Origin of the sequence: Bradyrhizobium canariense, assembly GCF_018130465.1 — a bacterium.
Taxonomy (GTDB): Bacteria; Pseudomonadota; Alphaproteobacteria; order Rhizobiales; family Xanthobacteraceae; genus Bradyrhizobium; species Bradyrhizobium canariense_C.
This window is the reverse complement of the sequence record NZ_JAFCKJ010000003.1, coordinates 732,775-787,484: the sequence shown is the minus strand read 5'-3', so window position 1 is coordinate 787,484 and position 54,710 is coordinate 732,775. Positions and strand designations below refer to the sequence as shown.

The 54,710-nt window shown below is 61.6% G+C and carries 61 protein-coding genes and 2 pseudogenes (2 of these 63 only partly in view); 39 read left to right on the top strand and 24 right to left on the bottom strand.

The window, feature by feature from the left end; all coding sequences use genetic code 11:
- From JQ591_RS12625 to JQ591_RS12610, 4 genes are all read right to left on the bottom strand, one after another.
- Positions 1–154: the start of a nucleoside 2-deoxyribosyltransferase gene (locus JQ591_RS12625; protein ID WP_211396293.1), read on the bottom strand. Its footprint begins 314 nt before the window's first position; only the first 154 of its 468 coding nucleotides appear in the window; its start codon is at positions 152–154; its stop codon lies beyond the left edge, outside the window.
- Positions 147–1,751, bottom strand: a complete 1,605-nt coding sequence (locus tag JQ591_RS12620) for an SIR2 family protein (RefSeq protein WP_211396292.1) — start codon at positions 1,749–1,751, stop codon at positions 147–149. Before JQ591_RS12620 ends, JQ591_RS12625 begins: the two co-directional genes overlap by 8 nt.
- A gap of 6 nt (positions 1,752–1,757) precedes the next feature.
- Entirely contained in the window at positions 1,758–2,924 is a 1,167-nt protein-coding gene (locus JQ591_RS12615; protein WP_349630382.1) for a DUF6884 domain-containing protein, read from the bottom strand.
- 321 nt (positions 2,925–3,245) lie between these two features.
- A complete protein-coding gene (locus tag JQ591_RS12610) occupies positions 3,246–4,280 on the bottom strand; it encodes a Shedu anti-phage system protein SduA domain-containing protein (RefSeq protein ID WP_211396290.1) in 1,035 nt (344 codons plus the stop codon).
- Between the two features lie 122 nt (positions 4,281–4,402).
- Here JQ591_RS12610 and JQ591_RS35740 point away from each other — a divergent pair.
- The 3 genes and pseudogenes from JQ591_RS35740 to JQ591_RS12595 form a co-directional block, all read left to right on the top strand.
- Positions 4,403–4,465 (top strand): annotated as a pseudogene (locus JQ591_RS35740) (hypothetical protein); the annotation flags it as partial.
- Positions 4,466–4,683: 218 nt separating this feature from the next.
- Positions 4,684–4,836, top strand: coding sequence for an integrase (locus JQ591_RS12600; RefSeq protein ID WP_211396289.1), 153 nt, complete (start codon positions 4,684–4,686; stop codon positions 4,834–4,836).
- Complete coding sequence (locus JQ591_RS12595) at positions 4,836–5,219, top strand: hypothetical protein (protein WP_211396288.1); 384 nt, start codon at positions 4,836–4,838, stop codon at positions 5,217–5,219. The genes JQ591_RS12600 and JQ591_RS12595 overlap by 1 nt, the downstream gene beginning before the upstream one ends.
- A 47-nt stretch (positions 5,220–5,266) precedes the next feature.
- Here the strand turns inward: JQ591_RS12595 and JQ591_RS12590 are convergent, their stop codons facing one another.
- The 5 genes and pseudogenes from JQ591_RS12590 to JQ591_RS12575 form a co-directional block, all read right to left on the bottom strand.
- Positions 5,267–6,199 (bottom strand): class I SAM-dependent methyltransferase, encoded by a 933-nt coding sequence (locus JQ591_RS12590; RefSeq protein ID WP_211396287.1) that lies wholly within the window; start codon positions 6,197–6,199, stop codon positions 5,267–5,269.
- 237 nt (positions 6,200–6,436) lie between these two features.
- Positions 6,437–6,544 (bottom strand): annotated as a pseudogene (locus JQ591_RS35660) (NADP oxidoreductase coenzyme); the annotation flags it as partial.
- Positions 6,545–6,583: 39 nt separating this feature from the next.
- The gene (locus JQ591_RS12585; protein ID WP_211396286.1) at positions 6,584–7,216 is read right to left on the bottom strand and encodes a class I SAM-dependent methyltransferase; all 633 of its coding nucleotides are present in this window, start codon (positions 7,214–7,216) and stop codon (positions 6,584–6,586) included.
- 11 nt (positions 7,217–7,227) lie between these two features.
- Positions 7,228–7,638: a nuclear transport factor 2 family protein gene (locus JQ591_RS12580; RefSeq protein WP_211396285.1), complete on the bottom strand. Its 411-nt coding sequence runs from the start codon at positions 7,636–7,638 to the stop codon at positions 7,228–7,230.
- Between the two features lie 85 nt (positions 7,639–7,723).
- Positions 7,724–8,458, bottom strand: coding sequence for an SDR family NAD(P)-dependent oxidoreductase (locus JQ591_RS12575; RefSeq protein ID WP_211396455.1), 735 nt, complete (start codon positions 8,456–8,458; stop codon positions 7,724–7,726).
- A 269-nt stretch (positions 8,459–8,727) separates the two neighbouring features.
- On the opposite strand from JQ591_RS12575, the gene JQ591_RS12570 reads away from it, so the two are divergent.
- The gene (locus tag JQ591_RS12570) at positions 8,728–9,624 is read left to right on the top strand and encodes a LysR family transcriptional regulator (RefSeq protein WP_211396284.1); all 897 of its coding nucleotides are present in this window, start codon (positions 8,728–8,730) and stop codon (positions 9,622–9,624) included.
- Between the two features lie 342 nt (positions 9,625–9,966).
- Here JQ591_RS12570 and JQ591_RS12565 read toward each other — a convergent pair whose 3' ends face one another.
- A complete protein-coding gene (locus JQ591_RS12565) occupies positions 9,967–12,549 on the bottom strand; it encodes a patatin-like phospholipase family protein (protein ID WP_249136782.1) in 2,583 nt (860 codons plus the stop codon).
- A 108-nt stretch (positions 12,550–12,657) separates the two neighbouring features.
- Between JQ591_RS12565 and JQ591_RS12560 the strand changes: the two genes are divergently transcribed.
- From JQ591_RS12560 to JQ591_RS12545, 4 genes are read left to right on the top strand one after another with little or no spacing between them, the layout of a single operon-like run.
- The gene (locus tag JQ591_RS12560) at positions 12,658–13,158 is read left to right on the top strand and encodes a TIR domain-containing protein (protein ID WP_249136780.1); all 501 of its coding nucleotides are present in this window, start codon (positions 12,658–12,660) and stop codon (positions 13,156–13,158) included.
- Positions 13,159–13,166: 8 nt separating this feature from the next.
- Positions 13,167–13,796 (top strand): hypothetical protein, encoded by a 630-nt coding sequence (locus JQ591_RS12555; RefSeq protein WP_211396283.1) that lies wholly within the window; start codon positions 13,167–13,169, stop codon positions 13,794–13,796.
- Between the two features lie 21 nt (positions 13,797–13,817).
- On the top strand, positions 13,818–14,972 hold the full coding sequence (locus JQ591_RS12550; RefSeq protein ID WP_211396282.1) for a nucleoside triphosphate pyrophosphohydrolase family protein: 1,155 nt from the start codon (positions 13,818–13,820) through the stop codon (positions 14,970–14,972).
- Complete coding sequence (locus tag JQ591_RS12545) at positions 14,969–15,643, top strand: uracil-DNA glycosylase (RefSeq protein WP_211396281.1); 675 nt, start codon at positions 14,969–14,971, stop codon at positions 15,641–15,643. Before JQ591_RS12550 ends, JQ591_RS12545 begins: the two co-directional genes overlap by 4 nt.
- 89 nt (positions 15,644–15,732) lie before the next feature.
- Here JQ591_RS12545 and JQ591_RS12540 read toward each other — a convergent pair whose 3' ends face one another.
- Positions 15,733–16,638: a LysR family transcriptional regulator gene (locus tag JQ591_RS12540; RefSeq protein ID WP_211396280.1), complete on the bottom strand. Its 906-nt coding sequence runs from the start codon at positions 16,636–16,638 to the stop codon at positions 15,733–15,735.
- 110 nt (positions 16,639–16,748) lie between these two features.
- On the opposite strand from JQ591_RS12540, the gene JQ591_RS12535 reads away from it, so the two are divergent.
- On the top strand, positions 16,749–17,393 hold the full coding sequence (locus JQ591_RS12535) for a DsbA family protein (RefSeq protein ID WP_211396279.1): 645 nt from the start codon (positions 16,749–16,751) through the stop codon (positions 17,391–17,393).
- 68 nt (positions 17,394–17,461) lie between these two features.
- Entirely contained in the window at positions 17,462–18,358 is an 897-nt protein-coding gene (locus tag JQ591_RS12530; RefSeq protein ID WP_211396278.1) for an MBL fold metallo-hydrolase, read from the top strand.
- A 259-nt stretch (positions 18,359–18,617) separates the two neighbouring features.
- Here JQ591_RS12530 and JQ591_RS12525 read toward each other — a convergent pair whose 3' ends face one another.
- Both JQ591_RS12525 and JQ591_RS12520 read right to left on the bottom strand, forming a co-directional pair.
- Positions 18,618–19,151 (bottom strand): hypothetical protein, encoded by a 534-nt coding sequence (locus tag JQ591_RS12525; protein WP_211396452.1) that lies wholly within the window; start codon positions 19,149–19,151, stop codon positions 18,618–18,620.
- Between the two features lie 121 nt (positions 19,152–19,272).
- Complete coding sequence (locus JQ591_RS12520; RefSeq protein WP_211396277.1) at positions 19,273–20,043, bottom strand: alpha/beta fold hydrolase; 771 nt, start codon at positions 20,041–20,043, stop codon at positions 19,273–19,275.
- 217 nt (positions 20,044–20,260) lie between these two features.
- On the opposite strand from JQ591_RS12520, the gene JQ591_RS12515 reads away from it, so the two are divergent.
- The 6 genes from JQ591_RS12515 to JQ591_RS12490 all read left to right on the top strand — a co-directional run bounded on the left by JQ591_RS12515 (position 20,261) and on the right by JQ591_RS12490 (position 27,546).
- A complete protein-coding gene (locus JQ591_RS12515) occupies positions 20,261–21,196 on the top strand; it encodes an AraC family transcriptional regulator (RefSeq protein ID WP_211396276.1) in 936 nt (311 codons plus the stop codon).
- A gap of 252 nt (positions 21,197–21,448) precedes the next feature.
- Positions 21,449–21,745, top strand: a complete 297-nt coding sequence (locus JQ591_RS12510; protein ID WP_211396275.1) for a hypothetical protein — start codon at positions 21,449–21,451, stop codon at positions 21,743–21,745.
- Positions 21,746–21,892: 147 nt separating this feature from the next.
- Entirely contained in the window at positions 21,893–24,130 is a 2,238-nt protein-coding gene (locus JQ591_RS12505; protein ID WP_249136778.1) for a hypothetical protein, read from the top strand.
- 237 nt (positions 24,131–24,367) lie between these two features.
- Positions 24,368–25,249 carry an AraC family transcriptional regulator gene (locus JQ591_RS12500; RefSeq protein WP_211396273.1) on the top strand — a complete coding sequence of 294 codons (882 nt, stop codon included), beginning with the start codon at positions 24,368–24,370 and terminating at the stop codon, positions 25,247–25,249.
- A 166-nt stretch (positions 25,250–25,415) separates the two neighbouring features.
- Positions 25,416–26,174 (top strand): SDR family oxidoreductase, encoded by a 759-nt coding sequence (locus tag JQ591_RS12495; RefSeq protein WP_211396272.1) that lies wholly within the window; start codon positions 25,416–25,418, stop codon positions 26,172–26,174.
- 112 nt (positions 26,175–26,286) lie between these two features.
- Positions 26,287–27,546 carry a serine hydrolase domain-containing protein gene (locus tag JQ591_RS12490; protein ID WP_211396271.1) on the top strand — a complete coding sequence of 420 codons (1,260 nt, stop codon included), beginning with the start codon at positions 26,287–26,289 and terminating at the stop codon, positions 27,544–27,546.
- Positions 27,547–27,552: 6 nt separating this feature from the next.
- Here the strand turns inward: JQ591_RS12490 and JQ591_RS12485 are convergent, their stop codons facing one another.
- Entirely contained in the window at positions 27,553–29,103 is a 1,551-nt protein-coding gene (locus tag JQ591_RS12485; RefSeq protein ID WP_211396270.1) for a carboxylesterase/lipase family protein, read from the bottom strand.
- A gap of 125 nt (positions 29,104–29,228) precedes the next feature.
- Here JQ591_RS12485 and JQ591_RS12480 point away from each other — a divergent pair, with 125 nt between their 5' ends.
- The 3 genes from JQ591_RS12480 to JQ591_RS12470 are packed head-to-tail and all read left to right on the top strand — an operon-like array spanning position 29,229 to position 31,107.
- Positions 29,229–30,026 (top strand): AraC family transcriptional regulator, encoded by a 798-nt coding sequence (locus JQ591_RS12480; RefSeq protein WP_211396269.1) that lies wholly within the window; start codon positions 29,229–29,231, stop codon positions 30,024–30,026.
- A 56-nt stretch (positions 30,027–30,082) separates the two neighbouring features.
- A complete protein-coding gene (locus JQ591_RS12475) occupies positions 30,083–30,745 on the top strand; it encodes an SRPBCC family protein (RefSeq protein ID WP_211396268.1) in 663 nt (220 codons plus the stop codon).
- A complete protein-coding gene (locus JQ591_RS12470) occupies positions 30,745–31,107 on the top strand; it encodes an ArsR/SmtB family transcription factor (RefSeq protein ID WP_211396267.1) in 363 nt (120 codons plus the stop codon). Before JQ591_RS12475 ends, JQ591_RS12470 begins: the two co-directional genes overlap by 1 nt.
- Positions 31,108–31,150: 43 nt before the next feature.
- Here the strand turns inward: JQ591_RS12470 and JQ591_RS12465 are convergent, their stop codons facing one another.
- Complete coding sequence (locus JQ591_RS12465) at positions 31,151–31,642, bottom strand: peptide deformylase (protein ID WP_211396266.1); 492 nt, start codon at positions 31,640–31,642, stop codon at positions 31,151–31,153.
- A gap of 76 nt (positions 31,643–31,718) precedes the next feature.
- Here JQ591_RS12465 and JQ591_RS12460 point away from each other — a divergent pair, with 76 nt between their 5' ends.
- From JQ591_RS12460 to JQ591_RS12450, 3 genes are all read left to right on the top strand, one after another.
- Positions 31,719–32,303 carry a TetR/AcrR family transcriptional regulator gene (locus tag JQ591_RS12460; RefSeq protein ID WP_211396265.1) on the top strand — a complete coding sequence of 195 codons (585 nt, stop codon included), beginning with the start codon at positions 31,719–31,721 and terminating at the stop codon, positions 32,301–32,303.
- A gap of 104 nt (positions 32,304–32,407) precedes the next feature.
- The gene (locus JQ591_RS12455) at positions 32,408–33,007 is read left to right on the top strand and encodes a DUF308 domain-containing protein (RefSeq protein WP_211396264.1); all 600 of its coding nucleotides are present in this window, start codon (positions 32,408–32,410) and stop codon (positions 33,005–33,007) included.
- A gap of 235 nt (positions 33,008–33,242) precedes the next feature.
- A complete protein-coding gene (locus tag JQ591_RS12450; RefSeq protein ID WP_211396263.1) occupies positions 33,243–34,463 on the top strand; it encodes an MFS transporter in 1,221 nt (406 codons plus the stop codon).
- A gap of 22 nt (positions 34,464–34,485) precedes the next feature.
- Here JQ591_RS12450 and JQ591_RS12445 read toward each other — a convergent pair whose 3' ends face one another.
- From JQ591_RS12445 to JQ591_RS12430, 4 genes are all read right to left on the bottom strand, one after another.
- Positions 34,486–34,872 carry an ester cyclase gene (locus JQ591_RS12445; protein ID WP_211396262.1) on the bottom strand — a complete coding sequence of 129 codons (387 nt, stop codon included), beginning with the start codon at positions 34,870–34,872 and terminating at the stop codon, positions 34,486–34,488.
- A 57-nt stretch (positions 34,873–34,929) separates the two neighbouring features.
- Positions 34,930–35,802: a bifunctional helix-turn-helix transcriptional regulator/GNAT family N-acetyltransferase gene (locus JQ591_RS12440; protein ID WP_211396261.1), complete on the bottom strand. Its 873-nt coding sequence runs from the start codon at positions 35,800–35,802 to the stop codon at positions 34,930–34,932.
- 51 nt (positions 35,803–35,853) lie between these two features.
- Positions 35,854–36,267, bottom strand: coding sequence for a cupin domain-containing protein (locus tag JQ591_RS12435; RefSeq protein ID WP_211396260.1), 414 nt, complete (start codon positions 36,265–36,267; stop codon positions 35,854–35,856).
- A gap of 78 nt (positions 36,268–36,345) precedes the next feature.
- A complete protein-coding gene (locus tag JQ591_RS12430) occupies positions 36,346–36,747 on the bottom strand; it encodes an Ohr family peroxiredoxin (protein ID WP_211396259.1) in 402 nt (133 codons plus the stop codon).
- A 147-nt stretch (positions 36,748–36,894) separates the two neighbouring features.
- On the opposite strand from JQ591_RS12430, the gene JQ591_RS12425 reads away from it, so the two are divergent.
- Complete coding sequence (locus JQ591_RS12425; protein ID WP_211396258.1) at positions 36,895–37,362, top strand: MarR family winged helix-turn-helix transcriptional regulator; 468 nt, start codon at positions 36,895–36,897, stop codon at positions 37,360–37,362.
- Positions 37,363–37,388: 26 nt separating this feature from the next.
- On the opposite strand, the gene JQ591_RS12420 is transcribed toward JQ591_RS12425, so the two are convergent.
- Positions 37,389–37,742 (bottom strand): MmcQ/YjbR family DNA-binding protein, encoded by a 354-nt coding sequence (locus tag JQ591_RS12420; protein ID WP_211396257.1) that lies wholly within the window; start codon positions 37,740–37,742, stop codon positions 37,389–37,391.
- Positions 37,743–38,827: 1,085 nt separating this feature from the next.
- Here JQ591_RS12420 and JQ591_RS12415 point away from each other — a divergent pair.
- From JQ591_RS12415 to JQ591_RS12360, 12 genes are all read left to right on the top strand, one after another.
- A complete protein-coding gene (locus JQ591_RS12415; RefSeq protein WP_211396256.1) occupies positions 38,828–40,492 on the top strand; it encodes an acetolactate synthase large subunit in 1,665 nt (554 codons plus the stop codon).
- A 188-nt stretch (positions 40,493–40,680) separates the two neighbouring features.
- On the top strand, positions 40,681–41,028 hold the full coding sequence (locus tag JQ591_RS12410) for a Lin0512 family protein (RefSeq protein ID WP_007609201.1): 348 nt from the start codon (positions 40,681–40,683) through the stop codon (positions 41,026–41,028).
- Between the two features lie 4 nt (positions 41,029–41,032).
- Positions 41,033–41,725, top strand: coding sequence for a GNAT family N-acetyltransferase (locus JQ591_RS12405; RefSeq protein ID WP_211396255.1), 693 nt, complete (start codon positions 41,033–41,035; stop codon positions 41,723–41,725).
- 75 nt (positions 41,726–41,800) lie between these two features.
- Entirely contained in the window at positions 41,801–42,985 is a 1,185-nt protein-coding gene (locus tag JQ591_RS12400; protein WP_211396254.1) for a serine hydrolase domain-containing protein, read from the top strand.
- A 97-nt stretch (positions 42,986–43,082) separates the two neighbouring features.
- Entirely contained in the window at positions 43,083–43,292 is a 210-nt protein-coding gene (locus JQ591_RS12395; protein WP_211396253.1) for a YgaP family membrane protein, read from the top strand.
- Complete coding sequence (locus JQ591_RS12390) at positions 43,289–43,810, top strand: RNA polymerase sigma factor (protein WP_211396252.1); 522 nt, start codon at positions 43,289–43,291, stop codon at positions 43,808–43,810. The genes JQ591_RS12395 and JQ591_RS12390 overlap by 4 nt, the downstream gene beginning before the upstream one ends.
- Before the next feature lie 3 nt (positions 43,811–43,813).
- Entirely contained in the window at positions 43,814–44,161 is a 348-nt protein-coding gene (locus tag JQ591_RS12385; protein ID WP_211396251.1) for a carboxymuconolactone decarboxylase family protein, read from the top strand.
- A gap of 34 nt (positions 44,162–44,195) precedes the next feature.
- Positions 44,196–44,861: a DUF429 domain-containing protein gene (locus tag JQ591_RS12380; RefSeq protein ID WP_211396250.1), complete on the top strand. Its 666-nt coding sequence runs from the start codon at positions 44,196–44,198 to the stop codon at positions 44,859–44,861.
- A gap of 114 nt (positions 44,862–44,975) precedes the next feature.
- Complete coding sequence (locus tag JQ591_RS12375) at positions 44,976–46,550, top strand: hypothetical protein (protein ID WP_211396249.1); 1,575 nt, start codon at positions 44,976–44,978, stop codon at positions 46,548–46,550.
- Between the two features lie 32 nt (positions 46,551–46,582).
- Positions 46,583–48,517: a hypothetical protein gene (locus tag JQ591_RS12370; protein ID WP_211396248.1), complete on the top strand. Its 1,935-nt coding sequence runs from the start codon at positions 46,583–46,585 to the stop codon at positions 48,515–48,517.
- Between the two features lie 52 nt (positions 48,518–48,569).
- Complete coding sequence (locus JQ591_RS12365; protein WP_211396467.1) at positions 48,570–48,854, top strand: hypothetical protein; 285 nt, start codon at positions 48,570–48,572, stop codon at positions 48,852–48,854.
- Positions 48,855–48,952: 98 nt separating this feature from the next.
- Positions 48,953–49,657 (top strand): glutathione S-transferase family protein, encoded by a 705-nt coding sequence (locus JQ591_RS12360; protein ID WP_211396451.1) that lies wholly within the window; start codon positions 48,953–48,955, stop codon positions 49,655–49,657.
- 2 nt (positions 49,658–49,659) lie between these two features.
- Here the strand turns inward: JQ591_RS12360 and JQ591_RS12355 are convergent, their stop codons facing one another.
- The 3 genes from JQ591_RS12355 to JQ591_RS12345 all read right to left on the bottom strand — a co-directional run bounded on the left by JQ591_RS12355 (position 49,660) and on the right by JQ591_RS12345 (position 51,664).
- Complete coding sequence (locus JQ591_RS12355; RefSeq protein ID WP_211396247.1) at positions 49,660–50,442, bottom strand: sulfite exporter TauE/SafE family protein; 783 nt, start codon at positions 50,440–50,442, stop codon at positions 49,660–49,662.
- A gap of 3 nt (positions 50,443–50,445) precedes the next feature.
- The gene (locus JQ591_RS12350) at positions 50,446–51,078 is read right to left on the bottom strand and encodes a TetR/AcrR family transcriptional regulator (protein WP_211396246.1); all 633 of its coding nucleotides are present in this window, start codon (positions 51,076–51,078) and stop codon (positions 50,446–50,448) included.
- 214 nt (positions 51,079–51,292) lie between these two features.
- The gene (locus JQ591_RS12345) at positions 51,293–51,664 is read right to left on the bottom strand and encodes a tRNA-binding protein (protein ID WP_211396245.1); all 372 of its coding nucleotides are present in this window, start codon (positions 51,662–51,664) and stop codon (positions 51,293–51,295) included.
- A gap of 105 nt (positions 51,665–51,769) precedes the next feature.
- On the opposite strand from JQ591_RS12345, the gene JQ591_RS12340 reads away from it, so the two are divergent.
- Positions 51,770–52,144: an ArsC family reductase gene (locus JQ591_RS12340; RefSeq protein ID WP_211396244.1), complete on the top strand. Its 375-nt coding sequence runs from the start codon at positions 51,770–51,772 to the stop codon at positions 52,142–52,144.
- Positions 52,145–52,147: 3 nt separating this feature from the next.
- Here the strand turns inward: JQ591_RS12340 and JQ591_RS12335 are convergent, their stop codons facing one another.
- Positions 52,148–52,795: a hypothetical protein gene (locus JQ591_RS12335; protein WP_211396243.1), complete on the bottom strand. Its 648-nt coding sequence runs from the start codon at positions 52,793–52,795 to the stop codon at positions 52,148–52,150.
- A gap of 341 nt (positions 52,796–53,136) precedes the next feature.
- Here JQ591_RS12335 and JQ591_RS12330 point away from each other — a divergent pair, with 341 nt between their 5' ends.
- The 3 genes in view from JQ591_RS12330 to JQ591_RS12320 are tightly spaced (at most 33 nt apart) and all read left to right on the top strand, a layout consistent with a single transcriptional unit that may run on beyond the window.
- Positions 53,137–53,892 carry an ABC transporter ATP-binding protein gene (locus tag JQ591_RS12330; RefSeq protein ID WP_211396242.1) on the top strand — a complete coding sequence of 252 codons (756 nt, stop codon included), beginning with the start codon at positions 53,137–53,139 and terminating at the stop codon, positions 53,890–53,892.
- The gene (locus JQ591_RS12325; protein ID WP_211396241.1) at positions 53,885–54,631 is read left to right on the top strand and encodes an ABC transporter ATP-binding protein; all 747 of its coding nucleotides are present in this window, start codon (positions 53,885–53,887) and stop codon (positions 54,629–54,631) included. Before JQ591_RS12330 ends, JQ591_RS12325 begins: the two co-directional genes overlap by 8 nt.
- A 33-nt stretch (positions 54,632–54,664) precedes the next feature.
- Positions 54,665–54,710: the 5' portion of an ABC transporter substrate-binding protein gene (locus tag JQ591_RS12320; protein ID WP_211396240.1), read on the top strand. It continues 1,178 nt past the right edge of the window; the window shows 46 of its 1,224 coding nt (coding positions 1–46); the start codon lies at positions 54,665–54,667; the stop codon falls past the right edge of the window.

Here is a 54,710-nt window from a genome sequence, read left to right as displayed (position 1 = left end):
CCAGATCGCGCATCAACTTACCATCGCGTTGTGGCAAGAACACCTCCGCCATCGGACTGATAAGTTCGGCAAGGCGCAAATTGAAGCTACGCTCCGAGTCATTGAAGAGCGGTGCTGCCAAATAGACGCGAAAAGAACTGGGGTCCTCATTCATAGCGTTCAATGATCTTTTCAAGGTCAGCCGGACGATATTCGTGGAGCAAGACGTGACGAGCGACCTGACGTGCAACCTCGCCAGCGCTGTATTGCTCTGTAGATAGCACGAAATAGGGAGCGTAAACCTTTTTTAGGCTCTCGGTTTGCTCAGTAAAATACGCCTCGGATCCAGCTTCATTCGGCGATCGACCACGCAACATATTTCGTCGGACCAATGCGGTAGGTGAGGCCTCTATAAACAGAATCTCTCCCTTCTGTAGGGGCTGATCGCGTGTCACCAATGTGCGAAGTTCCTCGGACTTCTTTGAGTTTTCGCTGTCGGACTTTGAGAACGCGTAGAGATCCAGCGGCGCACGATCCATGAAATGGAATCCTGCTTGGGCCGCATGCATGCGCCTGTTCTTTTCCTTGAGTTCGGCATAAATGAATCGATCGATGGCCTCTCTTTCCTGGTCGTCGATGTTGGTGGATGCAAGGTACATTTCCCGAGGGGGCGGTCGCGTCCATTCTTCATGCGTTTGGAAACAGCGAAGTTGTTCTAGGAGTGTCGATTTGCCCGCAGCGACTGGTCCGACGATGTAATAGTGATACCGCCAGCGACGGTCTTCGCCGAGAGAATCTAGGCGTTCACCGAATGCCCGTTCATCCAGATTAAGAACGTCTAGAAATTCGCGAATCTCTGGCGACGTCAAGAAGATCGTAATTAGATTGTACAGCTCCAAATTGGCTTCGAAAATGTCTTGGCGGCGGCTTGCGGAGACTTTGTTCTCGTGCTCCATCCAGAAGATCATGTAGTGGTGGTTAGCGGGGCTCTTGTCGCGGTTTAGGCGCAGGTAGTTCTTTAGAGAGCTGTCCGCCAACGAGTGGCCAACGAGCAGCATTGTGTTTTGGACAAAGCGGAGAAAGATATATTCTGCGCTTACGCCGGGAGCACGGGCGCGCGCATCAGCAAACGAATCTTCCGTGAATATGAGCTGAGGGCTGCGTTTGCGAAGGCTGACACGCGGAAGAATGCCGTTGACGTGATAGATGGTGGTGAGATCGACCCGATCGGTAAGAGGAGGGTGCCAGGTAACACTCATCGCGTTGCCCGGTGCGCCAGCTTTGATTTCGTCGCCGATTGCGTCCGATAGAATGTCGTCGAAGTTGAAATTAATAACGAGTGGAACCTTGCGTGCAACGTCGCGCAGCTGTGCTAAGTAAGGGTGTCTCCCCACTACGTCGCCTATGCTGGCCGGCACCCTGTCGTAGATCGCCTCGTGTATTGCCTTGCCCCAATTATGTTCAATCGTTGCTGCTTGTAACTCGGAGGGATTGGTTTCTGGGCAGCTGCTCTTAAATCGATGATAGATAATTTGTCCCAGATATTCGGGATTTAGGCCGGCCTGACGATGCTCGCCTAGATCAGTCTTCAGCGCTTCCTCTGCTGCAGCAAGTCGGTCTAGTAGGCCGTGCCAATCAGGCACTCCTGCGTCGATAGAAATGCCGGCTCCAGTTACAAGATTGAGTCGCCTTTGGCAGAGGCGTTGGTAAAGGTGGCAAAGATAGCGCGGAAGCCGAGGCTGCCGCGCTAGAGCGTCGTCAAGTGTGCTCATGACTACCTAAGTCCCGATGATTGATTGGACCGAACCTGGTTGCGTCGAGTCATATTTCTCCCCCACACCTCGAATGTTCCAAAGTCCGGACTCTCGGATGGACGCGACGGGTGATTTGAAGCCAAGCCAGTCGACGGTTGGGCAGTCGATTGGCCGCATACTCTCGCTGCACAGGGCGATCAATTGGGCTTCGACCTTTGCGCGGAGACTGTCCTTTCGCGGCTCGTCGTCAACGTCGATCAGGACGACCTCCAGATCTTGAAGGTAGCGCGACACTGCGAGTTCGTGTTCGACTTCTAAGGCCTTGGTTTCTTGATCCGCGTCTTGCCCTAGTCCCCAGCTGGGGAGCATCTCGGTTGAGGCTGTCTCGTGCAGCATTGCTCGACCGACATGCAAGCGGAAGATCGAGCCGCGATGGTTGCCGATCTCATTGGCCGGCCCCAGGTGATTGCGGAGGCGCCCTCGCAATGTTGCCTTCGATCCAAAGCTCACTGCATGCGTGCCAATCCGTACGATCCGAGGTCTTGATCCTAAGAAGTTAGGTTCTCTCCGGTCGAGAAATATATAGACGCCCCGCTTGGGTACGGGCTGTGAGGTTAGATTTCTGAAGGCAAATGCTTTGCCGCCCTCGCGCTGACTTTCGATCCATGAATAGAAGCGCGCAAGATCTCGGATGCGCGTGGCCATACGCATGGCCTCGACTAGCCAGACCCCGGTATCTGCGCGCTGCAGTTCGGCCCACGGCGTAACGATTTCGAGCTGAACGGCGGTTGTCTCGTTGGCCTCGACCAAAGGTGAGGTATATTCGGGGGCCGCGAGTAAAGTAATTCTGCGGCCACCTGCGTTTCGATGTAGGACATCAAGTGCGCTGAGAGCCCACTTGCGCTGCTCGGCCGGCGGCAAATCTGGCAAATTTAGATCGTAAGGTTGTAACATGGTTTCGCCGTCAATGACGCCATGCTTGCCTGACAAGATTGCGTATGGTGCACCTAGCCGCCGAGCGATATCTAGGCTCAACCGAAAACGATCCGACGTATAGAGATCGCTCGCTAGCGCCGCCTTACTTTGTTTGCTCCGACCGCAGCCGATGACAATGAACGGCGGATTGCCATCCGCTCCGATCAATGCCGAGCGGAGCACCAAGGTTGCTCGCCCAAACAATTCCCCCTGCATCGCGGTCAACTTCACATCTTGGCGCCGTCGCCTGCGGGCGCGAACTCGGTAGTAGCGTAACTGCACAGGAGCCTGCAACTACGTTGGCGAGATGGTCCAATTGCAATGCGACGATTCGTCGTTCACTAATATGCAGCAAAATCAATTGATTGGCACGACGAATGGTCTGACGGAGGAGGGGCGACGACGGGTAGTTGAGATATCGCAGTCGGCAATACTTTCGTCGAATCAATGTTCTACCAGCTAAGAACTGTGGCGAGGCGCACGCTGGGTTTGCAGTCGTACTCAGATTGTGAGGCCGTACCTCGCTGCGCTTGCACGCTAGATCATGCGGTGCCTTCTAACCACTTCAATGCCACCGCTGCCAACATTGCTTACTACGGCCCGCGCTCGCTCGAGCAGCCAATCAAAACCGCACACCCGCAGGTTCTGACGTCGGCTGTTCGCGCGGTCCAGATCGCGTCGCTGATCGCTCGTTAGAGTTCTCTCTAGACCGATGACTGCAAGACAGTCGGCCCGGCGGTAGTTAGGAAAATGCAGCCGAGCCTCGGGAAGTCGGTCCGCGAGAAAGCTTTCATAGTCTAGTGCCTGCTTCTCGGCATGGATTGCTTCGCGACTAAGCTGGCCGGCCTTTGTGAGAAGCAATTTTCCTGGAGTTTCAATCTCGATCACTAAATAGCTATCGTCCGTGCGCCGAACTACGAAATCTGGCTCAGCGGCGCCATGAAAATTGGGTTGGCTCCACACTTGGATGGCCATCGGATCGAGAAGTTGAGGGAACGTGCAGAAAAACTCTTGAAAAGCTGCCTCGTCGTTCGAGCTATGCTCAATCATTTCTTCGTAGTCTTTGAGCACTGGCGGCCCAAAGTGTAACCACTTTGCACCAAAGGCCGATACCAGCTCTTGCACAAGTTCCTCCGACTCCATTTGCAAATGAACAAATGATTGACTGAGAGGGAGGAGAAGATCATCGGTAGGAAGAGACATAATGAGGATGCGTAAGCTTTGCCGGGCAGAAGAGCTTATGTTCATCGAGCTGAAACGGTCGTTGACGAATCGTTGAAAGCTCTGGTCGATCATCCAAGATCGCTTGGTGCCAAGCTCTCCCTGTCGCGCCAACAAAGCGAGCAAAGTTAGTGCCGCTGACTTGCTTCTGACGGTGTGATGGGTGATAGCGACCTTTACAATGAGGTCGAGTCCCTCTTGGCCCCACGAAGCAAGCGCGGCATAGGTGGGGAATGTAATCTCAAGGTCGTCGGCGGCCTTCGCCTGCGCTTCGACCCGTTTTAAGGCCGCGCGTCCGCCATCCGTTACAGCTGCTCGAAGCAGCTCATAGAACTCGCTAAAATAGCTCATGGCCCAAAGGGTTCAAATGACGTCCCTACGACCTGCCGTATCGCAGGTCGATCGTCAAGCAACGACCTTGAAGTTTTACCGCTTGGGCGTGGATCATCTCGATCTGCAGGCGACGGTGAAGGGGCGTGAACCGGTTGGTGTACGACGTGACGAGCAAGCCGCCTGGGCCGATTGAGTGGGAATAATTCTTAGAAACTGAGTGAGGCGGCATGCGCCAGTAAAAACGACGGGTAACTCATGAAGACAAGGATTCAGGTATAACATTCTGTATCACCCCGTCGCCCCCAATCTCGCCATCCTTGCTGGTCCTGTCGAGGGCACGTTTTTAGGGGCTCCGTTTCGGTCGGTTCTGTACCATCATGGACCATGATGGTATCTGGCAGCGAACCGAACGGAGAATACCTTGTTGACCGATACGGGACTTCAGAAGCGCAAGCCTGGCGAGAAGCTTTGCAAGCGCGGCGACCGCGACGGCATGGACGTTGCCGTCCTGCCCATCAATGGGCGCGAGCAGATCCGGGAAAGTGGCGACCACACCATCAAGGTGGTGCATTGATGCGCGCCGCGTTGAAAGTGGTGATGGCCGCAATATTTGCCATGCCGGCTGCGGTGGCTCTGGCGAAGTCTCCGGACTGCGCGAGTTGGCCCACGAACATGGCCCTCGTGCACCTCAAGAACGCCGGTCTGATTGATATCCCATCAGTGATCGAGGCGCAGACCAGGGCCGTCCGTCTCGCATCCGAAAAGATCGGCAAAGACCTCCACCAGCAGGTTTACGAAATCACGTTTCACACCAGGGATGGCAAGACGATCGAGGTCATCACGAAAAACCAGGCATCAAGCGAGGAATGCTCGATGAGCGGCGTCGACGTCTACGTGGTCTCGACGAAAATCGGCGGGTCGGCAGGACAGCCATCTGAGGGGACGACTAAAAAGTGATCGCAACTCCGAGCAACGGCAGGTTTTGGCGCGAAGCGGACATCCAATCAAATTCCCCGCTCGCGCATTTTTTTGCCTGCTACGAGATAGTTGAGACTGGCACCTGAGTGGGAGTAGGTCCGATCGGCGACGGCCTTGACGAACCTTTCGCTGCTGCCCATTACCGATGTCCAAAGTGCATCGAACTCGGATTCGATGCCTCCGCCAGCAAGGAAATAGCGAAAGCTGTCGGCGCGATTCCATATCCAGAAATCGCGGGATTCTAGATCCTCGATTTCCTCCAACATGGCACGCTGCTCGGAGGTGTCGTAAGGCGGAAGGAGAGCGTTTGTCTTGTCGTTGAGATAGACGGCGACGTCGGTCAGTCCAGAAGCCACGAAGAGCCCCGGGAGAAGATCGCCGACGGAATTGTTGCCTTCGCCAAGAGCCGTCTTGCCTCGCTCGCATAGCAATTGAAGGCGAACACCAGCCAAAATCTCCTCTACCGGGCCTTTGAAGCCGATAGAATTCAGGATCAGGCTGCTCGCCACGTTGTTCGGCTCGGAAGCGAGCACGAGTCCGCCGGGCCGAGCTACCCGCATCATCTCCGCGATGACAGCGCCGGGATCAGCGACGTGAATGAGCAGCGTTTGGCAGGTGACAAGGTCGAAGCTTGCATCACGGAACGGCAAGACCTGTGCCTCCGACAACTGGTAGCGAAAGCGATGAGATATTCCCCAAGCTGCGGCGCGCTCGGTCGCTTTATCAACCCACGACTGATCGCGATCGACACCGATCACCTGGGCCTCGGCCGGAAGCGCGGATGCAAGAACTTGTGCCCAGTGGCCGACGCCGCAACCGACGTCAAGCACGTCATGCACCTTTTCGAACGCAAAGCGGCGACCGATCAAATCAATGAAATCCTGGTTCCACCAATAATCGCGCGTATCGCCAAAATACTCGGCCGAATGCGCCTCAAGCGTTCTGAATTCATTGGTCAAGGAGCGATCCTGCAATGTTGCGGACGAGTTGCTGATCTACCAAAATACGAACGGTGCGTCTTGTCCACCACCTGGTTCAAGAATCCCGGCGGGTTGTCAGTTGTCGCCAAAACAGAATATTGAACCCGCGACTTTTATGGCCAAAAGTCGCGTGCTCAGGGTTCGACCGGCCGCTTCTGGCGCAAAGCGGCCGTACATGCCTTGTATGAGTGGTCGGGTGGGCCGTGCGGTGGCCGCGCCCTCGACGACCGGATTGGTCGCCAGGGTCGCTGCAATCAGATGATTGAAGCTTTTCACCAGCTTGGCGCCGGTGAACGACTTCGCAACGGAAGCGGAGGAGGGGAGCCGCCCGGCTCTTCAGGGATAACTCCGAAATGGGACCCGTCAGGGCTTCACGAACCGATAGGCGAAGCGATCGGTCTTGCCCTTGATCGAGGGATCGAACACCTTGATCGCATGCGGATCGTCCTTGTTCGCGAGCAGGGTGCTTTCCGCGTCCAGGACGAAGCCGGCCGCCTCCACCTCCGTGCGAACGGATGCAGGCTCAATCCGATGCAGCGACGGGGCCTCGCTCGTGCCCGTCCCGACGGCGGCGGCGTGGTCTATGATGACGTAGCGCCCTCCGGGCTTCAGCCGCTCGTAGACGGCTCGATTGAAGTGGGCCGCCGTCGCGCCCTTGGCCTGGATCAGCGCGGTGTGGAGATCGTGGTAGAACAGGTGCAGCCACAGGACGTCCGCGGGTTGCGTGGCCTGCGGCATCGCCACGAGGTCCGCCGAGACGGCTTCGACGTTCTCTCGGCCCGGCTCCTTCGCAAGCGTCTGCATCTGGCCGACCGGATCGTTCTTGAAGTGGGCGACTTCGGCCGGCACGAAGCTGTAGACCCGTCCTTCGGGCCCCACGATCTCGGAGAAGAGACGGGTCCAGTCGCCGTCGCCCGGGTAAACGTCAATGACGGTGGCGCCCGCATCTATTCGTGCGAACCGGATCAACTCGGATTGCTTGGATTGATCGTACATCGGAATCTCCTTCAAGGTTGGGCATTCGACGAGCGCGCGGCGCGCGCCAGTGCCTGCGTGTCGACGTACTCCCTGATGTTCGACACTTTGCCGTTTCGAACGGTCATGGCGAAGACCCAGTCGTCCCTAAACGTCTTGTTCGTGGCTTTGATCTTTCCCGTCGCGAAGCCGACGACCATGACCCGGTCTCCCTGCGCTATGAACTCGTGGGGTTCCGTTGAGGTTTCCATCGACTTGGATGCCGTCTCGAGCAAATCCGCCAGCCCGTCGTGCCCGCGGTGCGTGCCGGCCAGCGGCCAGTCCTCGCCCGGAATGATCCACTCGATGTCCTGGGCGACCAGCGCCAGCAGGCCCTCTTTGTCGCCGCGGCCGATCGCGGCGAAGAAGTCCTTCACGGTCTGGATGTTCTTCTCGATACTCATGGTCGTTTCTCCATTCGCTCCGATCGGATCGCGCTCGATCCGATCGTGTGCGTCGTGTCCCTGCCGGTAGGAACGTTGTGGGCATTCAGATGGCCGAGAAGCCGCCATCGACGGACAGCTCCACCCCGTTCACGAAGCTTGAATCGTCCGAAGCCAGAAACAGCGCGGCCGCTGCAATTTCCTCAGGACGCCCCATCGTTCCCCTGGGGATCAGCGACTCGAACATCCGCTTCGCCTCCTCGGTGAGAACCTGGTCCTGCATCGGTGTGGCGATCGGCCCCGGGCTCAGCACGTTGACCCGGATGTTCCGGCCCTTCAGTTCGTTGAGCCAGGTGCGTGCGAATGAGCGCAACGCCGCCTTGCTCGCCGCATACACGCCGTAACCGGGAAAACCTTTCACCGAGGCAACTGACCCGGTCATGAAGATCGATCCGCCATCGCGAAACAGCGGCAACGCCTTCTGAACCGTGAACAGCGTGCCGCGCGTATTCAGGCCGAAGGTCGCATCGAAATGCTGCTCGGTGATCTCGCCGAGCGGAACGGCTTCGCCGATGCCGGCGCTTGCGTACAGGACGTCGATCTTGCCCTTTTCCCGCTTGACCGTGTCGAACAGACGGTCGAGGTCGTCGAGATTGGCCGCGTCGCCGCGCACGCCGGTCACGTTCCGGCCAATCAGCTTCACGGCCTCGTCGAGCGCCTCCTGCCTCCGGCCCGTGATGAAAACATAGGCGCCTTCTTCGACGAACCGCTTGGCGCTCGCCAGCGCCATGCCACTCGATCCACCCGTGACGACCGCAACCTTACCTTCAAGCTTTCCCATGACTTCTCCATTCGTGGTGTCGGGACAGCATCTGCCCCCGAGAACCTCGAGATGGGTCCGCCGGGGTCGGGTATTGAGTGCGGAAGCGCGCACATCGGTGGTGCGAAATCGATCCGGCCGGACGACTGACGCCAGCGGCGATGGTCGGTGTTCCGCCGTTTGGAACCGGGCCGTGCCTGTCGGCATAGGCCATGATGACCGCCCATAACTGCTGTTCGATGTGTTAGATGCGGCTTTGGAAGGCGCACCGCGCGGTGCGGGATTGCACCATGATCGACTGGGATGACGTTCGCTATTTTCTTGCCGTCGCGCGCGGAGGCTCGGTGCGGGCTGCCGCCGAGCGCCTCGGTGTGAACCACGCGACCGTGCTGCGACGCATCGCCCAGCTCGAGGAACGCCTCGGGGTCCAGATGTTCGAAAAGCTGCCTGCGGGCTACCGCCTGACGGAGGCGGGCGAGGAGGTCCTCGAGTTCGCTGACCAGATGGAAGCGTCGTCGCACCTGCTGGAGACGCGCGTCTTCGGGCGCGACCAGAGCGTGCGCGGGCTTCTGCGGGTAACGCTGGCGCCGCCGCTGGCGACACACCTGCTCATGCCTGATTTTGCCGATTTCGCGCGTCTGCATCCCGACATCGAGATGGAAATCCTGTCGTCCGGCGAGCTGGCAAATCTGACCAATCGGGAGGCCGACGTCGCGATCCGCGTCGTCTACGATCGCAAGACCCTGCCGCAAAATCTACACGGCCTGAAGGGACCGGAGCTGTGCGGCGCCGTCTACATGTCCAGGGATCGACTGGCCGCGTGGCGTGCGGGCGCGCCCGATCCCATCCGCTGGATCGTCATCAGCATTCATGGAATCCCGGACTGGGCCAGCGAAGGTGAGGTTCGCACCACGGGGGTTTCATTCAGGGTCACCGACGCCGAGTCGCAGATCGTTGCTGTCCAGCAAGGGCTCGGGATCACGACACTGCCGTGCTTCGTCGGCGATGCCGACCCCCTGCTGGTGAGGGTGCCGGGTACCGAGTTGCACATGTACGGAACGGTCTGGCTTCTCACACAGGGAGAGACACGCAAGACCAAGCGCGTGCGGCTGTTCACGGAGTTCGTATCCCGCAGGCTCGCCGCGTACGCGCCGCTGCTGGCGGGGCTGTCCGTCGCGCGCGACTGACGCGCGGCAGGTCGCCGGCAACGCTTGCCGCAATCCGGTCGGAAGCCAAGCTGCGATCGCTTGAAGCGGCGTCGTGGTCGATCCCGCGCGCTGCTGACGGTAGTCTTCGGCTATGCCGGCGGCGCGGCATCGCCAGTGAATTGAGGAAAAGGGGACCGATCGGTACTTGATAGTGCTGAAAGCGGAGATTTTCTGGAACGATCAAATTCCTCTTTGAATTCAAAGCCACCCGAATCCGACGGATCCGGGATACGGTTCTTTGTCAGCGGAAAGATTAGCCTCGATGGATTATCGCGCAGAAGAATCGATTGGGAGTAGGGAGACTTAAATGTTCGGACTGCCTCAGGGCAATGGATCTAAGAAACTACTGCCCAGACCGAAGAACCAAGCTTCGATGTCGATGTAAGGATCGTCTGCAACGCCCGTGATGGACGGCAGAAACATTTTATCGCCCACATGTTCGCCCAATGCGCGGTAAGCTTCGAATTGAACCTCAGTGAAAAATTGATTTGCTGTAGGGTGATGGGGAAATGATGGCTCGTCGAACTTGAGGCGCCGAATGAATTCTCCCTCGTTTCCGGTGAGCGAGAGCTTCAAGTAGACAAGATACCCAATCTCCTCTTGTTGATCGTTCTCTTCGAGCGGATATCGAATACGACAGAACCGGAAATGGGATCGACTAAGGCCCTCGCTTCCCAATCTAAGATCGTCAAGGTTGGCTTCAATAGTAATTCCGAAGTCGATGTAAGCGAGACGTTGCAAGTTAGTCAGGCCGTGAAACGTCATCATTTCGTCGTGTTCACCGTCAACGGCAACGATGAATCGACATCGGCGACGCAAGAGTTCATAGACCCCAAGATTCTCTATATGTCCCCCATCTGAGATTTGCACATATGTTTTGGTTTCGTCGGCCGTCGCAAGGAGCTCTTCCAGAAGATACCCACCATTTGCCCGCAGCGTAGTTTGGTTGGTAGCTCTTGGGTTCTTCAACCAAGCCCCCAACCGCAAATTCAGAACGGTAAGCCAAAAGCTGCCGTAGCGACTCGTTTTTAGTCCCATCTGAGGGGAGATGGCCGCCCCAGATAGAGCCATCGCGGTCGCCAGATCGAGCGAGGGATTCGCTTGTTCCCAATCGGCGATGGCTGAGTGTCCGATGAGAGAGGCGCCAGCAGAAACCGGCGTGAACGACATCACATCCGCATGACGCCCCCGCGTTCTCGAATTCGTTGAGCCGGGAACGTTGAGTGCGCAATTTAGAATCGGAAAGAACGATGGTGCGTGCGCGATCGCGCTAAGTTTTATAGGCGACACTTCATGACAATTTGCGTCGAAGAGAAACGCTTTCGCCAATTTAGTGCGATAGTAGTTGTGTAACGATGTCGAATTGACGTCCAATGCCGCGCATAGCGTTGTTCCCAGCGCGACGAAGAAGAAAGCGAAGCATGCGGCGAGGACGGCGCCCGCAATCTGAAATTGATGGTAGGCGATGGCTTCCGCGAGGGTCAATGCGATAACGCTAAGAGCGGAAAGAATGATCGGCCGAGAAAGTGCAACACGCGTAAAGGTCGCGGCAACGACAACAAGAAGCGAACCAAAGACGGTCCACGCCACGATTAACTGTTCGATGGCAGGCTGTCGATCAGAGCGAAATGTCGTCAGAAGGGACTCAAACATGCTGTGAACGCTGCCTAGCGCGACCCATAGCGGAGGAACCAGAAGTACCGCCCCAACCGAAGCCATCCATCGTGCTTCGCTAGCTAAAGCTCGCCCGCGCCATCCTCGGATTAGCGGTATTCCGAGAAAAAGCGCGCTAAGTAAAATCGAAGAACACAGAGCTATTTTGTTCCAAACCAAATCAGGAACCAAAAATCTGAGCAAGTAATCGACAAACGCGATAAGTGAGACGAAGGATAGAAGGACGAAGAGATTTATGAATATGCCCTGTGCTTGCGCTATGCCTAGCGTGAAGCGTTCCCAAGCGAGGCCTGAAAGATAGTTTGCCCCCTGCCTGAATCGCTGAAGAATCTCGGACTCGCCTTCGTTTCGCTTGAAAGGCAGTTCGGTTCTTCGAAGCCCTAAATTGCTTCCCGAATCTTTCACCCCAAGCAGCTGAGTTATCAGCGAGCCCGCATAACCGCCGCCAGAGACGGTCGAAAGATAATCGAACTGTTGAAGCAAACCTCGTTTTGATAGTGCAACCATAACTCCCATTGCAAAGGTTGCGCTTCTGATGCCTCCTCCAGAAAGCGCCAGGCCTGTAGCCCATTCCCCCGAGTCGATATCATAGTATCGCCTTCGATATTCGACTCTACGCTCCTCCTCGCGGCTCAATTCGGAGCGGTTAGCATTCTGAGCGTCTCCCATGGGACGCCACGCTACGCCACGAGCCATTTCGTCCCGAATGGTTCGGGCCAACTCACGACTAGCAACGGAAGTCGGAAATCCCTTACGGTCACGGATTAGATCTAACACCCTATCGAGCGAGATTAGCCGCATTTGCAGCGCCTGAAGTTCGGCTCGAAAGACGTCGCTGTTGTCCAGTGCCGACAGCTCTCCGGCAACACTTCTGGCATGCCATTTTGCCGTGAAGGGCCTGACATAGGTGTTTAGGACGTGCCACACGATAACTTCGAAAGTCTGGCAGTCCGGCTCTCGTTGTGTCAGGGCCCTGGCAATGCCAAAGAGCTCATAGATGCTCGATAGTGCACGTTCCTCGACGCCGCTAGAGTAGCCCAACGGTTGAGTAGCTACGCGCGAGATCAATTCAACATGGAGGGCATGCGCGGCAAATTTGTCTGCGTCGGAAGGTGTCCGAGTCCAATTGCCGAACCGATCAAAAAATGCCTGGTCCAATATCTCGTTTAAATCGTCGCTCAACCCAACGAGTCGATCCCGCCAAGTATGATTGGAAATCGGTGCACTCAATGCAGACTCTCCAGCAGTGATTTGTATTGCATTGCATCAATTGCAAAGTGCAACTTATTATTGTATAATGCAAAAATTGTACGAGTTTCGAGAAATTTCGAATGCAAAATGACATTTCAGGAGGCGATTCTCGCCATGGGAAATCTCACAAAGAATGTTTTCATCAGTCATATCCACGAAGACGATGCCGGTCTTGGGAAGCTGAAGGATTTGCTGGCGAAGAATGGGATGGATATTCGTGATTCGTCGATAAATTCGAGTAATCCAAATAATGCCAAGAGCCCGGATTACATCAAGAGCCAAATCCTTGCTCCGCAAATTCAATGGGCTGGCACGCTCGTAGTTTACGTATCTCCGCAGACCAAGGACAGCGAGTGGGTCAACTGGGAGATCGAATATGCGGCGCAGCTCGGTAAGCGAATTGTCGGTGTTTGGGAACAAGGCGCTCAAGATTGCGAGTTGCCCAAAGCATTAAGTGAGTATGGGGATGCCATGGTCGGCTGGAACGGCAGCTCGATCGTGGATGCAATCGTTTCAGGTAAGGACGGTTGGGAAAAGCCGGATGGCAGTCCGTCGGCATCGGTTTCTCTGAAGCGCCATCCTTGCTGAGGCCGTCGATGTCGATCTATTCCTATGTTGTTCGATATGACAGCGGTTTCGCGCCAAACCCATTCTACGAATTTTGTACACTGGCGACTTGCAAACCCAAAATCCGCCGTCATGCAAAACTGGGCGACTGGATAGTTGGGGGTGGCAGCGGCGACAGGAGTATCGGGAGAGCAGGGCACCTAGTTTACGCTATGCGGGTGTCGGAGACATTGTCGTTCGATGCGTACGATGCCGATCCGCGCTTTATTAAGAAGAAGCCGTATCGCACCGGTAGTCGTAAGCAAAGCTGCGGAGATAACATCTATTTTCGAAGCAAGGTGCCGGGCCCTTGGTCTCAGAGAGATTCATTTCATAGCTTGCCGGACGGCACTGCAAACCCGAAGCACGTAGGGCGCGATACGAGCGTCAATCAGATTCTGGTTAGCAACGATTTCATCTATTTTGGAGGCGTCGGTCCAATCGTGCCAGCCGATCTGAAGGATCAGCGTGGAAGACATGTCGTTCACAGAGGTGTAGGGCAATCTCGCTTTGACGATGCCCAGCTCATCGGACAATTTGAGAGTTGGATTCGATCGCTTGGCGATATGGGGTACCGGGGGGCCCCCTATGAGTGGCTCACAATCCGCAATCACAAATAGGTTCGGCCGCTGGAGCAAGGGATGCAGAGTTTTGCGACGTTGGGATTGAACGAATATCAACTTCGTACTGCGGAGACCGATAGGCTTCCGCGACAGGATTTGACTTTACCGTCGCTTGGCCTCGTTGGCGAAATCGGTAGCTTGTTAAGTGAGGTTAAGAAGAAGCAGCGCGATAGTTCCGCGTATGTCAACTATGAAAGTGTCGTCGTAGAAGAGTTCGGGGACACACTATGGTATCTCGCTACAATTGCTCGGATCGCCGATATCCCGCTTTCGTTGCTGTTTGCGGCTCACGCGGCCTCATCCTGCAACGAGATCACGTTCTCGGCCCTACAGCCTCAGCAAGTGTTTCAGTTGAACACTCCCGTGATGCAGTTCGAAAGAACGCTTCTTCGGCTTGCCGCGGCTGCGGGATCGTTTGCGGGCATAATTGAAGGCGGCTCGTACGACGCAGACAAGCACGCGATCACAGCTCAACTTCAAGCGATCTGCGAACTCCTGATTGTGGCTTCGAATGAAGCTGGTGTGACCTTAGAGAAGGCCGCGCTGATGAGCCTTGATAAATCCGCCGATCGTTGGCCAAAGGAAAGAAAATTTCCAGCACTGTTTGATGACGGTTTCCCTGAGGAGGAGCAACTTCCGAGAATTCTTTCGATCGATATTTATGAAAGGGAGGCGAAGAACGGTAAGCATTACGTCCTTCAGCGGTGCAACGATATCTTCATCGGCGATAGGTTAACCGACAACATCATGTCGCCGGACGATTATCGCTTTCATGATGCGTTCCATTACGCTTATGCGGCCGTGTTGGGTTGGTCGCCGGTTACCCGTGCGCTCATGCGACGGAAGCGAAAGAGCGACTCTCGAGTGGATGAAGGGCAGGACGGAGCTCGGGCAACTCTCATTGAGGAAGGCGTTGCCACCTACATCTTCGGTGTCGCCAAAGAATTTGACTTCTTCAAAGGGCAAAAGCCGGGAGATTTAAGTTTTACTTTCTTGAAGAACGTTAGGCAATTCGTTCGTGGCTATGAGGTAGACAAATCGCCGCTTTGGTTGTGGGAAGAGGCAATCTTGCAGGGCAATCTGGCTTTTAGATTCCTTCGCGAGAATCGACGTGGTACTTTGAAGGTCGATTTAAACAGGCGCTCGTTGATCATCGAGGGGTTGGCGAGATGAGTTCGTCGAATTTCGTGCGAAAGCTTGCCAAGTTGCAGTTTAAGGACACGTTCAATCCGTACTCTGATGGCTGTGAGGAGTTTGATCGGAGCGATGCGCCGCGTATTCGCAGGGCAAACCTCCAATTGGTCATCGACGCCGCCCTGAATGTCCCGGTGAACTCCTTGTGGATCGCGCGAGACTTGGGATATCGCGGCGGACGGCGGACGGGTCTTGCCTTGACGGACGAGGCTCATTTGGTCGACCACGCTCATCTTTACGGGAACCTTCCGCTAAAGCGGGCGACGCTGGGGCCAGTTGTCGCAGAAAGAACAGCAAGAGTCGTGTGGCAGACTCTTAAAGAGGTCAGTCAACCGGTTTTCTTGTGGAATGTTTTTCCACTGCATCCGCACGAGCCGAATGATCCTTTATCCAACCGATGTCACACTCGGGCTGAACGCGAAGCTTGCCGCCCATTGTTGATTTGGTTGATCGCGAATCTCCGACCGAAGCTTATTGTGGCGATCGGTCGCGACGCTGCGCTTGCTCTAGCGGATATGGGGATTACGGCAGCGCAAGTTCGTCATCCCAGTTATGGCGGCCAGGAAGAATTCATCCAAGGTATTCGCTCGCTCTATGGAGTCTCGAGCGCGGATGATGTCGATACGCAATTATCGATGTCATTGGATTGATTGTTTCGAATTACAGAGACGGCCGACTCAACCCGTTTGAGAACAGCAAGCGATCCAGCGGACGGGGCGACCGCCGGTTCGCTCCCCGGCTAATCCGCCCCGACCGAACTCGCCCGTCGCTGGGCCGCGATCAGCATCTCCACGAACGCGGTCACCTTGGGCGGACGGAAGCGGGCCGCGGGATAGACCGTGTGGATGCCGCCGGATGGCAGTTGCCATTGCGGGAGGATGTGAATGAGGCGCCCCGCCGCCAGATCGTCTGCCACCAGGAAATCCGGCAGCACCGAAAGGCCGCCGCCGGCGAGCACCGCCGCGAGCACCCCCGGCGTCGTGTCGATGGCGATGCTGGCCTGCAGGCGCACGGCGCGTCGATCGAGATCGCCGCGCGAGAACTGCCACAGCAGCGGCTCGCGCAGCGCCATGTTGGCGATGAACGGCAGCGTCACGAGGTCGTCGGGATCGCGCGCGGCGGCGATCCGATCCGTGAATGCGGGGGCGCCGACCAGAATTTGCCGGAACGATCCGATCTTGCGCGCCTGCAGGCTGGAATCGACCAGCCAGCCGACGCGGATCGCCATGTCGATCTGGCCTGAGGCGAGATCGACCGTCTCATCCCTGAGCGTCAACTCCACCCGGCAGTTGGGATAGCGCGCTGCGTAGGCGGTGACGACGGCGACGACGACGGCCGTGCCGTAGTCGTTGGGCGCCGTGATCCGCAATGTGCCGGTCGGCTGAGCGGCTGCCTGGGCGAGTTCGTCGAAGGCATCCTCCGCTTCGCGCAGGATCATGACGCAGCGTGCATGAAACGTGCGGCCCGCCTCGGTCGGATGGACCCGGCGCGTCGTGCGCACGAGAAGGCTGGTGCCGAGATCGCGCTCCAGCTGCGCCACTTGCTGGCTCACCACGGCTTTGGTGATGCCGAGCCGCTCGGCTGCACGCGTGAAGGATCCGGTGTCCACGACGGCTGCGAAATAGGCCAGTCGGTTCAGGTTCATTGGCTCTGTCCGCTCAAATCTATTGTCAATAAATAACATACATTATGTATGTTTTGTTGATATTTATCGATCAATCGGCGCGTGCGACATTGCGGTTCAAGGAGATCGCCATGTCCGCGCCCATTCACATCACCTACCTGTTCGATCCGCTCTGCGGCTGGTGCTACGGCGCCTCCACGCTGCTCGAACAGCTCGTCGCCCGACCGGATTTCGCTGTCGCACTTGCGCCGACGGGCCTGTTCGCCGGCGAGGGCGCCCGTCCGATGGACGACGGCTTTGCGGCTTATGCCTGGAGCAATGACCAGCGGATTTCACGTTTGAGCGGCCAGCCCTTCAGCGAAGCCTATCGCCGCGATGTGCTGGGCGACCGCACGCGCCTGTTCGATTCCGGCCCGGCAACACTGGCGCTCACGGCTGTTGCGCTCACGGCGTCTGATCGGGAGTTCGCGGCGCTGAAGGCGTTCCAGGTCGTCCGCTATGTCGAGGGCCGCGACAGCACGGACATGTCCGTTCTGTCGGATGTGCTGCGCGCGATGAATTTGGCGGAGGTTGCCGCGCGCCTGGCAACGCCGGACATCGCATTGATCGTCGCCTACCGCGCGCGCCTCGAGGCCGCGCGTGCCGAGATGCGCCGGTTCGGCGCCAACGGCGTCCCGGCCCTGATCGTAGGGACGGGCCATGATCGCCGCCTCGTGCAGGCGAGCGCCCTGTTCGGCAGCCTGGAGGTCCTGGTCGAGGGACTGAAGGCGGCCTGAGCGCAGTGATCAACCCGGGACCATCCAGCCTGAATTTCGCGACTGCAGACCAGCACCAGGAGACGAACATGCCGACCAGGAGAACCATCATGAAAACCACTCTCGCTGCGGGCGCCGCCGCAGTCTTCGCACCCGTAGGCCTTGGTCATGCCGCCGGCGGGCTGGCCTGGAAGCATTTTCCAGCCGGACAGAACGGCTTCTTCCGGGCTCCCGTTCTGGTTTCCGGTCCGAGCGAAGCCGTGCTGATCGATGGCGGCTTCACGCTGCCTGATGGCAAGGCTATCGCAGACGCAATCAAGGCAACCGGCAAGAAGCTCACCACCATCTACATCACCCAGTCGGACCCGGATTATTACTTCAGCCTCGGCGCCATCAAGTCAGCCTTCCCGGAGGCCCGTGTGATCGCGGCGCCCGCGACATTGGCGGCCATTAACGCCAGCGTCGAAAAGAAGCTTGCCGTCTGGGGGCCGCAACTCAAGGCGAACGGCCCGCAGGTGTTGGCCGATGTCGTCATCCCCGAAGCGTTCGACGGCAAGACGCTCAGCGTGGATGGCGAGACCATCGAGATCGTCAGCGCAGACGGCCTGGCCAACCGACGCTATCTGTTCGTTCCCTCGCTCAACGCAGTGTTCGGCGGCGTGCTGATCTTCTCGGGCGTCCATGTCTGGACCGCCGACACGCCGACCAGGGAGCAACGCGCCGCCTGGATCGCCAATCTCGAAAAGATCGCGGCGCGCAAGCCGGCGATCGTCGTGCCCGGCCATATGTCGGTGGATGCAAAGACCGATCTGTCCGGTGTCGAGCACACGATCGCTTACCTCAAGGCATTCGATGATGAACTGGCCAGGGCCAAGGATTCCGCGACGCTCAAGGCGGCGATGGAGGCGCGCTTCCCCGACCTCGGCATGGGCGTCGCGCTCGACATCGGCGCCAAGGTCGCCACCGGCGAGATGAAGTGGGGCTGAGATGGGTGGCAACCTCGAACTGATCCGCGCCACCTATGAGGGATCACCATCGACGCTCGAACCTGCGGGCCTGTAGCAGCCGGATCACGTCGGAATGTGCGAGAGGGGAGCCCGCGACATGCGGGCTCCCCTCGTTCGTTCCGGCGCCTGCTAGATCTTGACGAAGTTGTGCGCAGCCAGCGCGCCGGTGTCTTCGATGAGCTTGCGAATCTCGGCCTTTGCGGCAACGTCGTCACCCGAATAGAACGGCACGCGGGACTCATTCGCCATGCTTCGTGGCCGGTGCAGGCGGCACCGGCAGGATGATCTCGGACGCAACCTTCCAATCGTCCGCGACCTTGATCCATTCGATGATCATCAGGAACGGTTTTGGCGTCCCGTCCTGTCCCGCATAGGACACCGTAATGTTCATGGGGGCGAAGGATTCGGCCACATCAGGTGTCAGTCCGACGACCTTGAGCCGCGACAGGTCGGGCGTGAGGACAACCGGCCCCGATGCTGCGATATCGTGCAGCTTCCGATCGACCGCGTCGTTGCCCCAAAATCCAGCCCAGTTGCCTTCGGACGCAACAGCACTCTTGGCGACCAACAAGACCGACGGCGATTGCCAGAACAGTCCATGTAATGCCTTGAGATCGTGCCGATTGGCCAACTCCATGAGTTCGCTGAATCTCGACCTGATCGTGCTCAAAGTCCGAGCGTCCAGCGGATCTTCATAAGCGGCCGGTGCGGCGGCTGCAGCGCCTGCCGTGAGTGCCGAGACGAGGGCGGCTGCGACAAACATCTTTTGCATCTTCAGTGTCCTGCAGGTTTTGCGGTCTGGGCCGGGTTGTGCCGTTCGCAGTCCGAGGGTTCGATAATTCTCTGACCCGGCGTGGGCTGCTCCCGACACCGAAGCGCCGGGAGCATGTTCGTCACTTCGCGAGCGTTGCCTTCTCGATCACTTCAGCGACTTCCTTCGCGTGCACGACGAGCGAGGCATGGCTGCCGGCGACCTCCGTCGTCTGGGCCTTGATCCTGGCTGCGAACGATTTCTGGGCCTCGGGCGCGAGCACTTTGTCCTTCGTGCTGATGACATAGAAATTCGGCTTGTCGTGCCAGGCTGCGATGTCGACGGGCGCTTCGAACGCAACGTGGTTCAACGGAAGCTGCGAGTTGGCCAGGTGCGCGGCGATCTCCGGAGGAAGGTCGGCCGCGACGGCCGACGGAAACACCTTGGGGTCGATGTACAGATTGCCTTTCGCGTCGGGATGGATCGCACTGCCGCCTTCGGTCGGCGGACCGGCCTTGGCGAGCGACGCCAGGGATTCACCGACCTCGGGCGCGAAGGCGGAGACATAGACCAGCGCTGAAACCTTGGGATCGTTGCCGGCTTGCGTGATCACCACACCGCCCCATGAATGGCCGACGAGCACGGTCCTGCCGTCCTGCTTCGCGAGCGCCTGCCTGGTGGCATCGACATCAGCGGCGAGCGATGTCAGCGGATTTTCCACGAGCGTGACGCGGTAGCCCTTCTTCGCAGGGATATCGGCCACGGGCTGCCAGCTCGTCTGGTCCACGAAAGCGCCGTGCACGAGCACGATGTTGTGGGCCGCGCCCTTGAGCGGTTCGGCGGAATGGGCGGAGCCGACCAATGTCGATCCGGCCAGGAGTGCGGTGGCGGCTGAGAGGAAGAGATTTCGCATGGACTGATCCTGTTGGAATGTCGGACGGAATAAGGTCCGGGGGAATGGACGGGCGTTTCCAGCAAGGTTGCGGTTTTTTCCATACGCCGTCGGCGACATGGTTGCCGCACGTGACGTCGGCCCGCCGCGACATGACCTAGTGCGCGGGCTTTCAGGACGATAGGGATCAATCGTCCGGATGTTGTGTCCGACCGTCCACCCGACTAACTTCGACGGCATGGACATTCTCGCCCAGGTGCTCGATCGCGTTCGTCTCGGCGGGACGCTGCTTTTCCACTTCGAGCTCGGCCATCCCTGGAATCTGTCGCTGCCTAAGCGCCCCTATGCCCTGTTTCACTATCTCAGCCGGGGCTCGGCGACCCTGGTGCTCGAACAGGGACAAGAACTCCAGGTGACCGAGGGCGATTTTGTCGTCATCACGCGCGGCGAGCCTCATGTGCTTTATTCGGATCGCGCCGCCAAGCCTTTGCAGATTGTGGACCTGGATCGATCATCGTCACGCCTTGGCGTCGTTCGTCACGGCGGCCGTGCAAAGCCGCACACGACGATGATCTGCGGCAATTTCACCATGTCGCGGCCTTTGTACGGCGGCGTGCTGGACATACTTCCGCACGTGCTTCTGCTGAAGCCGAATGCGGACGGCGGCTGGCTCGAAGCAATCCTGCGGCGCATGGTGAGCGAGTCCGCGCGTCAGCGGCCCGGCCAAAGCGTCGCGCTCTCGCGGCTGACGGAAGTGCTCTTTGTCGAGGTGCTCCGATGCTGGATCGCGTCTCTCGGTCCCGGACAAGGCGGCTGGCTTGGGGCCATATCGGACCCGCATATTGGACCGGCGCTCAAGTTGATCCACGAAAGCCCGGAGCGGCCCTGGACTCTGAGCGAGCTCGGCCATCGCGTGGGGCTCGGCCGCTCGGCATTTTCGGCCCGCTTCACCAGGCTCGTCGGCCAGTCCATGCACCGTTATGCGATCGAACGCCGGATGGCGGAAGCGGCGTTCCTGCTCGAAACCAGCGACGAGCCCATCGCACGGATTGCGAGCCGGGTCGGTTACGAGACAGCGGCAGCGTTTTCAAAACTGTTTCATCGACATCACGGCTTGTCGCCTGGTCGCTATCGAGCCGCTCAACGCCTTGATGGAAGCCAGGAAGCGGACTGAACGCCTGCGACACCGGTACGCCATGGCGCGCTTTCGCGCCGGTGCTCAATTGTCGCACCTTCGGTGTGAAGCGCTTCACACGCACGCTCTCATCAATGCTGCGATAAAGTACCTGTTGTGATTGTAGGCGGTGATCTGACTTGATCGACTTACCCGCCACCACTTCAGCTTGAAATGAGCTGCGCACGCCAGAACGGCATGTTGAAATAGCGTTCGATCGGCCACCCGGCCGATGCGAGCTATGGAGACACTATGGCTGACAAACACGAACAGAGCATGGTTGGTACGTGGACAAAAACCACGGCTTCTGCATGTGCGGACAAATATCCCGCCACTCTCACATTCTCGACCGGCACCTACCGCGGCATGCGCGGCGAAGGGCAGGGCATGGTGTGGTGGGACGCGGGAATCTACCGTCTCGAAGACCCCAACACACTCGTCGTCGGGACGGCGACTGATGAACTTGTGACGTATCGCATTTCACTGCAGGCCGACCGATTTGAGTTTACGGATTCCGAGGGCTGTGTCGTGACCTATCGGCGCGCGTAGGACTGCGCACGCCACAGCTGACTGAGATAACGCGGGTGTACCCGCGAACGAGCCCGATGCTGACGTCGATCGCCTCACCATTTCAACGAGGGAGAAGACGACATGTGCAATTGCTCAGAGCATGAATCCAGTGGAAGCCTTGCGAAGATGACCGGCGCATCGGTCGAGCCGGCCATGAAGCCGCTCGTGCCGCTGTCGCGCCAGATCAGCATCGGTGACGACGAGTCCGGCGACGAGCCGGCCGCAACCGACCTGAAGCCCTTTCCGCCGTTCAGGCTGTGCAAGCTCGACTTTCGCGAAGGCTGCTACCAGATCAACTTCAGGCCGACGGCCAGCCTCGTGTCGTTCGAAGGCACGCTGCGCGTCGATCGCTCGGCGCCCGACGGCGGCGCGGACCATTTGATCGTCAGCGGCGATCTCTACTCGAAGCGGCCGGTGATTGGTCCGATCCCCCATCCGTTGCCGCCCGTGGGCAACAAGGACGGAGACGAAGCGGCAGCGGACGCAGGCCTGACGAGCCTCGCCGGTTCGCTCAGCGCGGTCGATGAGCCGGCTATTCCGTTCCCGATCCGCAGGCCGAGGATCCCCATCTTCCCCCGCGCGCGCTATCATTCCTATCTCAGGGTGACCAGTGTGTCGGCGCCGGTGGCGGTGCCGTTCCCCAGGAAGTGCGAGCTCACGATCACAGCCGAGCAGTTCAATTACACGCAGCCGCCGGCCGGCCAATTCAAGGGCACGTTCCCGGCGTCGCCGTCGCGCACCGTGACGATGAAGCTTTCAAAGGTGGCGGCGCCGTTTCCGTTCTCCCTGACCGGCGGGCCGTTCTACGAGGGCCGGCTGTTCGAGGGCGGGGTGGACAAGGGCAGCATCACGCTCGCCTGGGTGTCGAAGTTCTTCCGGCGCTGCACGCTGGAAATCGACACGCTGGTCGGAGCTGTGCGGCCTGCGCCGGTCCCCGACGGCGCGGGTGGCACGGAGTTCTTCGACACGGTCTTTGCGAAGACAGGCTGGCAGCTGACGGTGGTTCAGGACCAGCTCAACATCCCGGTGCCATCAGGCGTGGTGGCGACCAACTGCTGGAGCTCGGCGGATTTGCACGCGCTGATGACCAATGTGCGCAATCCGGCGACCAATCTCGACACCGAATGGCGCGTGCACATGATCGTGGTGCCCGCCAAGCTCGGATGCTCGCGCGGCATCATGTACGACCAGATCGGCGTTCCCCGCGAAGGCTGCGCCAGCTTCTCCGATGACGGCTATCCCACCTCGGACTCCTCGAACTTCGGTCTGGCCGCGAACAGGAAGCAGCGCGACGTGCCGCGTGCGTTCCTGCGCAGCGCGACCCACGAGCTGACGCACACCCTGAACCAGATTCACCAGGAGCAGGAAACGGCGGCCGACAACTCGATCATGACCACGACGCCGAGCGTGGCGGACGTGCTCGGCGGTCCCGCGACCGGTGAACCCGGCGTGTTCCCGGATCAGATCAAGCTCGCGCACAACACCAACGTTCGTCATCACCTCAACCACATGCCGGATCCGGTCATCCGTCCGGGCGGATGGCCGTTCGCAAGCTGGTTCCCGACCGGTGCGCCGCAGGCCGCCGACCGGCACGACTTCGAACCTTCCGAGCTGGCGCTGACGGTGACGGCCACAACGGACCGCGTCGCGCTCGGCCAGCCGCTGGATCTGTCGTGGACGATGACGAATACCAGCGGCGTGTCGCTGCGCGCGCCGAACGACGTCAGCACCGAGGCCTTGTTCGCTTCGATCACCGTTACGGATGCGGAGGGCCGCGAGCGTCCGGTCAGGCCGTTTGTCATCCTGTGCGAGCACGCGAAGCTGAGCGAGCTCGAGGCTGGCAAGAGCGTCGAGGCTTCGGCGAAAGTGTTCTGGAGCACGGCGGGCTTTGCCTTCGAGCGACCAGGCCGATACCGCGTCGACGTCGCGGTGTCGTGGTCGGCGCAGGGCGTGATGGTGGGCGTGCAGTCGGGCATCGACGTGTTCGTCGACTATCCGACCAGCGCTGGCGACAACCATTCGGCCAATCTCGTGCTGCATCCCGAGGTCGGCACCTGGGTGGCACTCGGCGGCGAGGCCTATCACCTCGGCGAAGCGTGCCGGCGGTTGCAGGCGCTCAGCCAGACCGCGGCGCCGGCAGGCGCGCGCGCGGCGATGGCTGTCGCGGGCGACGGTGCGATTGCGCCGCGTGTGCTCGACGGTTTCGCGGACATGCTGCCGGACCGCGCCAAGCTCGCCAGATTGCGTCCCGAATTGACCGCTGGCGCAGGCGGCCGTGCGGAACGCGGGCCGGCGCGAACCGCGGCGCCAGGACGTACCAAGCGCGCGGCGAAAGCAAAGCGTCGCACCGGGCGAAAGGGGTAACGCGTTTCGCCCGACCCGGCGAAGACCGTCGGTGTCATGGGCGACGGCCGCACCCGCGATGATGTCGTGGGCCCGCGCGCCGTCGCCCGACCGACGGCGCCGCCTGAATCGGCCGGCCGGGAATCCTTGCCCGTCACGCTCAAAAATGGGATCGACGGGATCCATGCCAAACCGCAAGATCGGTCGAGCGTGTCATGGCCGTCGGCGACTAGATGGAGCCGCCACGGAGGAGGGACGATGAAGGCGGCACTGCAAAACTATCAGGCCCGGATGCGGCGGGTGCTGGATCATATCGACCGGCATCTCGACCGCGATCTGGACCTGGACACGGTGAGCGCTGTTGCGGCCTTCTCGAAGTTTCATTTCCACCGGCAGTTCTCGGCGACCTTCGGCTTATCAGTGCATCGCTATGTCCAGCTAGCCCGTATGAAGCGCGCTTCGCATCAGCTGGCCTACATGGACGCCCTTGATGTCACTGATATCGCGATGGATGCCGGTTACGATGCACCCGATGCCTTCGCCCGGGCCTTTCGGCAACGGTTCGGGCAATCGCCGTCGTCGTTCCGGAAGTCTCCCGACTGGGAGCCGTGGCTTGCGGCCTTAGGGCCTCTCGACAACGCGAGGAGCAAGCTCATGCAGAAGACTTTTACCACTGACGACGTGACGATACGCGATGTGCACCCGACCCCGGTTGCGATCATGGAGCATCGGGGCGACCCGGCGACGCTTCCCGCCACCATCCAGCGCTTCATCGCGTGGCGCAAGGCCGCCGGCCTGCACCCCCGGACAAGTCCGACCTTCAATGTCTGGCGTTCCGAGCGGCGTCCCGCGTCGCCTGCCGATTATAGCGTGGACCTTTGCGTCGGGACCGGCCAGCCGATCGAGGCGAACGGCGACGAGATCAAGGCCGGCGCGATTCCTGGCGGGCGCTGCGCGGTGCTGCGCGTCGTCGGCAACACCGACAATCTGGAGCCCGCGGCGCTCTACCTTTATCGCGACTGGCTTCCGGCCAGCGGCGAGGAAGCGCGCGACTTCCCGATCTATTGCCAGCGGCTGAGCTTCTTCCCGGAGGTGCCGGAGCACGAGACGGTCGCGGACGTTTTTCTGCCGCTGAAATAGCGCCGCTCGCGGCGGGCTGGCCTTCCGATCGCAGGAAACCGGTAGGCCGCCATTGCGCGATCAATGCCGCCGCGATCCGATCCCGCGTTCGACTCGGGAAACGGGTGGCGGCCGGCGGATGCCCGATGTCTTGTTCGCTTGTTTTTGACATCAGGAGAGTCTCGCGGTGGAACTGGCAAATAAGACGATCATCATAACCGGCGCCAGCAGCGGCATCGGTGCTGCCGCGGCGTCGCTGTTCGCGTCGGAAGGCGCCGATGTGGTGCTCGGGGCGCGTCGCGCCCCCGAGCTGCAGACCATTGTTGAAAGCATCAAGAGCGCCGGAGGGCGCGCGACTTTTCTCGCGGGCGACGTTCGGGACACCGGCTATGCTGCCGGCCTTGTGGAGCACGCCGTCAAGACCTTCGGAAAGCTCGACGGTGCCTTCGACAATGCCGGCGTCGTCGGCGACATGACGCCGGTCCCCGAGATGAGAGTCGAGAATTGGACCGATGTGCTTGCGGTGAATCTCACCTCGGCGTTCCTCAGCGCAAAGGCGCAAATCCCGGCACTGCGGAAGCAGGGCGGCGGCTCGATCGTTTTTACCTCGTCCTTCGTTGGCTTCAGCAACGGGGGGATGCCGGGGATGGCGGCGTACGCTGCCTCAAAGGCGGGACTGATCGGGCTGGCTCAATCCCTGGGCGCCGAGCATGCGGCCGAAGGCATTCGCGTCAACGCGCTTCTGCCTGGAGGGACTATCACTCCGGCGGCAGGCGAGGGGAATCCCGACGTCCTGAATTTCATCGCCGGGCTCCACCCGATGAAACGGATGGCCAGTCCCAAGGAGATCGCGCAAGCGGCCGTTTTTCTCCTGAGCGACCGGGCTTCGTTTATGACGGGCAGCCCCATGACGGTCGATGGCGGCATGTCGGTCCGCCTGACCTGACGACGAAGCCGCCAAGCGCACGACGACGGTCACCTCGGCGCAAACACCGGATGTTCGCCACTCGTCTCCATGATACGAAATCTCCGTCGTTCGCTTCCGGAGCCCAATGTTCATGTCCGCCGTCATCGCCCCGACTCAGCCGCCCGCAACCGCCACCGAAACCGATCCCGAAACCCTCGGCTGGATGAAGGGCTTCCCGCCGGCACCGGACCGCACCATCACCTTCCAGAATGGCTCGTTCCGCAGCTTCCCCGAGCTGCGCTGGGCGTGGAGCAACATCCGCCAGCTGGTGCCGACCGTGAACGTCTGGCGCGGGGCGGGGCCCGCGTCGGTGCTGCCGCGCCAAGACCATGACATCGGCGCCTCTGCCTCCATCACGATGGACGGCCGGCCCATGACGTTCGCGAAGATGCTCGAGGAAACCTATGCCGACGGCATCGTCGTGCTGCATCGGGGCAAGCTGATCTATGAGCGCTATTTCGGCGCGTTGAAGCCGCACAAGCCGCATATCGCGATGTCGGTGACGAAGTCGTTCACGGGTGTGCTCGCCGGCATTCTGGTCGCCGAGGGCAAGATCGATCCGCAGGCGCCTGTTACGGAGTATGTGCCGGAGCTGAAGGCCAGCGCCTTCGGCGATGCGCGCGTGCACGAGGCCATGGATATGACCACGGGGCTCGCATACACCGAAGTTTACACCGACAGGAATTCCGCGGTGTGGGGGTTGCGGCGGGCGAACGGCATGGCACCGATCGAGCCGGGCTATGACGGCGCGACCAATATTTTCGATTTCCTCGTCGGGCAGAAGAAGCAGGGCGAGCACGGCAAGGCCTTTGCCTACAAGACCGTCAATTCCGACGTGCTGGCCTGGATCATCAGGCGGGCGAGCGGCATGACGTTGTCCGATCTCCTCTCCGAGCGCATCTGGACCCCTATCGGCGCGGAAGAGGATGCGCACTATCACGTCGATCGCATCGGCACCGAGAGCGGCGGCGGCGGCCTATCGACCTGCTTGCGTGATCTCGCCCGCTTCGGCGAGACCATGCGCAATCACGGCCGCTTCAACGGCCGGCAGATCGTGCCTTCATCTGTGGTCGAGGACATCGCGCGCGGCGGCGATCCCGAAAAATTCAAGCCGGCCGGCTACACCACGCTGCCCGGTGCGTCCTATCGCAATCAATGGTGGGTCACGCACAATACTCACGGCGCCTACATGGCGCGTGGCGTTCACGGCCAGGGCATCTATGTCGATCCCAAGGCCGAGATGGTGATCGCGCGCTACGCCTCGCATCCGGTCGCGGGCAACGCAGCCAACGACCCCGTCACGCTGCCGGCCTACATGGCGCTGGCGAAGGAGTTGATCGCAGGCGGGTGAGGCCACTTACGGCATGTTCCGCCACCGCATCGGCAAAATGCCGTCCTGCCTGAAACTGTCGAGGAAGCGGAAGCGGGCGGTTTGCGGATTGGGGCGGGCTTCGATCGTTGTGCCGAGGATCTGCACAACATCTGTCTCGTCATAGGCGGGCCAGGGCGGCAGGCCGGACCCGTTGGGATCACCGTGCGCCGCGAAATTCACCCAATAGCTCATCATGGTCCGCGCGAGGGCGCGGTCCTCTTCGGCCGGCGGCGTGGTGCTGCCGAGCACCTGTTGCGGCGTCAGGGTGCCGAACACGAACGGGATTTCAGTGACGTGCGAGGCGATCGGCGTGTAACGCGAGGTGTAGCTGAAGTGATAGGCGTAGACGGGCGCACGTCGCCCGCGCCGATGCAATCGCAGCCACTGCCAGCATTGCTCGCCGACTACATAATCGCCCGTGAGCGCGACCGCGGAAGCCTTGGCCTCCGCGTCGGTCGCAGCGGGGTAGACCTGCAGGAAGTCAGCCATGCGCTCGTTGCCGAACATCGCCTCGGCGGCGGCGAGAAAGGCGCGCGCTGATTGATCGGGGAGTGACTGCGAAGGGAAAGGAAATTCCTCGGCGGCATTCCAGCCCGCCAGCAAGGGAATGTGCATCTGCTCGCCGCGCAGGAAGCGCCGCGCGGGCACATCAGGCACCACATGATGATCGATACTCGGCGAGAATGCCGTCACGACAGGGCTGGTCCTGAAACTCCACGGCGCGGCGGCAGTCAGCCGGTCGGCCGGCATGCTGCGCAAAGCTGCGATGGACGCGTTGCCCTGTTGCCGGGTGAAAGCGAGGCCACGCGCGCGGGCTTCTTCAAAGCTCTGGAGCGGGCCGTGCTTGCCATCCCAGAATGCGCCGCTCTGTCCAATGGCCTTGTGAAACAGCCCGTACGCGAGCGGCGAAGCCATCAGGAGGCCGACGGCCATGGCGCCGGCGGATTCGCCGAACAGGGTGACGTTATCGGGGTCGCCGCCGAAGCCGGCGATGTTGGCCTTGACCCAGCGCAGCGCCATCAGTTGATCCTGCAGGCCGCAATTGCCTGAGGGCGCCTCCCCATCGAGATCGGGATGGGCGAAAAAGCCCAAGATGCCGAGGCGATAATTGAAGCTGACGACGACGACACCCCTGGCGGCCAACGCGCCGCCATCGGTCGCGGGGTTGGCCGAGGAGCCGAACTGAAAGCCGCCGCCGTGAATCCACACCATCACGGGCCGCTTCTCGTCCGTGTGCTTCGCCGCGGTCCAGACATTGAGATAGAGGCAATCCTCGTCGCGCGGTCCCGGCCGCTGGTCGTTTTCGAGCGCGGATAGACACCCCGCGCCGAACACGCGCGCATCGCGCACGCCGTCCCAATGCGCCGGCGGTTGCGGTGCGCGCCAACGCAGAGGCCCGACCGGGGGTGCTGCGTAGGGGATGCCTTTGAACGCGAGCACGTCGTTCGCATCGCGCGGGCCGCCACGCACGGAGCCGGCTTGCGTGCGGACCACACGTTGCAGCCCGGCTGCTGTCGCGGTCGTGAAGGCATGCATGGTCGTATCTCTCGATCGCGTGGGCGCGCTTGTCCGCAGCCGGGCAGGTTCAGACGGCAGCCTATCGACTTTCCCCTTCGCTCGATTTAGATATTCCGCCAATCAATTGCTAAAACCCGGCAAGCATGCGGCAACCCCTCCGCTTTCCATGGCCTGATCTCGACGTGGATGACGTCTCCGCGCCTGTTATCGCCGTGCGCGTTGACGTTGTCGGCACGAAGGGGGAGGTGCCCGATCACAGGCACCGCAAAGGGCAACTTGTCTTTGCGTTGGGCGGCGCCGTTACCTGTCGCGTTCCCACCGGCCTGTGGATGGTGCCGCCGCATTGTGCGGTGTGGGTGCCCGGGGGCATGCAGCACTGCAACCTTGCGACAGAAAATGCCCGGCTGTTCTTCGTCTACATCGAGCCTGACGTCGTGGACCTGCCGGATCGGTGCTGCACGCTTTCGATTTCCCCGCTGCTGCGTGAAGTGATCGTCGAGCTGTCCGATCAGATCGCGGATGACGAGGCGAGGGTGGACCTGCTGGCGAGCGTCCTCCTGTGCGAGCTTCCCCGCATGCCCATCCAGCAGCTCCATCTGCCGCTCTCGCCCGAGCCGCGCTTGAAGCGGATTGCTGCAGCGCTGGCAAAAGACCCTTCCGACCGCAGGACGCTGGCCGAATGGGCCGATCGCGTCGCCCTCAGCGAGAGCAGCCTCGCGCGTCTCGTCGTCAGGGAGACAGGACTGAGCTTCGGGCGCTGGCGCCAGCAATTGCATCTGATCGTCGCATTACGGGAACTCACCTCCGGCGCCAGCGTGCAGCAGGTCTCGGCCGATCTCGGTTATGATTCCGTCGCGGCCTTCATCACCATGTTCAAGAAGGCGCTTGGGAAACCGCCGGCGAAATATCTCAGCAGCATCTCGCCTAAATATAAGGATTGACTAATATTAGTGTAGACCGATATTAAGCCTCGCACGAAACGACAGGGAGGAGCGCCATGGAGATCGACGTCGCCAGAGTGTTGGGGCTTGTTACGCGTTCGGTGAAGAATTTCGAGAAGGACGGGAAACCGGCCAGTGCGGTGACGCTGACGCGGCTTTACGAGACGAGCGTCGACGATCTCTGGGACGCAGTGACCAGCCAGCAACGCATTCCGCGCTGGTTCTTGCCAGTCGAGGGAGACCTCCGGCTCGGCGGAAAGTACCAGCTCAAGGGGAATGCAGGCGGTACCATCACAGAGTGCACGCCGCCGACCCATTTTGCGGCGACGTGGGAATTCGGCGGCGCGATGAGCTGGATCGATGTCAAGCTGACGGCGGAACGAAGTCAGGCGCGCTTGACGCTTGAGCACACCGCGATCATCGAGGATCATTGGAATCAGTTCGGTCCAGGGGCAGTGGGGATCGGTTGGGATCTCGCCATTGCGGGGTTAGAGCGATATGTTGCGACCGGGGCATCGGTCGACCATGAGACGGCCGAGGCATGGATGAGCTCTCCCGCGGGCAAGGAATTCATGACGAGTAGCGGCGAGTATTGGCGCGCGGCGCACGTCGCGAGCGGGGTCGATCCGGCTACGGCGAAGCAGCGCTCTGACCGCACCATCGCTTTTTATCGCGGCGAGATGCCGCCTGACGTCGCCCATCCGGGCGCAGGAAGCTGATGCAAATCTTCGAGGTCCTCGCCGATCCCGTGCGCCGCCGCATCCTCGAGCTGCTCGCGCCCAAGGAAATGGCGTCCGGTGAGGTCGTCGAAGTGATCGGGGCCGAGTTCGGGATCACGCAGGCGGCGGTCTCGCAGCACCTCAAGGTGCTGCGCGAGAGCGGCTTCGCGACGGTTCGGGCGGAGGCGCAAAGGCGGCTCTATTCGGTCGACGTCGCGGGGCTTCGCGCGGTGGACGCATGGATCGGCCAGTTCAGGAATTTCTGGGAGCCGAAGCTGGACGCCCTGGCGACCGAGATCGCGCGCGGCAAACGCGAGCGTCGTAACGCTCCCATCGCCAAACGGGGCGGGAAGAGGGCTTGAGGCCATCGCGAACAAAAATGGCGAGAGGAGCGAACAGTCACCTTCAGCCCCGCGACATCTTCTCGAACCGCTTCACCAGCCGCTCGCGCTTCAGCCGCGACAGCCGCTGGATCCAGAACATGCCGTCGAGCTGGTCGATCTCGTGCTGGTGGCAGACGGCGCGCAAGGCTTCCGACTCCTCGCTGTGCATGTTGCCGTCGAGATCCCGATAGCTGATCCGCACGCGGGCGTGGCGCTGGACGTCGTCGTTGACCCCGGGCATCGAGACGCTGCCTTCGCGATGCAGGATCATCTCGGGTGAGGCCCATTCGATCTCCGGGTTGACATAGGTCTGCGGGCCGGCGTCGAGCTCGAGCACGACGACGCGCAAGGGCACGCCGATATGCGGCGCCGTGATGCCGATACCGGGCGCAGCGCGCATGGTGTCCAGCAGGTCTGCTGCAAGCTCGCGCAGCGTCGCGTCGAATGCGGTGACGGGGCGGGCCAGCATCGCGAGGCGGCGGTCGGGATAGCGGACGATCGGGCGAATGGTCATGCAGGCTCGTACCACTCACGGATGGTTGAAGCATCCCGTTCTTGACGCCCTACCAACTGGAAGGTAGCTAATGGTCATGACCAACGTTTCCTCGACCGCCGACGACATTCTGGCCTGCGCGCGCACCCTGATTATCGCGGGCGGCTATAACGGCTTCAGCTACGCCGACGTGGCCGAGGTGGTCGGCATTCGCAAGCCGAGCATCCACCACCATTTTGCCAGCAAGGTCGATCTGGTCCGCACCCTCGTGTCGCGCTACCGCGCCGAAGCCGAGGCGGGACTGTCCGCGCTGGAGCGCAATGTCCCCGATACGCGCGAACAACTCGAAAACTATGTCGCGTACTGGGAGGCGTGCATCAATGATGCGACGGCGCCGTTCTGCGTGTGCGCGCTGCTGGCCAGCGAGCTTCCGATCCTGCCGGAGGAGGTCGCGCTCGAAGTCCGTGCGCACTTCCGCTCCCTGGCGTCCTGGCTGACGTCCGTCATGGAGCGCGGCAAGCGGAAGGGGCGGCTCAAACTCTCCAACACAGCCCGGGTCGAGGCTGAAGGATTCATGGCGACCATTCACGGCGCGATGTTGTCGGCGCGTGCCTATGGCGATCCAAAGATGTTCGGTGTGATCACCACCCCGCTGCTGGATCGGCTGTCCAACAAGCACTGAGACATATCGGCGAGACGACAACGACGCCCCGCAGGCAAGGCCGGGACGAGGCGCTCTCGCTGTGCGCGAGTGACTACCAACTAGTAGGTAAAGGAGCAAATACAGTGGCGCATCATCAATTGGATCTCGTTCGTGCCGATCGCGAACGATGGCTGAAGCTTTACTATTTCATCCGGGCGGGGTTCTCCGTCGCCTGGGTCGGAGCTGCCTTTGCCGTCGCGCCGTCATCGCCGGTGATGGGGGGAGCCTTGCTCGTCCTCTATCCGGCATGGGACGCCGCGGCCAACTTCGTGGACGCGTTTCGCAGCGGCGGGCTCGCTCAAAACCGCACGCAGGCCCTGAACGTTGTGGTCAGCCTGGCGACCACTGTCGCGGTGCTTGTTGCTTTGCAGATGAGCATGAACCGGGTGCTCGGAATCTTCGGGGCCTGGGCGATTCTATCAGGGTTGCTCCAACTCGGAACGGCAATCCGGCGCTGGAGAAATTTTGGCGCGCAATGGGCCATGGTGCTCAGCGGAGCCCAGTCAGCGCTCGCAGGCGGCTTCTTCATCGTTCAGGCCACGATGCCCGCGGTGCCCTCGATCGCGAATGTCGCGGGCTATGCTGCGGTCGGCGCGCTCTACTTCCTGGTCTCGGCGGTCTGGCTGACCGTTAGCGCATGGCGGCAGCGCGCCGGCCATGATCGGCAAGTGCCTTTGGGATGATGCAAGTCATTGATCCCGCTGGCGCGGGCTACTGTGCATGCCTCAATGCCGGCTATGCAATTCGGACGACGTCGCCAGGCTGATCAACGAATGGATCGAGAAGCAGGGATTGGCGAACTAGGCCGAGCCTGGGCGCGGCAGCCCGGAAAAAATTGCTCCGATGCCGTGGTGCGGGCTGTCGGCAGGCGCGGTTCCCATTCGTCTTCCAGCCAGACAGACCTGACGGGAGACCAAAATGAACTCTTCCTCCTATCGCTGGGTGATCGTCGCCGCGGGCGGCTTGCTCGGCTGCGTCGCCATCGGCGGCATGTTTTCGCTGCCGGTGTTCCTGCAGCCGATCGCAAAGGATACCGGCTGGTCCGTGACCGGCATCTCCAGCGCGATGACGATCGGCTTTCTGGCGATGGCCTTTACCAGCATGGCCTGGGGCACGCTGACGGACCGGTTCGGACCGCGGCCGGTGGTGCTGACGGGATCGACGGTGCTGACCGTGAGCTTGTTCGCGGCGAGCCACGCCACCTCGTTGCTGGCGTTTCAGTTCGTCTTCGGCCTTCTGGTCGGGGCGTCCTGTGCCGCGATCTTCGCGCCGATGATGGCGACGGTGACCGGCTGGTTCGACACCCATCGCAGCCTCGCGGTCTCGCTGGTGTCGGCCGGCATGGGCATGGCGCCGATGACGATGGCGCCGCTCGCGGCCTGGCTCGTCTCCGGCCATGACTGGCGCACATCGATGCAGATCGTGGCGCTGGTGGTCGGCGCCATCATGATCCCGGTCTCGTTCCTGGTGCGCCGCCCGCCGGCGCTCGCGCACGCCGTGACCGCGCCTGCGGGCGAGGGGGCTGCGCAAGGCGAGATGTCGATGGGAGAGGCGCTGCGCTCGCCGCAATTCCTGATCCTGCTCGCGACCAACTTCTTCTGCTGCGCCACCCATTCCGGCCCGATCATTCACACCGTCTCCTATGCCGTGAGCTGCGGCATCCCGCTGGTCGCGGCGGTGACCATCTACAGCATCGAGGGCTTTGCCGGCCTGGGCGGGCGCATCGCCTTCGGCCTGATGGGGGACCGCTTCGGCGCCAAGCGCGTGCTGGTCTCGGGGCTGCTGTTGCAGGCGTTCGGCGCGCTCGCCTATGTCTTCGCGCACCAACTCGCGACGTTCTACGCCGTCGGGGCCGTCTTCGGCTTCATCTATGCCGGCACCATGCCGCTCTACGCGGTGCTGATCCGCGAAAACTTTCCGCTCAAGATGATGGGCACGGTGATCGGCGGCACCGCCATGGCCGGCAGTCTCGGCATGGCCACGGGCCCGCTCGCCGGCGGCCTGATCTACGATGCGTTCTCGAGCTACGCCTGGCTCTATATCGCCTCCTGGGCGATGGGCCTCGGCGCCTTCCTGATGGCGATGAATTTCAAGCCGTTCGCGAAGCCGCAAGCGGAGTTGGCGCCTGCGGCGGCGTAAGCATGTTCATCGAGGCGCAGCGCTAGAGCTGCGCCTCGATCGCGGGCTTGTCGACGATGGACCACACCTGCCGAATCTTGCCGTCGCGAAATTGATAGAACACGTTTTCGCAGAAGGACACGCGCTTGCCGTTCACATCCAGCCCGAGAAACTTTCCGACCGGCGTGCAATCGAACTTCAGCCGGGAGGCAATGTGGGGCGGATCGCAGACCAGCAGCTCGATGTTGAAATGCAGATCCGGAATTGCGCGAAAATCCTGCTCCAGCATGGCACGATAGCCGGACAGTCCGAACGGTCGCGCATTGTGCGCGACGTCATCGTGAACGAACTGTCCGAGTGCGGCCCAGTCCTGCCGGTTCAGGCAGGCGATGTAGTTGCGGTAGATGTCGGCGAGGTCGGACCTGGTCATGGCGTTGCTCCTGCGGCTCCGGCCATAACGCGGCAACGGGGGAATCGGCGTCCGCGCTCACAGCCGTTTTTCGAAGAACAGGTCGGGGTAGGGGTCGTCATTGAAGCGGGGGATCTCGCTCCAGCCGCTTCGTCGGTAGAGCTGGCCGGCCTCCGCCAGCGCGCTGTTGGTGTCGAGCCGCAGCAGCTTGATGCCGAGCCCGCGCGCGGCATCCTCGGTCACGTCCATCAGGCGCCGGCCGAGCCGCAATCCGCGCGCCGCCGGTGCGACCCACAGCCGCTTGATCTCGGCATAGCCGTGATCCGTGCCCTTCAGCCCGACGCAGCCGATCGGCAGCGTGTCCGACATCGCGACGATGAACGTGCCGCGCGGGCGGCGCATGTCCTTGGCGTCGGGATCGCGCGACAGCGAGACGTCAAAGCCCTGTTTGAAGCGGCGGCCGAGCTCGCCATAATATTCGCCGAGGCAATAACGGGCCTGTTCGCTCCGCGGATCCATCTCGTCCAGCGTGACGCGCTCGCGCGTCAATGCGGAAGCAATCAAGTCCATCGCCGTCAGCAGCGCCTCGCGTTGCGAATGCTGGGCGAGGAAGCCCTCGGCCTGCGTGTTCGACAGCGCCTCGTAGGCCGCGAACTCGCGCCGGCCCGCACGCGTCAACGTCGCCACGCGGCGGCGCGCGTCGTCCTCATGCGCATTGGTTTCGACCAGCCCTTCGTCCTCGAGGCTGCGCAGGAGGCGGCTCATCAAGCCGGAATCGAGGCCGAGATAGTCGCGGATCTCGGCGACGTCCGAGCGCCCGTGACCGATCGCGTTGAGCACGCGCGCCGCCCCCAGCGGCCGCCCGCGTCCCAGGAATGACGTGTCGAGCGCGCCGACAGCGGAGGTGACGGCGCGGTTGAAGCGGCGGACGCGGGAAACAGGGTCGAGCATGATGTCTGACTTTAGTCAGATATTATTTCAAGGTCAATCGGAGTGCCGGTTTCACTTCGTCAGCGTCAGCAGCGGCTTGTCCTTCTCCACGATATAGGTCGCAAGCTCGCTCGCGGCGTCCCGGCCGACGTTCCTGGCCGCATGCACCGTTCCGGCCGGGATGAACAGCACGTCACCGGCCTTCAGCGTCGCCGGCGGCTTGCCCTCGACGTCGTATTCGATGGCGCCCGCGAGCACGTAGACGATCTCTTCGCCCGGATGGGTGTGCCGGCCGAATGCCACGCCGGGGGCGAGGTCGACGCGCACCTGCACGGCCTCACGCCCCGGCGCGCCGAGATCGTGGCGCTGGAGATCGGTGCGCGTGACGCCGGTCGACTGCGCCGCGGCCGGCAGCGTGAGGATATTTGCGGCAAGCACGGCTGCGCTGGCGAGGACACGCACGGCTGGCAAAAGACGATGGCTCATGGTCGGCTCCTAATGTTCGCGGGATTGTCTGCATCGCGCGGGCCCGGCCGATGCTCGGCCGGTCCGCGTCGCGGCGTTTCAGACGAGGGTGGTGGTCACCTCGATGTTGCCGTGCACCGCTTTGGAGTAGGGGCAGATGCCGTGCGCGGCCTCGATCAGCTCCTGCGCGACCGCGCGATCGACGCCGGGGACGCTGACGTCGAGACGTGCGCGCAGGAAGAAGGCGCCACCCGCGTTGTTGAGGTCGATCGCGGTGTCGACCGACGGCTCGCTCGGCAGCTTGACCTTGCGCTGGGCTGCGGCGAGCCCAAGCGCGCCGAGATAGCAGGCCGACCAGGCGGCGGCGAACAGGTTTTCGGCGGCCGGGTGCGGCTGGACCAGCTTGATGTCGAGCGAACCGTCGCTGGAGCGCGCAGCGCCGTCGGCGCCGGAGGTGACGTGGGTCTTGCCGGTGAAGAGAAGCTTGGCGGCGGAGGTCATGATCGTGTCCTTGGAATGGGTTATTGATCGTGTCCGATCCAATCGGATGCGATGTGAAATAAACCTGCCGACCGGTGCAGTCAAGCTCTTCCGATTTAATCGGATGCGATTTATATCGGTTGCGGATCACGAAATGCGGAGGTTCCAATGGCCCGTCCCCCCAAAACCACCGGCAAAGGGCGAAAACTATCCAATTTCCTGTGCTTTGCGGTCTATTCGGCCAATCTCGCCTTCGGCCGCGCCTACAAGCCGCTGCTGGACAAGGTCGGCCTGACCTACACCCAGTACATCGCCATGGTGGCGCTGTCGGATGGGGACGAGCAGACGGTCGGCGCGCTCGGCGAAAAGCTGTTCCTGGAATCCAACACGCTCACGCCGATCCTGAAGAAGCTCGAGCAGATGGGTTATATCCGCCGCCACCGCGACCCCGCCGATGAACGGCAGGTGTTGTTGAGCCTGACGCCGGCGGGGCGCAAGCTGATCGAGCAGGATCTCGGCGACTCCGTGATCGAGGCGACCGGCCTCGGCGACGAATTCCCGGTGGTGCAGAAGACGGTCAGCACGCTGCGCGACAATCTGTTGCGCAACACCAGGCTCGCGGAGGAGAAGTCCTGAAGCGCGGCGCGCGGTCGCCCTGCGCTTCAGTCCAGGCCCAGCGCCTTGCGGGACTTCCGCGTGAGTTTCGCCACGATCAGTGCGTGCGCCTGCGCCAGATAGGCCGTGAGCTCGGCGTCTGACAGTGCGTTGCTGCCGACGAGCTGCACCCATTTGGCGCGCGCCAGATACGGCGCCGGCCGCGCAAGGCCGTGTTCGATCAGCATGGCATAGGCCATGTTCGAGACCTTGAACATGTAGCCGCCGGAGCGCGCGGCAAAGCCGCCGCCGAGTGCGAACATCTTGCCGCCGACCTTGAAAACGGAGGTGCCCTCCCACTGCACCACCTTGGTGACGGCGGGCAGGCGCAGGCAGCGGGTTTCGAAGGCTTTGGGAGTCATCGCCCAAGCGATAGCACGGCGCGCGCGGCTTGCAACGCCGTCGCGTCACGGAGCTTGGTCTGAAGCTGAGGTGACGGCCGGGCTGCAAGACCTTGTGTTGCCCGTCGGGCAAAACACCCAAACCGTCGGTCAACGCCGGCCGGCAAAAATATTCCACTTTACCGAAATTCGGAAACGGCGTATGTGTCGCCGCAACCCGGCCCAAGGAAGAGGGGCGTATCGCGATCGTCACGAACGCGGGCCGGGCGGCGGTGGACGTGGGTCACATCGGCGCGAAAGGCTTCGCAGGGCGGGCAACCGTGAGCGAAGGCATCGCGCGCACGACCGGTGTGATCGGCGTACGGCCAAATCGTGTGGTCCTGACGCCCGGGGTCTGTGCGTCAAGCGTTGCGGTGATGTGGGCTGCCCAACCGGGCACACGCATCAGCCATCCGCAAGGCGACGGGGGCAATAGTGCATCGCTCCCCGGGGAGAGCGCGACATAAGCCGTAAAGCCACTGCGCAGGGAAGGCCGGTTGTTTGGCTTCACCTGTATGCCGCTGTGCAATGTTCCTACGACAATCTCGCACAGTGGACCGCGGGTGCCAGCCGGCACCCGGTCTTCCCTGCGCCCTCTTTCAATTGAGGGTGAGACGAAGAAGCAAAGCTCGGGCGAAACAAGCCGCGAGGATGCGAGCCCATGTCAGTTATTCAACAACAGTCTCGTGCCCCGGACGCAGCGCAGCGCCCCTTGGCGGTGCGCTGCAGAGCCGGGGCCCATGCAGCGGCGAGTGCGCGGCCTGCTGGGTCCCGGCTCTGCGCAGCAGCGTAAGTACGCTGCAGCGCGTCCGGGACACGAGAGGGATGAGCGTTGCCGCCACACTCCGTCATTGCGAGCGTAGCGAAGCAATCCAGAGTCTTTCCGCGGGGGCAGTCTGGATTGCTGCCGCCTTCGCCAAAGAGCTTCGGCGGACAAGTCGCTGCGCTCGCGATGACAGGGATGATGCAGTTGCGCGCCTCTTTGTGAGTTGTGCCCGCGCCGCGGACCGTTACCATGCGCCGGCTGCCGTGGAACACGGGAGCCGACATTGTGACCGGGAGGCGACATGAGTGGGCAGGAACGCAAAGTCAAAGGATCGGACCTGTTTGTCGCCGCGCTGGAGAACGAAGGTGTCGACCGCATCTTCGGCGTGCCAGGCGAGGAGAATCTCGATCTGGTGGAATCGCTCCGCACCTCCAGGATCGAGTTGATCCTGACCCGCCACGAGCAGGCCGCCGCCTTCATGGCCGCGACGCACGGGCGGCTGACCGGCAAGCCCGGAGTTTGTCTTTCGACGCTCGGCCCGGGCGCGCTCAATCTGTCGACGGGCGCGGCGTATGCGCATCTTGGCGCGATGCCGATGATTTTGATCACCGGCCAGAAGCCGATCATGAGTAGCCGGCAGGCGCGTTTCCAGATCGTCGACGTGGTTGCCTCCATGAAGCCGCTGACGAAACTGTCGCGGCAGATCATCAGCGCCTCCAGCATCCCGACCGTGGTCCGCGATGCGTTTCGCGTGGCGATGGAGGAGCGGCCGGGGCCGGTGCATCTCGAACTGCCCGAGGACATCGCGGGTGATGAAGTGCCTGATGTCCCGATGATCCCGGTTCATCCGATCGAGATCCCGGTCGCCCATCGCGCCGCGCTCGACCGCGCCGCCGAGATGATTTTGGCCGCGAAGCATCCGCTGGTGATGATGGGCGCGGCGACCAGCCGGCCGCGCGCGACCCACGGCATCGCGAGCTTCGTGCGGCGGACCGGCATTCCCTTCTTCACCACGCAGATGGGGAAGGGCACGGTGCCCGGCGGCACCAATCTCTACATGGGCACCGCCGCGCTGTCCGAGCGCGACTACGTTCATGACGCGATCGACGCCGCCGATCTGATCGTCGCGATCGGCCATGATCCGATCGAGAAGCCGCCCTTCATCATGGGGCCCTCGGGCCCGAAGGTGATTCACGTCAGCTACACGCCGGCCAGCGTCGAGCTGGTCTATTTTCCCGATGCGGAAGTCGTGGGCGACGTCGGCCCGAGCCTGGAACTGCTCGCCGACCGGCTCGAAGGCAAGCTGCCGCAAGCCGCCGCGCTGCTGCCGCTGCGCGAAAAGATTCTCTCGCATATCGCCGACCGCGCCACCGAAGCGCGCTGGCCGCCGACGCCGCAACGCATCGTGCACGACATCCGGCAGGTCATTCCGGAGAACGGCATCGTCGCGCTCGACAACGGCATGTACAAGATCTGGTTCGCGCGCAACTACCGCACCCGCGTCGCCAACACGCTGCTGCTCGACAATGCGCTGGCGACGATGGGCGCCGGCCTGCCGTCGGCGATGATGGCCGCGATGCTCTATCCGGAGTGCCGCGTGCTCGCGGTCGCCGGCGACGGCGGCTTCATGATGAACAGCCAGGAGATGGAGACCGCAGTCCGCCTCAAGCTCAATCTGGTCGTGTTGGTGCTCGAGGACAACGCCTACGGCATGATCCGCTGGAAGCAGGCCGTCGATCACTTCGCCGATTTCGGCATGACCTTTGGCAATCCCGATTTCGTCCTGTACGCGAAGGCCTATGGGGCGAAGGGACATCGGATCGAGAGCATCGACAGTTTTGGCCCGACGCTGGATGCCGCCTTCCAGGAGGGCGGCGTGCATCTGGTTGTGATCCCGATCGATTATTCGGAGAATGTGCGGGTGCTGGTGGATGAGCTGCGGGCGCGAGAGAAGGCAAAGGCGTGATGGTGCGTGCAATGAAGATATTGAAGCAGCGACGCCTGCAAAATCACGGCCTCGTGCCCCGGACGCAGCGCAGCGCTTTTTCAGCGGTGCGCTGCAGAGCGTCCGGGACACGAGAGGAACGACCGCACTTGTGTCGAGCGACCTGATCGCTGACATTCGCAATCACTCCACCAACCACAGGAATCAAGATGACTCGCGTTCGCTGTATCACCGAGATGGGCATGGGCGTCGACGTCCATGGCCGGGACGCCACCAAGGCGGCGAAGCGTGCGGTGTCGGATGCCATCAGGCATTCGAGCCTCGGCTTCTTCCGGATGATCGACAAGACCGCGAACGACATGTTCGTCGACGTCACGATCGCGGTGCCGAATCCCGAAGCCGTCGACAAGGAAGCCGTCGCCAAGGAGCTGCCTTACGGCACTGTCACGGTCAACGCGGTCAAGGGCGGGCTGGAGATTCCCTCGGCCGCGGAACAGGGCAACGACCCCATCCTCATCGCCAATGCCGCCGTCATCGTCAGCTTCGATAAGGACTAGGCCGGTGTCGAACGGTGACGTGACGCTGCTGGATCGGCCGATCTGGAGCGCTCTGACGACCAGCCACAAATCTCTGGCCGAGGGTGGCCCGCGAGCGCTGCGCTATCCGGTGGAGGTGACGCCCTTCGCCGACATGGTCGACATGTCCGAGGCGAGCTTTGCCGCGCTCCGCGATCTCCTGTCGGGCTCGCAGGTCGCCGCGCTGTTCACGCCGGAGGCCGTCGACGTTCCCGCCGGATTCAAGGTCGTGCTCGCCGGACCTTGCGAGCAGATGATCGGCTCTCCCGCCGACAGTCCGCTTCGCGATGCCGAGATCGTTCGGCTGGGTGAAGCCGACGTTCCCGCCATGATGGCGCTGACGGAGTTGACGAAGCCCGGCCCGTTCGCGCGGCGCACGCACGAACTCGGGACGTTCCTCGGCATCCGCGCCGGCGGCGAATTGGTCGCGATGGCCGGCGAGCGCATGAAGCCGGGCAATTTCGTCGAGATGACGGCCGTCTGCGTCCACCCCGACCATCGTGGGCGGGGCTACGCGCAGGCGCTGCTCGCGGCGGTCGCGCGCCAGATCGAGGCGCGCGGCGAAATTCCGTTCCTGCACGTGTTCTCGAGCAACTCATCGGCCATCGCGCTGTACCAGCGGCAGGGGATGCGGATTCGGCGCTGCCTGCACGTCACTGCGTTCATGAAGCAGGAATGAGCTGCGCCGTCCGGTCAGGCTTCATATCTGGCGAATTCACGCTATATCGATCCCAACCATCATTGGGGGAAGCACATGGACGCCAGAACACCTGATTTTTCCGCCGCGCGGACGGCGATGCAGCGTTACGTCGATCAGGAGATCATTCCTGGCGCATCCTGGGCGGTGCTGCGGGGCCGCGAGGTCGTCGACCAGCAATGCGTCGGCTTCGCCGATCGCGAAGCGAAGACGGCGCTCCAGCCCGACCACATTTTCCGCGCGTTTTCCAATACCAAGATCGTCGTCACCTGCGCGATCATGCTGCTGGTCGAGGAAGGCCGTATCGGGCTCGATGACGTTGTCGAGAAATTCCTGCCGCAACTCGGCAATCGCAAGGTGCTGAAGCCGGGCGCTTTGAGCCTCGCCGACGTCGAGCCGGCGAAGAGCTCGATCACGATCCGGCAGCTTCTGACCCATACGGCCGGCCTCAGCTACGGCATCTTCGATCCCGGCTCGGTGCTGTTCAAAGCCTATAACGAGGCGAGCGTTCTCAATCCGTTGACGCCGCTGACCGGCATGATCGACCAGCTCGCCGATCTGCCGCTGTCCTATCATCCCGGCTCGTCCTGGGAATATTCGGTTGCGACCGATGTGCTCGGGCGTGTCGTGGAGGTCGTGTCCGGCAAACCGCTCGACGCCGTGCTCAAGGAGCGCATCTTCGAGCCGCTCGGCATGACCGACACCGGCTTCCACGTGCCGGACGCGCAGCAGGGCAGGCTGGTCGCGTTGTACAATGGTGCCGACGTGCTGGACCCGATGAAGCCCGGCCTCACGCGCGCCGACCATCTGCCTTATCCGCAGGCTTATCGGCGGGCGCTACCGCGGCTGTCGGGCGGCAGCGGTCTGGTCTCGACCTTGCCCGACATGCTCGCTCTGGTACGCGCGCTGCTGCCCGGCCCAGATGCGCTGCTGAAGCCGGAGACGCTGCGGCAGATGATGACGAACCAGTTGCCCGCCGGCCAGACCATCCGCTTCGCCAATCTCGGCCCGATGGCCGGCAAGGGTTTTGGCCTCGGCGGCGCCGTCACCTTCGCGCCGATGCCGTTCGATCCCCCGAATTCGACCGGCGAATTCCAGTGGGGCGGCCTTGCCGGCACCCATTGGTGGATCTGCCCGCAGGCCAATACCGCCGGCGTGTTGATGGCGCAGCGCTACATGGGTTTCTGGAATCCGTTCTTCTTCGAATTCAAGCGTCTGGCCTATCAGGCCGCCGGAGGCTGATCGCGAAAAAATTGCACGTTCCCGCGAATCCTTTTGGGTCGTCGCGCCCTCTCTTGACGGTCGAGGCATTTTGCTTCGGCTCATCTCGGAGGATGTGATGGCATTTTACAGGAAGAACATCGGCGGCCTGCACCAGGCCGTGCGGATTGCCTTGGGCGTCGCGGTGGCGGTCGCGGCGTTGGTGTATCTCACCGGCGCCGCGGCGTGGCTGGTTGCGCTCGGCGGCGCCGGCTTCGCGCTGACCGGTCTCGTCGGCTATTGTCCGATGTGCGCGATGGCCGGCATCGGAAAGGGAGGCGTGTCGTGAGCGCCGCCGCAATCTCGCCGGACCTGTTCGAGGCCGCGCGCCTCGGCGATCCCCAGGCGATCGCGTCTCTGCTCGAGACGGCGCAGCCGAACATCCGCCGCTATGCCCGCGCCACCTGTCGCAGCTCAGCGGATGCCGAGGATGCGACGCAGGAGGCGCTGTGGATCCTGTTCCGCCATGTCGGCACGATCCGGTCGTGGCTGGCGTTTTCGGCCTGGCTGTTCAGCGTGGTCCGCCGCGAATGCCTGCGGCTCGCCCGCAAGGCAGGCCTCGCGCCGGCGATCGACGACGGGGAGGCGGAGGCGCTGCTGCTGTCGCGCCCCGAAGCCGATTTGCGACTCGACATCGCTGCGGCCTTCGAGGCGCTGCCGCCGCACTACCGCGATGTCGCGCTGATGCGTGACGTCAAGGAAATGACCATCGACGAAATCGCTGTCGCACTCGGTGCGACCCGGCAGACCGTGAAGGCACGCCTGCATCGCGCCCGCGCCCTGATGCGCGAATATCTGACGAGATGAGCCATGACCGATTATCAAAGCGCTGACGATCTGAAATCCATCCCGGCCTTCGTGGCGCTCGCGCCGGTCGAGGCTAACGCGTTCCTTGCGTTCAACCACGCGGTCGAGCGCAAGGACGGATTGATCCCGCCAAAATATCGCGAGCTGATCTCGCTCGCGGTCGCGCTCACCACGCAATGCGCCTATTGCCTCGACGTGCACACGGCGCAGGCGGCGAAGGCCGGTGTAACGCGCGAGGAAGTTGCGGAAGCCGCGTTGATTGCGGCGGCGGTTCGCGCCGGCGGCACGCTCGGCCATGCGTTGTTGGCGCAGCGCCTGTTTGAGCGACATCGGGGCGAGGAGCCCGGATAGAGGAGCGGACGGATGTCCGTCGGGGATCAGGAACTTGCCAAACTATCTCGGCCTCGATGGCTTCCGCTTCGGCTGGGTCGCAGCCTGGATCGACCACCGCGGCGATCACGGCTTTGATTATTCGCCCGGTCTCACGCGGTTGCTCGCGCTACCGCATGCCCGGGCGATGATCGACATGCCGATCGGATTGAAACGGAGCGGGTATCGCATCTGCGATTTGCGCGCACGCGAGCTGGTCGGTCCTGCCGTGTTTCTCGGCGCGCGCCGCGACCTCTGGAGATTTGCCGACATGGCCGCAGCTAACCGTCACTACTGGGAGCGCGAGGGCAAGGGCAGGGGCGTGTCGGCGCAGCTCTGGAACATCAGGGACAAGATCAGGGAGGTCGACGCGATCATGACGCCGACGCGGCAGGCGACCATCGGCGAAGCGCATCCGGAGTTGATCTTCTGGAATCTGGCAGGGCGGGTCCGGCTCGCAAAGAAGACATCGGCGGAGGGCCGCGAGCAGCGCATCGCACTCCTGGAGCAGCGTGGCTTCGCGCGGCTTCCGAAATGGCTGACTCAGCGACATGGCACCGGCATCGGCCGCGACGATCTCATCGACGCCTGTGCCTGTGCGATCGCGGCGCGCGACAGCACGCAACGGTTGGGCGGGGAGGAGACCGACCCGCGCGGGCTGCGGATGGAGATCAATTATTGAGGCTGCCGCAATGGAGGTGCCGTTATCGTCGCGCGAATTGACGCAGGCACTTGACTTTGGTGGACGTCAATACAACCATAGCTTGAGCTGCGCCACGAGGTCTTTGGGGGAGGGATGGCACCGCGAATTTTATTGTTTGTTCTTTCATCTATTTTTGTTGCTCTTCTCGAATTGGTCTTGGCAAACGAGGCATCTGCGGACCTAAGAGGCCGCATGAATGCATGTTTTGCGCAGATCAAGGGGGAGCCGACCGGCAGGGGCTTCAAGAAGGGGTGGACGTCTACCTGCAATATTCCGTCCGAGCTGCTCGCCTACGAGACGGCCGCCGGCGCGGTCGACGGGGACGCTGGAGCGGAGTTTCCATTCGTCGCTTCGGGAGCCGCGTGTATGAAGCCGCTGCCGAAAAGTATCGCCTATGACGGCGCGCGATGCGGTAAGGCGAATAATTTCATCGCGACCTACAAGACGTCGGTTGTTCGGATCAATTTGCCGGGTGGCCGATGTATGCACGCGATCCCCTTGCTGCTTACCGACAAGACGGAGGGATTTACCTGCACATCGTTGCGTGCACGTGTTGCATGTATGAGGGGCCAGGCAAGTGAGGATGGCAAGACCCGAGTGTCATTGTCATCCGTGCTGACCGGAAACGGGTCAATCGGCGAGGTCACAATAGGCGAAGATCCCAAGGCCGGCGAACCTCTGTTTCAGCAGTCGGAGGGCCAGCCACTGTTTGCCCTCATGCCGACCGTGTTTGACAACTATGGACAGCAGCGGTCGACTATTCGCTTTCTGCAAGCGCAACTGTCGTCGATTCGGCAGAGCTGCGAAGGCGAGCATTCTGCCCAGCATTGTTCGGGGCAGTCGCCGTACCATGCTGAGCGGCTCCTGCTGGAGCAACTGCGGCGGGCATGGACGCCCAGATCGTGGATTTCCGCGGCTGAGAAGACGGCCGATAAGGAAAGTTTCAAGGCTGCGGTACATGCCGTCGCGACCGGGCCGAGCGCGACCAAGGATCGCAAGGCGCTCTTGCAGAGCATCGTGGCCAACGAGATCGGGGTCGACTCCCCATATCAGGTTCTGGATGCCATCACGGACATGAGTGGGCCGAGTTGGGGGGCTAACCAGATCGATATCGGCGCCAATGAGGATGAAGAGATCGCATTGTACTGGCGGATCATGTCGGATCGTCAGACCACCGATCCGACATCGCCGCTCGGCAGGGCCGTCCAATATAAGGCCTGCTTCTCCGCGCCAATCAGGCACTACTACGTCAACCAGCTCAATGGCTTCTATTCAACCGTCGCAGATTTCAACAAGGCGCTTCGCGCCCCCAGAGGGCAGGGCTCCTACAACAGTTTCTTCATCGATTGGCTCCTGAGCGAAACCGATCGAGCGGCCGGCTATGCCGGCTTGTTCAAGGAGAGCACGTTCGCCCGTTTGTTTTATGTGGATGTGAAGAATCAATTCGGACCGAGGAGAGCGAACGCAATCAGGGACGCGGGACTGGAGTTCACCCCTGGCTGGCTCGATCGCTGCGGGCAAATTTCTGCCAAGGAAGAGGATGTTGTGAAGCTTGTGCGTGATCGTGTGAATGATACGCGGAAGGCGGATATCGACCGCCGGGTGCACAATTTGCGCAAATCCATCAACGCGGTCTACGGCGGGGACGGTCGCACAGGCTGCAATTGAGCAGGTTGTTGGGAAGGGGGCGGGGGAGATTCATGCACGCGTTTTGGTTGATGTCGTATTGGCCGCGATCGTTGAGGCTGGCGGTCGCACTTCTTTCATCGTCAATGATTGTGGCTGCTGCAGATGCGGCCGAGTCGCCGTTGAAGGACATCCGGCTCAGCGCCGACGGAGCAGGCCCCTCTCACATCTTCTGGCTTTCCGGAGCGACTTCGACACCATCGAATGCAGATGTGATCGGCGTAATCGACCCTTTGCTGTCCGCGATCCGCCTCTATTCGGTGCGTCGTTCCTCGGGAGGCGAGGCGCTTGAGGGGCGGCTGCAGGCACTGGGGTCATGTGCATTGCCCGTCTCCTTCCGTCCGTGGCGAGTGCTGCATGTCAAGGATGAGGTCCGTATTGAGAGTATGCCGAGGCCAGGGAGTGATGGGCACAACGCCAACCGTCAGGCCTTCAAGTCGGACGTTTATGTGATCACGCGCGACTTCGCAGCAACGGCGTCGCCGGGCGCTCTGACGCTTGCAGGGTCCCAAATTGCGACCCCGCAATGGAATCCGGCGAACGCCCTGCAGTGCGGGACCCTGACTCTCACCGATGCGCCAGTGGGGCGGTCCGCGCCTTTTACGGCAGTGCGCGGGGCCAACCGTCCAAAGCGGACTATCATCTGGCGCAGCACCGCCGACTCTCTTTCAGCCGGCGAGCCGATGATTGTTCGAGCACGGACCGGCGGACTCTACTATCTGGTCAGCGTCAAGGAACTCGAGCCCGCGCCCCCGCGCAGGGTCGTCTTGATCACCGAAGGAGTGCCGACGTCGGACGGAATGGTGCGCCTGAATCAGAGACTCCTGTTGTTTGGCGAAAATGGCTCGAAGCCGTTGCGAGAAATCGGCTTTGACGACACACATTTTCGCAGCAAGCTCGGCCAGAAACCGTTGGCCGTATTGCCAACAGGCGAGGTGTTGGCGATGGGGCGGGATTTGATCCCACTGGCTGGCGATGCCGGCTCCGATATTGCGTTTCGCATTCAGTCGTGTGGATTCCTCGGACAAAATGGAACGTCTCAGACGTCACTTTGCTCCGACGCGGGTAATGTGGTGGAGAGTCGACATAACGCGGACACCATCCCTTCGCAGGCTGCTCGGCAGGTTGTCGATCCTTCGCCAGCAGTTGTTGCGAGAAAGGAAACTGCAAACTCGATCTTCTCGAACGTCAAGAAATTCGCAGAGCTGCCGTGGGAAGTTGACGCCTCGGTGCTGCCTGAACCCTGCCGGACCATCGACGGCTGTCTTCCTAGCGGGGGTCGAAAACCCTTCGTTGCGCTCAAGGGCATCCGACTGACGCGGGGAAGCTACAGGCAAATTGGCTTTCCCTACGCACAGACGGAGTCGTTTCGCGACGTCGATGCTTTCTTCGAGGCCGTAGACCAGAGGCGGCTCACCATCGCTCTGCAAAATGTGCTGACGAGACCGGCGGGGTTGCCGGGCAATCTCAAGGACGATTTCCGGGGAGACCTCGGGATCGATTGTTCGGCTTTTCTTCAGGCGGCGTGGAGTGGTCGAAGCGCAGATCCCGACGATCGGATCTCAACCGGCGTGCTTCAGAACGAGAGGCTTCGGTTCGTTTGTCCAGACAGGCTGCCTGACGTCTCCCATCTCCGGAGTGGCGACGCGATCGGGATACACGTGAGCCCCGGCGCTGATCACGTGGTGCTGTACGCAGCCAACGTGGCGTTCGATGGAGCGAGCGAGTTCTGGCTGGTTCAGGAGTCGACCAGTGCGTGTGACGGCGTCTGTTGGTCTGTTTACGACCCTTCCTTCTTCAATGGTTGGGGCCTTTATCGTGCCTCCAATCGTTCGGACAAGAGTTGCCCGCAATCGAATCCGGAAGCCTCTATCAGCGCCACATCATTCCCGACAGACTACTCGAACTGGCGCAACGCCGTAGTCCGAGGGCTGCCCCTGCATCGGTAGGACTAGCTTCGCAGACGGGATAGCCGATGGTGTCGAAGCAAATCAGCTGGCGGTGGCACGAAAATCAATTCGGTTTGTCCGTCATGGCTCCATCGTTTTTTGGGAAAAAGCTGCAATTTATTTGAAGCTTGCAGGAACAGACGATGGCCGGCCCGCGTTCCTCGTGCGAACCGAATACGGAGAAGCTCGTCCGATGAGGGATGCCAGTCAATTCGCGACCGCGATGCTTGCGCTCGTCTTCACCGGAGCATTGCTCGTCACCGGCCAACTCTTCATCGAGCAACGCGCTCAGCGCGATGTGACTTTCGCCGTCAGCCATTTGCTGCGGCCATTGTGACCTGATCCCGTGCGGGAAATGATCTGACCACTCGACCTTGCGTCGTTCGTCCGCTCGCCTAGATTAGGCGGCATCTCATGAACGAAGCCGGGGTCCTGATGTCCGATCTGTCCGCCTTTCCCGTCACCAAGCGCTGGCCGGCCAAGCATCCGGAGCTGCTCCAGCTCTATTCGCTGCCGACGCCGAACGGCGTCAAGGTCTCGATCATGCTGGAAGAGATCGGACTTCCCTACGAAGTCCACCTCGTCGATTTCGGCAAGGACGACCAGAAGACGCCGGAATTCCTCTCGCTCAATCCGAACGGCAAGATCCCCGCGATCCTCGACCCCAACGGTCCCGGCGGCAGGCCGCTGCCGCTGTTCGAGTCCGGGGCGATCCTGCAATACCTCGCGGAGAAGACCGGCAAGCTGCTGCCGCAGGATGCCGCGCGCCGTTACCAGACCATCCAGTGGCTGCATTTCCAGATGGGCGGCATCGGGCCGATGTTCGGCCAGGTCGGCTTTTTCCACAAGTTCGCCGGCAAGGACTTCGAGGACAAGCGGCCGCTCGAGCGCTATGTGGGCGAAGCCAAGCGCCTGCTCGGGGTGATGGAGACACATCTTGCCGGCCGGCAATGGTTCATGGACGACGACTACACCATCGCCGACATCTCCATGCTCGGCTGGGTGCGCAACCTCGTCGGTTTCTACGGCGCCGGCGATCTCGTCGAGTTCAGCCAGTTCAAGTCGGTGGGGGCCTGGCTCGAACGCGGGCTGGCGCGTCCGGCCGTCGAGCGCGGGCTGAACATTCCGAAGCGGCCGTAAAATCAGGATAGCGCCTTGTGGGTCATGTAGAGCGCCATCAGCAAGATGAGGGCGATCATGACCCGGCGCAGCACCGATTTGCTGACACCGTTGGCTGCGCGTGCGCCGAGATCGGTGCCGACCCAGAGGCCGGCAAGGATGCCGATGATGGCCGGCCAGCCGACCATGAGTCCCTTGCTCCAGTAGATCCAGGCTGCCGGAATGTTGGTCGGGATGACCGAGAAGACGAGGCTGACGAGCTGCGCCTGATGTTGGGGCACCCGCAGGCCCGCCGCGAGCCCGACGGTGATCGCCAGCCCGCCGCCGATGCCCATGAAGCCGGAGGAAAATCCGGCAAGCATGCCGATGAGGAGCAGGGGCAGCCAGGGCAGCTTGTCTCGGTCGCCGGTCTCGTTGCTCTTGTCCTCGCGGTCGCGGCGCAGGATCAGGAGAGCGATCAGCGCGACGAGATAGACGACGTAGGTCCATTGCAACACCGAGTCGGAGACCGCCGCCGCGGCGTAGCCGCCGCCGGCGCCGCCGAAGAGAAATCCGATGCCGATCCAGACGATCCACAGCAAGGGGCTGCGATTGCCGCTCTGCCAATAGCGGCGAACGCCGGCAAGTCCTGTCGGTGGAACCTGCGTGATCAGCGATGTGCCCTGGGCGACGTGTTGCTCGGCGCCGAGCAGCAGCACGCTGAAGATCACGAGACCGCCTCCGGGGCTCGTGCCCATGAAGCCCGATGTCAGCCCGCCGATGAGACCGACCCCAATGCCTGCGAGCAGGTCATGGATCCCCGACATCGCTCAGCTCCTGGTCCGTCGTTTGACGTCGACCTTCGGGGTGCGAAATCCATCGATCACGCCGGCCACGGCCGCCATGCAGGCCTCGATGTCAAAATCCTCGCCCCAGCATTTCTGCAGCACAAAGCCCTGGAAGATTGCGATCAGCACGCGCGCGGTCGCTTCCGCATCGAGATCACGCTTGATGAGGCCGTCATGCTGGCCGCGCTCGACCAGCGCGACGATCAACGCGCGCGGCATGTCGATGCCTTCGACGATGCTGGTGCGGACGCGGCGGTTGCGCAGGGCCTCGGCCCAGCCATGGATGCCGACACGGCGGCGCGCTTCGCCGGCGGGGTCGGTGAGCCATTGCGCGTAGACGCCGACCAGCGCGTGAAGTCCTTCGATCGGATCGCCCGATCCTTGCGCAACCGAGTTGAGCACGGCCTCGCGGCGATGCCGGTCGTCGGCCAGCGCCTCGATCAAATCGTCCTTGCTCTGGAAGTAGAGATAGACCGCCCCGTGGCTCAGCCCCGACCGTTTGACGATATCGGCCATCCCGGTCTGGTGAAAACCGTCCTCGGCGAAGCAGGCGAGGGCGGCTTCGAGGATCTGCTGCCGCCGGCCTTCGCGTTGCTTATCGCTGATCTTGGGCATCCGGGCGTCCATAAATAACTGACAGATCGATCGTTTTAGGTGCTCATCAGAAAGAGCCTCGCCGATGTCGATCAAGATAAAAAACGATCGGTCAGTCACTTTTATTATCGAAGAGAGGCCCGGTCAAGCCGGACGGCCCGGAGTGGGGAAACAGGAGGGTTGAATCGTTAGAGGGGCGCCGCCAGGCCAGGGCCCGTCCCTCAGGCGCGCGGTGCTAGAACAGCCGTCCGCCGTTCGGCACGGGCTTGCTCGGCTGCACCAGCACGACCTTGCCGTCGGCATCGGGGAAACCGAGGGTCAGCACCTCCGAGACGACCGGGCCGATCTGGCGCGGCGGGAAATTGACGACGGCCGCGACCTGTTGGCCCACTAGTGTTTCGAGAGGATGGTTTTCGGTGATCTGCGCCGAGCTCTTGCGCACGCCGATCGCGGGACCGAAGTCGATCCACAGCCGCCAGGCCGGCTTGCGCGCCTCCGGGAACGGCTTTGCATCGACGATGGTGCCGACACGGATATCGACCGCGAGGAAGGTGTCGAAGTCGATGGTCGGCGACGCGGTCGCGGCGGAATCATGGGTGACGTGCATGGAGTGTCCGTTCGGAGAGTTGGCGTCGTTCGCAATATTGTCGCGCGAACCGGAGTTGCGTACAACGCCGGAGCATCACGATACGACGCATGCGCGAGGAATGTCTTGCCCAACATCATCTACGGCATCAAGAACTGCGACACCATGAAGAAGGCGCGCGCCTGGCTCGACACCCATGGCGTCGCCTACGCGTTTCACGACTACAAGACGGCGGGGGTGGAGAAGGACAAGCTCAAGCAGTGGAGCGACAAGGTCGGTTGGGAGACGCTGCTCAATCGCGCCGGGACGACCTTCAAGAAGCTGCCCGACGCCGACAAGGAGGGTCTCTCCGAGAAAAAGGCGCTGGCGTTGATGCTAGCGCAACCATCGATGATCAAACGACCGGTGCTTGAAGTTGGCGGCAAGCTGCTGGTCGGCTTCAAGCCAGACATCTATGTCAAGGAAGTTACGACCAAGGAAGCCGCCGCCAAATCGCGCTGACCGCTAGTTCAGCTCGATGATCTCGGTGGGGACACCGGAGCCCTGCTGGTCCGCGAACTCGACCAGTTCGGCGGGCGCGATGCGGCCGGGGGCGCGATGGAACAGGTCGCGGTCGATCACCGCGCGCAGTTTTGGGCGCGGCAGCGCGTCATTTCCGCGCATCAGATTCTTGATCTCGAAACCGCCGTCCTCGCAGAAGGTCTTAAGCGATGCGATGATGTGACAGACCTTGCCCTCTGTCTGGAACGGCAGCAGCAAGCGCTCGTAGGCGACGATGCGCCCGTAGATGTCGTCGACGTCGGCAACGCTGTAGACGGGCAGTCCGCGCGCCACGCATTCATAGTAGATCGGCATCACCAGGGGCGCGAGTCGCGGGCCGATATAGTCGTCGAGCAGAACGCCCTTGCCTGTGTGTCCATAGGCGCGCGAGATGCGCGTACCTTCGCTCTGGATGGTCAGACGGGGCGTCGGCGCGGAAATATCGACCGTATAATAGATGAGATCGGAGAGCTCTTCCTCGAGCCGCGCAGGCTGGTACTCCCAGATCGCCGGGGCCGTCTGCTCGCGCGCATAAAGCCGCAGCCACGTGTTGAGGAGATCACGCTGCCTGATCGACTTGACCACAGAAGGAGCGGCGCTTGCAAAATCCAAGACAATATTCCCGACGTATAAAACCCGCGCATGATCCACGTTGCGGGAAAATTTTCTATGAAGGCTGGCGCATGGAACGAAAGACCGTTAACGACGGCTTGATGACCGGCGCTTTGCGAACCGGGAGGCCGGGCAGGCGCGACATCAAAACACGTCCGACTAAGGGAGCATAAGTCTTCCGGCCGGAGGCCTGACCTGCTCAGCTTTCCGCCTTGCCTAACCCCCGTCACCTCCGGCATATTCCGCGCCCGGAGGCGGCGTTCCGGAGAGGCTCCAAGGCCTCCGGAAAGCCGAAGCAACAAGGATAGCCACGCGCGTTGTGCGGGCAGGGGGAAAACTGTTTGGCCGATGAGTTCATTCTCGAAACGGAAGGCTTGACCAAGGAGTTCGCGGGCTTCTTCGCCGTCCGCGACGTTGCGCTCAAGGTTCGCCGTGGGAGCATTCACGCGTTGATCGGCCCGAACGGCGCCGGCAAGACGACGTGCTTCAATCTTTTGACCAAGTTCCTCAAACCGTCCGCCGGAAAAATCCTGTACAAGGGGCAGGACATCACCGCGATGGCGCCCGCCGACGTGGCCCGCCTGGGGCTGGTTCGCTCGTTTCAGATCTCGGCGGTATTTCCGCATCTCACCGCGCTGGAAAACGTCCGCGTCGCCCTTCAGCGCCAGCACGGCAGCTCCTTCGATTTCTGGCGCTCCAAATCCGTGCTCAACCAGTTCAACGATCGCGCGCGCGAGCTGTTGAACGATGTCGGCCTCAGCGAGTTTGCCAATACGCCCGCGGTCGAGATGGCCTACGGGCGCAAGCGCGCACTGGAGATCGCAACCACGCTCGCGCTCGACCCCGAGATGATGCTGCTGGACGAGCCGATGGCCGGCATGGGCCACGAAGACATCGACAAGATCGCGGCGCTGATCAAGCGCATCTCCGCGAAATATACCATCCTGATGGTCGAGCATAATCTGAGCGTCGTGGCCAATCTCTCCGACATCATCACCGTGTTGACGCGCGGGCAGGTGCTGGCGCAAGGCCATTACAGCGAGCTCACCAAGGACGAACGCGTCAAGGAAGCCTATCTGGGAGCCGGTCATGGTTGAGATTGCAACCGCGGACGCTCCCGCAAAGGCCGCGAGCGGCGGCAACATCCTCCAGGTCCGCAACCTGGAAGCCTGGTACGGCGAGTCCCACATCCTGCACGGGATCAACTTCGACGTGAACGCGGGCGAGGTCGTCACCCTGCTCGGGCGCAACGGCGCCGGCAAGACCACCACGCTGAAGTCGATCATGGGCATCATCGGCAAGCGCACCGGCTCGGTGAAGTTCAACAACCAGGACATCATCCGCACGACCTCGGACAAGATCGCGCGGATGGGTATCGCGTTCTGCCCGGAAGAGCGGGGAATTTTCTCCAGTCTCGATGTTCGGGAAAACCTGCTGCTGCCACCGGTGGTGCGTCCCGGCGGATTGCCGCTCGAGCAGATATTCGATCTGTTTCCGAACCTGAAGGAGCGGCTCAACAGCCAGGGAACCAAACTCTCCGGCGGCGAGCAGCAGATGCTCGCGATCGCGCGCATCCTGCGCACCGGCGCGAACTTCCTGATGCTGGACGAGCCGACCGAGGGTCTCGCGCCCGTCATCATCCAGCAGATCGGCCACACCATTGCGCGGCTCAAGAAGGAGGGTTTTACGATCCTCCTGGTCGAGCAGAACTTCCGGTTCGCATCCACCGTCGCCGACCGCTATTACGTGGTCGAGCACGGCAAGATCATTGACGGATTTTCCAATGCGGAGCTTGCCGCCAACATGGACAAGCTCCACACCTATCTCGGCGTCTAGAACTGCCAACAAAAAGATTCATAAGGAAGTAGCATGATGACAAAGTCGATTGCGTCGTTTCTGCTCGGCACGGCGCTGG

Excerpts from the sequence above, each read along its gene's own strand:
- JQ591_RS12620 (WP_211396292.1), bottom strand. The coding sequence starts at position 1,751 with ATGAGCACACTTGACGACGCTCTAGCGCGGCAGCCTCGGCTTCCGCGC.
- JQ591_RS12615 (WP_349630382.1), bottom strand. The coding sequence starts at position 2,924 with ATGCAGGGGGAATTGTTTGGGCGAGCAACCTTGGTGCTCCGCTCGGCA.
- JQ591_RS12610 (WP_211396290.1), bottom strand. The coding sequence starts at position 4,280 with ATGAGCTATTTTAGCGAGTTCTATGAGCTGCTTCGAGCAGCTGTAACG.
- JQ591_RS12595 (WP_211396288.1), top strand. The coding sequence starts at position 4,836 with ATGCGCGCCGCGTTGAAAGTGGTGATGGCCGCAATATTTGCCATGCCG.
- JQ591_RS12585 (WP_211396286.1), bottom strand. The coding sequence starts at position 7,216 with ATGTACGATCAATCCAAGCAATCCGAGTTGATCCGGTTCGCACGAATA.
- JQ591_RS12580 (WP_211396285.1), bottom strand. The coding sequence starts at position 7,638 with ATGAGTATCGAGAAGAACATCCAGACCGTGAAGGACTTCTTCGCCGCG.
- JQ591_RS12575 (WP_211396455.1), bottom strand. The coding sequence starts at position 8,458 with ATGGGAAAGCTTGAAGGTAAGGTTGCGGTCGTCACGGGTGGATCGAGT.
- JQ591_RS12570 (WP_211396284.1), top strand. The coding sequence starts at position 8,728 with ATGATCGACTGGGATGACGTTCGCTATTTTCTTGCCGTCGCGCGCGGA.
- JQ591_RS12560 (WP_249136780.1), top strand. The coding sequence starts at position 12,658 with ATGACATTTCAGGAGGCGATTCTCGCCATGGGAAATCTCACAAAGAAT.
- JQ591_RS12555 (WP_211396283.1), top strand. The coding sequence starts at position 13,167 with ATGTCGATCTATTCCTATGTTGTTCGATATGACAGCGGTTTCGCGCCA.
- JQ591_RS12550 (WP_211396282.1), top strand. The coding sequence starts at position 13,818 with ATGCAGAGTTTTGCGACGTTGGGATTGAACGAATATCAACTTCGTACT.
- JQ591_RS12545 (WP_211396281.1), top strand. The coding sequence starts at position 14,969 with ATGAGTTCGTCGAATTTCGTGCGAAAGCTTGCCAAGTTGCAGTTTAAG.
- JQ591_RS12540 (WP_211396280.1), bottom strand. The coding sequence starts at position 16,638 with ATGAACCTGAACCGACTGGCCTATTTCGCAGCCGTCGTGGACACCGGA.
- JQ591_RS12535 (WP_211396279.1), top strand. The coding sequence starts at position 16,749 with ATGTCCGCGCCCATTCACATCACCTACCTGTTCGATCCGCTCTGCGGC.
- JQ591_RS12530 (WP_211396278.1), top strand. The coding sequence starts at position 17,462 with ATGCCGACCAGGAGAACCATCATGAAAACCACTCTCGCTGCGGGCGCC.
- JQ591_RS12525 (WP_211396452.1), bottom strand. The coding sequence starts at position 19,151 with ATGCAAAAGATGTTTGTCGCAGCCGCCCTCGTCTCGGCACTCACGGCA.
- JQ591_RS12520 (WP_211396277.1), bottom strand. The coding sequence starts at position 20,043 with ATGCGAAATCTCTTCCTCTCAGCCGCCACCGCACTCCTGGCCGGATCG.
- JQ591_RS12515 (WP_211396276.1), top strand. The coding sequence starts at position 20,261 with ATGGACATTCTCGCCCAGGTGCTCGATCGCGTTCGTCTCGGCGGGACG.
- JQ591_RS12510 (WP_211396275.1), top strand. The coding sequence starts at position 21,449 with ATGGCTGACAAACACGAACAGAGCATGGTTGGTACGTGGACAAAAACC.
- JQ591_RS12505 (WP_249136778.1), top strand. The coding sequence starts at position 21,893 with ATGACCGGCGCATCGGTCGAGCCGGCCATGAAGCCGCTCGTGCCGCTG.
- JQ591_RS12500 (WP_211396273.1), top strand. The coding sequence starts at position 24,368 with ATGAAGGCGGCACTGCAAAACTATCAGGCCCGGATGCGGCGGGTGCTG.
- JQ591_RS12490 (WP_211396271.1), top strand. The coding sequence starts at position 26,287 with ATGTCCGCCGTCATCGCCCCGACTCAGCCGCCCGCAACCGCCACCGAA.
- JQ591_RS12485 (WP_211396270.1), bottom strand. The coding sequence starts at position 29,103 with ATGCATGCCTTCACGACCGCGACAGCAGCCGGGCTGCAACGTGTGGTC.
- JQ591_RS12480 (WP_211396269.1), top strand. The coding sequence starts at position 29,229 with ATGCGGCAACCCCTCCGCTTTCCATGGCCTGATCTCGACGTGGATGAC.
- JQ591_RS12475 (WP_211396268.1), top strand. The coding sequence starts at position 30,083 with ATGGAGATCGACGTCGCCAGAGTGTTGGGGCTTGTTACGCGTTCGGTG.
- JQ591_RS12470 (WP_211396267.1), top strand. The coding sequence starts at position 30,745 with ATGCAAATCTTCGAGGTCCTCGCCGATCCCGTGCGCCGCCGCATCCTC.
- JQ591_RS12465 (WP_211396266.1), bottom strand. The coding sequence starts at position 31,642 with ATGACCATTCGCCCGATCGTCCGCTATCCCGACCGCCGCCTCGCGATG.
- JQ591_RS12460 (WP_211396265.1), top strand. The coding sequence starts at position 31,719 with ATGACCAACGTTTCCTCGACCGCCGACGACATTCTGGCCTGCGCGCGC.
- JQ591_RS12450 (WP_211396263.1), top strand. The coding sequence starts at position 33,243 with ATGAACTCTTCCTCCTATCGCTGGGTGATCGTCGCCGCGGGCGGCTTG.
- JQ591_RS12445 (WP_211396262.1), bottom strand. The coding sequence starts at position 34,872 with ATGACCAGGTCCGACCTCGCCGACATCTACCGCAACTACATCGCCTGC.
- JQ591_RS12440 (WP_211396261.1), bottom strand. The coding sequence starts at position 35,802 with ATGCTCGACCCTGTTTCCCGCGTCCGCCGCTTCAACCGCGCCGTCACC.
- JQ591_RS12435 (WP_211396260.1), bottom strand. The coding sequence starts at position 36,267 with ATGAGCCATCGTCTTTTGCCAGCCGTGCGTGTCCTCGCCAGCGCAGCC.
- JQ591_RS12430 (WP_211396259.1), bottom strand. The coding sequence starts at position 36,747 with ATGACCTCCGCCGCCAAGCTTCTCTTCACCGGCAAGACCCACGTCACC.
- JQ591_RS12425 (WP_211396258.1), top strand. The coding sequence starts at position 36,895 with ATGGCCCGTCCCCCCAAAACCACCGGCAAAGGGCGAAAACTATCCAAT.
- JQ591_RS12420 (WP_211396257.1), bottom strand. The coding sequence starts at position 37,742 with ATGACTCCCAAAGCCTTCGAAACCCGCTGCCTGCGCCTGCCCGCCGTC.
- JQ591_RS12415 (WP_211396256.1), top strand. The coding sequence starts at position 38,828 with ATGAGTGGGCAGGAACGCAAAGTCAAAGGATCGGACCTGTTTGTCGCC.
- JQ591_RS12410 (WP_007609201.1), top strand. The coding sequence starts at position 40,681 with ATGACTCGCGTTCGCTGTATCACCGAGATGGGCATGGGCGTCGACGTC.
- JQ591_RS12400 (WP_211396254.1), top strand. The coding sequence starts at position 41,801 with ATGGACGCCAGAACACCTGATTTTTCCGCCGCGCGGACGGCGATGCAG.
- JQ591_RS12395 (WP_211396253.1), top strand. The coding sequence starts at position 43,083 with ATGGCATTTTACAGGAAGAACATCGGCGGCCTGCACCAGGCCGTGCGG.
- JQ591_RS12385 (WP_211396251.1), top strand. The coding sequence starts at position 43,814 with ATGACCGATTATCAAAGCGCTGACGATCTGAAATCCATCCCGGCCTTC.
- JQ591_RS12375 (WP_211396249.1), top strand. The coding sequence starts at position 44,976 with ATGGCACCGCGAATTTTATTGTTTGTTCTTTCATCTATTTTTGTTGCT.
- JQ591_RS12370 (WP_211396248.1), top strand. The coding sequence starts at position 46,583 with ATGCACGCGTTTTGGTTGATGTCGTATTGGCCGCGATCGTTGAGGCTG.
- JQ591_RS12360 (WP_211396451.1), top strand. The coding sequence starts at position 48,953 with ATGTCCGATCTGTCCGCCTTTCCCGTCACCAAGCGCTGGCCGGCCAAG.
- JQ591_RS12355 (WP_211396247.1), bottom strand. The coding sequence starts at position 50,442 with ATGTCGGGGATCCATGACCTGCTCGCAGGCATTGGGGTCGGTCTCATC.
- JQ591_RS12350 (WP_211396246.1), bottom strand. The coding sequence starts at position 51,078 with ATGCCCAAGATCAGCGATAAGCAACGCGAAGGCCGGCGGCAGCAGATC.
- JQ591_RS12345 (WP_211396245.1), bottom strand. The coding sequence starts at position 51,664 with ATGCACGTCACCCATGATTCCGCCGCGACCGCGTCGCCGACCATCGAC.
- JQ591_RS12325 (WP_211396241.1), top strand. The coding sequence starts at position 53,885 with ATGGTTGAGATTGCAACCGCGGACGCTCCCGCAAAGGCCGCGAGCGGC.